Annotated in this window: 53 protein-coding genes and 1 tRNA gene (2 of these 54 only partly in view); 31 read left to right on the top strand and 23 right to left on the bottom strand. The window is 64.0% G+C overall.

Annotated features, from left to right (window positions below; translation table 11 throughout):
* From ABE493_RS06375 to ABE493_RS06350, 6 genes are all read right to left on the bottom strand, one after another.
* Positions 1–1329 carry the 5' portion of a sensor histidine kinase gene (locus ABE493_RS06375; RefSeq protein ID WP_346498100.1) on the bottom strand. It extends 12 nt beyond the left edge of the window, so the window shows 1329 of its 1341 coding nt (coding positions 1–1329); the start codon lies at positions 1327–1329; its stop codon lies off the left edge, out of view.
* Positions 1322–1999 carry a response regulator transcription factor gene (locus ABE493_RS06370; RefSeq protein ID WP_057629745.1) on the bottom strand — a complete coding sequence of 226 codons (678 nt, stop codon included), beginning with the start codon at positions 1997–1999 and terminating at the stop codon, positions 1322–1324. Before ABE493_RS06370 ends, ABE493_RS06375 begins: the two co-directional genes overlap by 8 nt.
* A gap of 148 nt (positions 2000–2147) precedes the next feature.
* Positions 2148–2612, bottom strand: coding sequence for a hypothetical protein (locus tag ABE493_RS06365; protein ID WP_346498099.1), 465 nt, complete (start codon positions 2610–2612; stop codon positions 2148–2150).
* A 220-nt stretch (positions 2613–2832) separates the two neighbouring features.
* Positions 2833–3708: a 30S ribosomal protein S6--L-glutamate ligase gene (rimK, locus tag ABE493_RS06360; RefSeq protein WP_346498098.1), complete on the bottom strand. Its 876-nt coding sequence runs from the start codon at positions 3706–3708 to the stop codon at positions 2833–2835.
* Positions 3709–3853: 145 nt separating this feature from the next.
* Positions 3854–3927 (bottom strand) — tRNA-Gly (locus tag ABE493_RS06355).
* A 243-nt stretch (positions 3928–4170) separates the two neighbouring features.
* Complete coding sequence (locus tag ABE493_RS06350; protein WP_346498117.1) at positions 4171–5958, bottom strand: autotransporter outer membrane beta-barrel domain-containing protein; 1788 nt, start codon at positions 5956–5958, stop codon at positions 4171–4173.
* Between the two features lie 178 nt (positions 5959–6136).
* Between ABE493_RS06350 and thiS the strand changes: the two genes are divergently transcribed.
* The 4 genes from thiS to ABE493_RS06330 all read left to right on the top strand — a co-directional run bounded on the left by thiS (position 6137) and on the right by ABE493_RS06330 (position 10118).
* Entirely contained in the window at positions 6137–6337 is a 201-nt protein-coding gene (thiS, locus tag ABE493_RS06345; protein WP_346498097.1) for a sulfur carrier protein ThiS, read from the top strand.
* A gap of 262 nt (positions 6338–6599) precedes the next feature.
* Entirely contained in the window at positions 6600–7394 is a 795-nt protein-coding gene (locus tag ABE493_RS06340) for a thiazole synthase (RefSeq protein WP_346498116.1), read from the top strand.
* Positions 7394–8146 carry a tRNA (guanosine(46)-N7)-methyltransferase TrmB gene (gene trmB / locus ABE493_RS06335; RefSeq protein ID WP_346498096.1) on the top strand — a complete coding sequence of 251 codons (753 nt, stop codon included), beginning with the start codon at positions 7394–7396 and terminating at the stop codon, positions 8144–8146. The genes ABE493_RS06340 and trmB overlap by 1 nt, the downstream gene beginning before the upstream one ends.
* Before the next feature lie 124 nt (positions 8147–8270).
* The gene (locus tag ABE493_RS06330) at positions 8271–10118 is read left to right on the top strand and encodes an SLC13 family permease (protein WP_346498095.1); all 1848 of its coding nucleotides are present in this window, start codon (positions 8271–8273) and stop codon (positions 10116–10118) included.
* A 174-nt stretch (positions 10119–10292) separates the two neighbouring features.
* Here the strand turns inward: ABE493_RS06330 and ABE493_RS06325 are convergent, their stop codons facing one another.
* The gene (locus ABE493_RS06325) at positions 10293–10640 is read right to left on the bottom strand and encodes a Rieske (2Fe-2S) protein (protein ID WP_346498094.1); all 348 of its coding nucleotides are present in this window, start codon (positions 10638–10640) and stop codon (positions 10293–10295) included.
* 173 nt (positions 10641–10813) lie between these two features.
* Here ABE493_RS06325 and ABE493_RS06320 point away from each other — a divergent pair, with 173 nt between their 5' ends.
* The 3 genes from ABE493_RS06320 (at position 10814) to mscL (ending at position 12626) form a co-directional block, all read left to right on the top strand.
* Positions 10814–11095 (top strand): hypothetical protein, encoded by a 282-nt coding sequence (locus ABE493_RS06320; protein WP_346498093.1) that lies wholly within the window; start codon positions 10814–10816, stop codon positions 11093–11095.
* A gap of 354 nt (positions 11096–11449) precedes the next feature.
* Positions 11450–12151 (top strand): fumarylacetoacetate hydrolase family protein, encoded by a 702-nt coding sequence (locus ABE493_RS06315; RefSeq protein ID WP_346498092.1) that lies wholly within the window; start codon positions 11450–11452, stop codon positions 12149–12151.
* Positions 12152–12209: 58 nt separating this feature from the next.
* Positions 12210–12626: a large-conductance mechanosensitive channel protein MscL gene (mscL, locus tag ABE493_RS06310; protein WP_346498091.1), complete on the top strand. Its 417-nt coding sequence runs from the start codon at positions 12210–12212 to the stop codon at positions 12624–12626.
* A gap of 64 nt (positions 12627–12690) precedes the next feature.
* On the opposite strand, the gene ABE493_RS06305 is transcribed toward mscL, so the two are convergent.
* Positions 12691–13671, bottom strand: a complete 981-nt coding sequence (locus ABE493_RS06305; RefSeq protein WP_346498090.1) for a hypothetical protein — start codon at positions 13669–13671, stop codon at positions 12691–12693.
* 250 nt (positions 13672–13921) lie between these two features.
* On the opposite strand from ABE493_RS06305, the gene ABE493_RS06300 reads away from it, so the two are divergent.
* Positions 13922–15343: a M28 family peptidase gene (locus tag ABE493_RS06300; protein ID WP_346498089.1), complete on the top strand. Its 1422-nt coding sequence runs from the start codon at positions 13922–13924 to the stop codon at positions 15341–15343.
* Positions 15344–15474: 131 nt separating this feature from the next.
* Here the strand turns inward: ABE493_RS06300 and ABE493_RS06295 are convergent, their stop codons facing one another.
* The gene (locus ABE493_RS06295) at positions 15475–16578 is read right to left on the bottom strand and encodes an ABC transporter ATP-binding protein (RefSeq protein ID WP_346498088.1); all 1104 of its coding nucleotides are present in this window, start codon (positions 16576–16578) and stop codon (positions 15475–15477) included.
* 318 nt (positions 16579–16896) lie between these two features.
* Between ABE493_RS06295 and zwf the strand changes: the two genes are divergently transcribed.
* The 5 genes from zwf to eda all read left to right on the top strand — a co-directional run bounded on the left by zwf (position 16897) and on the right by eda (position 22802).
* Positions 16897–18336: a glucose-6-phosphate dehydrogenase gene (gene zwf / locus ABE493_RS06290; RefSeq protein WP_346498087.1), complete on the top strand. Its 1440-nt coding sequence runs from the start codon at positions 16897–16899 to the stop codon at positions 18334–18336.
* Positions 18333–19340 (top strand): glucokinase, encoded by a 1008-nt coding sequence (gene glk / locus ABE493_RS06285; RefSeq protein WP_346498086.1) that lies wholly within the window; start codon positions 18333–18335, stop codon positions 19338–19340. The genes zwf and glk overlap by 4 nt, the downstream gene beginning before the upstream one ends.
* Entirely contained in the window at positions 19337–20056 is a 720-nt protein-coding gene (gene pgl, locus ABE493_RS06280) for a 6-phosphogluconolactonase (RefSeq protein ID WP_346498085.1), read from the top strand. The genes glk and pgl overlap by 4 nt, the downstream gene beginning before the upstream one ends.
* 137 nt (positions 20057–20193) lie before the next feature.
* A complete protein-coding gene (gene edd / locus ABE493_RS06275) occupies positions 20194–22104 on the top strand; it encodes a phosphogluconate dehydratase (protein ID WP_346498084.1) in 1911 nt (636 codons plus the stop codon).
* A 38-nt stretch (positions 22105–22142) separates the two neighbouring features.
* A complete protein-coding gene (gene eda, locus ABE493_RS06270; RefSeq protein ID WP_346498083.1) occupies positions 22143–22802 on the top strand; it encodes a bifunctional 4-hydroxy-2-oxoglutarate aldolase/2-dehydro-3-deoxy-phosphogluconate aldolase in 660 nt (219 codons plus the stop codon).
* Between the two features lie 466 nt (positions 22803–23268).
* On the opposite strand, the gene ABE493_RS06265 is transcribed toward eda, so the two are convergent.
* The 9 genes from ABE493_RS06265 to ABE493_RS06225 form a co-directional block, all read right to left on the bottom strand.
* Positions 23269–26418 (bottom strand): discoidin domain-containing protein, encoded by a 3150-nt coding sequence (locus ABE493_RS06265; protein WP_346498115.1) that lies wholly within the window; start codon positions 26416–26418, stop codon positions 23269–23271.
* A 128-nt stretch (positions 26419–26546) separates the two neighbouring features.
* Positions 26547–27398 (bottom strand): carbohydrate ABC transporter permease, encoded by an 852-nt coding sequence (locus ABE493_RS06260; RefSeq protein WP_346498082.1) that lies wholly within the window; start codon positions 27396–27398, stop codon positions 26547–26549.
* Positions 27395–28276 carry a carbohydrate ABC transporter permease gene (locus ABE493_RS06255; protein ID WP_057626068.1) on the bottom strand — a complete coding sequence of 294 codons (882 nt, stop codon included), beginning with the start codon at positions 28274–28276 and terminating at the stop codon, positions 27395–27397. The genes ABE493_RS06260 and ABE493_RS06255 overlap by 4 nt, the downstream gene beginning before the upstream one ends.
* On the bottom strand, positions 28273–29547 hold the full coding sequence (locus ABE493_RS06250; protein ID WP_346498081.1) for a sugar ABC transporter substrate-binding protein: 1275 nt from the start codon (positions 29545–29547) through the stop codon (positions 28273–28275). Before ABE493_RS06250 ends, ABE493_RS06255 begins: the two co-directional genes overlap by 4 nt.
* Before the next feature lie 10 nt (positions 29548–29557).
* Positions 29558–31132, bottom strand: coding sequence for a glucoamylase family protein (locus ABE493_RS06245; protein WP_430980724.1), 1575 nt, complete (start codon positions 31130–31132; stop codon positions 29558–29560).
* Between the two features lie 160 nt (positions 31133–31292).
* Positions 31293–34253, bottom strand: a complete 2961-nt coding sequence (locus ABE493_RS06240; protein ID WP_346498080.1) for a TonB-dependent receptor — start codon at positions 34251–34253, stop codon at positions 31293–31295.
* Positions 34254–34307: 54 nt separating this feature from the next.
* Complete coding sequence (locus ABE493_RS06235) at positions 34308–35348, bottom strand: LacI family DNA-binding transcriptional regulator (protein ID WP_346498079.1); 1041 nt, start codon at positions 35346–35348, stop codon at positions 34308–34310.
* 144 nt (positions 35349–35492) lie between these two features.
* Entirely contained in the window at positions 35493–35771 is a 279-nt protein-coding gene (locus tag ABE493_RS06230; protein WP_346498078.1) for a BolA family protein, read from the bottom strand.
* Positions 35768–36067: a YciI family protein gene (locus ABE493_RS06225; RefSeq protein ID WP_346498077.1), complete on the bottom strand. Its 300-nt coding sequence runs from the start codon at positions 36065–36067 to the stop codon at positions 35768–35770. The genes ABE493_RS06230 and ABE493_RS06225 overlap by 4 nt, the downstream gene beginning before the upstream one ends.
* A 353-nt stretch (positions 36068–36420) precedes the next feature.
* Between ABE493_RS06225 and ABE493_RS06220 the strand changes: the two genes are divergently transcribed.
* The 3 genes from ABE493_RS06220 to ABE493_RS06210 are packed head-to-tail and all read left to right on the top strand — an operon-like array spanning position 36421 to position 39833.
* A complete protein-coding gene (locus tag ABE493_RS06220) occupies positions 36421–37317 on the top strand; it encodes a segregation and condensation protein A (protein ID WP_346498076.1) in 897 nt (298 codons plus the stop codon).
* Positions 37318–37333: 16 nt separating this feature from the next.
* Positions 37334–38185 (top strand): SMC-Scp complex subunit ScpB, encoded by an 852-nt coding sequence (scpB, locus tag ABE493_RS06215; RefSeq protein ID WP_346498075.1) that lies wholly within the window; start codon positions 37334–37336, stop codon positions 38183–38185.
* The gene (locus tag ABE493_RS06210) at positions 38178–39833 is read left to right on the top strand and encodes a pseudouridine synthase (RefSeq protein ID WP_346498074.1); all 1656 of its coding nucleotides are present in this window, start codon (positions 38178–38180) and stop codon (positions 39831–39833) included. The genes scpB and ABE493_RS06210 overlap by 8 nt, the downstream gene beginning before the upstream one ends.
* Positions 39834–39956: 123 nt before the next feature.
* Here the strand turns inward: ABE493_RS06210 and ABE493_RS06205 are convergent, their stop codons facing one another.
* Entirely contained in the window at positions 39957–41837 is a 1881-nt protein-coding gene (locus ABE493_RS06205) for an Ig-like domain-containing protein (protein WP_346498073.1), read from the bottom strand.
* Positions 41838–42250: 413 nt separating this feature from the next.
* Here ABE493_RS06205 and ABE493_RS06200 point away from each other — a divergent pair, with 413 nt between their 5' ends.
* Positions 42251–42595: a type II toxin-antitoxin system prevent-host-death family antitoxin gene (locus ABE493_RS06200; RefSeq protein ID WP_346498072.1), complete on the top strand. Its 345-nt coding sequence runs from the start codon at positions 42251–42253 to the stop codon at positions 42593–42595.
* A 3-nt stretch (positions 42596–42598) separates the two neighbouring features.
* Positions 42599–43234 (top strand): hypothetical protein, encoded by a 636-nt coding sequence (locus ABE493_RS06195; RefSeq protein WP_346498071.1) that lies wholly within the window; start codon positions 42599–42601, stop codon positions 43232–43234.
* Positions 43235–43341: 107 nt separating this feature from the next.
* Here ABE493_RS06195 and ABE493_RS06190 read toward each other — a convergent pair whose 3' ends face one another.
* The 4 genes from ABE493_RS06190 to ABE493_RS06175 form a co-directional block, all read right to left on the bottom strand.
* Entirely contained in the window at positions 43342–43773 is a 432-nt protein-coding gene (locus ABE493_RS06190) for a hypothetical protein (RefSeq protein WP_346498070.1), read from the bottom strand.
* Between the two features lie 91 nt (positions 43774–43864).
* Positions 43865–44680, bottom strand: a complete 816-nt coding sequence (locus ABE493_RS06185; protein ID WP_346498113.1) for an amidohydrolase — start codon at positions 44678–44680, stop codon at positions 43865–43867.
* A gap of 5 nt (positions 44681–44685) precedes the next feature.
* Positions 44686–44997 carry a hypothetical protein gene (locus ABE493_RS06180; RefSeq protein WP_346498069.1) on the bottom strand — a complete coding sequence of 104 codons (312 nt, stop codon included), beginning with the start codon at positions 44995–44997 and terminating at the stop codon, positions 44686–44688.
* A 14-nt stretch (positions 44998–45011) separates the two neighbouring features.
* Entirely contained in the window at positions 45012–46160 is a 1149-nt protein-coding gene (locus tag ABE493_RS06175; protein WP_346498068.1) for a pyridoxal phosphate-dependent aminotransferase, read from the bottom strand.
* 170 nt (positions 46161–46330) lie between these two features.
* On the opposite strand from ABE493_RS06175, the gene ccmA reads away from it, so the two are divergent.
* The 13 genes from ccmA to ABE493_RS06110 all read left to right on the top strand — a co-directional run.
* Complete coding sequence (gene ccmA / locus ABE493_RS06170; RefSeq protein WP_346498067.1) at positions 46331–46990, top strand: heme ABC exporter ATP-binding protein CcmA; 660 nt, start codon at positions 46331–46333, stop codon at positions 46988–46990.
* Positions 46987–47682: a heme exporter protein CcmB gene (gene ccmB, locus ABE493_RS06165; RefSeq protein WP_346498066.1), complete on the top strand. Its 696-nt coding sequence runs from the start codon at positions 46987–46989 to the stop codon at positions 47680–47682. Before ccmA ends, ccmB begins: the two co-directional genes overlap by 4 nt.
* Positions 47683–47734: 52 nt before the next feature.
* Complete coding sequence (locus ABE493_RS06160; RefSeq protein WP_346498065.1) at positions 47735–48415, top strand: TetR/AcrR family transcriptional regulator; 681 nt, start codon at positions 47735–47737, stop codon at positions 48413–48415.
* Between the two features lie 130 nt (positions 48416–48545).
* Positions 48546–49589 (top strand): DmsE family decaheme c-type cytochrome, encoded by a 1044-nt coding sequence (locus tag ABE493_RS06155; protein ID WP_346498064.1) that lies wholly within the window; start codon positions 48546–48548, stop codon positions 49587–49589.
* Positions 49590–49643: 54 nt separating this feature from the next.
* Positions 49644–52133 (top strand): MtrB/PioB family outer membrane beta-barrel protein, encoded by a 2490-nt coding sequence (locus tag ABE493_RS06150; RefSeq protein WP_346498063.1) that lies wholly within the window; start codon positions 49644–49646, stop codon positions 52131–52133.
* Complete coding sequence (locus ABE493_RS06145; protein ID WP_346498062.1) at positions 52130–52894, top strand: c-type cytochrome; 765 nt, start codon at positions 52130–52132, stop codon at positions 52892–52894. The genes ABE493_RS06150 and ABE493_RS06145 overlap by 4 nt, the downstream gene beginning before the upstream one ends.
* Before the next feature lie 70 nt (positions 52895–52964).
* Positions 52965–53417 carry an azurin gene (gene azu, locus ABE493_RS06140; protein ID WP_346498061.1) on the top strand — a complete coding sequence of 151 codons (453 nt, stop codon included), beginning with the start codon at positions 52965–52967 and terminating at the stop codon, positions 53415–53417.
* A 139-nt stretch (positions 53418–53556) separates the two neighbouring features.
* Entirely contained in the window at positions 53557–54309 is a 753-nt protein-coding gene (gene ccmC, locus ABE493_RS06135) for a heme ABC transporter permease CcmC (RefSeq protein ID WP_057626105.1), read from the top strand.
* Positions 54306–54479: a heme exporter protein CcmD gene (gene ccmD / locus ABE493_RS06130; RefSeq protein ID WP_346498060.1), complete on the top strand. Its 174-nt coding sequence runs from the start codon at positions 54306–54308 to the stop codon at positions 54477–54479. Before ccmC ends, ccmD begins: the two co-directional genes overlap by 4 nt.
* Entirely contained in the window at positions 54476–54943 is a 468-nt protein-coding gene (gene ccmE, locus ABE493_RS06125; RefSeq protein WP_346498059.1) for a cytochrome c maturation protein CcmE, read from the top strand. The genes ccmD and ccmE overlap by 4 nt, the downstream gene beginning before the upstream one ends.
* Positions 54944–56878 (top strand): heme lyase CcmF/NrfE family subunit, encoded by a 1935-nt coding sequence (locus tag ABE493_RS06120; protein ID WP_346498058.1) that lies wholly within the window; start codon positions 54944–54946, stop codon positions 56876–56878.
* Positions 56875–57495, top strand: coding sequence for a DsbE family thiol:disulfide interchange protein (locus ABE493_RS06115; RefSeq protein ID WP_346498057.1), 621 nt, complete (start codon positions 56875–56877; stop codon positions 57493–57495). The genes ABE493_RS06120 and ABE493_RS06115 overlap by 4 nt, the downstream gene beginning before the upstream one ends.
* On the top strand, positions 57492–57671 hold the 5' portion of the coding sequence (locus tag ABE493_RS06110) for a cytochrome c-type biogenesis protein (protein ID WP_346498056.1). It continues 273 nt past the right edge of the window; only the first 180 of its 453 coding nucleotides appear in the window; its start codon is at positions 57492–57494; its stop codon lies off the right edge, out of view. The genes ABE493_RS06115 and ABE493_RS06110 overlap by 4 nt, the downstream gene beginning before the upstream one ends.

Raw genomic sequence — 57671 nt, 5'->3', positions numbered from 1 at the left:
AGGCGCAAATGTCAGCGTCGCAATCACTCCGCGCTCCTTGCCCGGCCGGATATCCACCTGCCAGCCATATAGCGCGCACAGTCGGCTGACGATCGACAAACCGATCCCCCCGCCCTGCGAATGGCCAGCGTGGGTGCCGCGATAGCCGCGCTGGAACAAGCTTGCAGCATCTTTCTCGCTCAGCCCCGGGCCGTTGTCGATGACTTCCACCGCATTTGCCCCCACCCGCACCAGCACCCGACCTTCCTGCGAATACTTCACCGCATTGCCGATCAGGTTGCCCAGCGCCACCGACAACGCCGACTCTGGCGCATCGACTACCAGCTCGCGCGATCCTTCCAGCACCAGCTCCAAGGGCTTGCCACCGAGCTGGGCGCGGTGCGATTCCAGCAACTGCTCGGCAACCCGGGCGACATTGCTGCTGCCCTGCGCGCGCTCGTTGCGCGACAGCAGGAGCAATGAGCCAATCAAGTCACTGCACTGCTGTTCGGCGCGCTGGATGCGCTGCAGACGCTGCAACACTTTTTCATCCAGATTTGGCCGGGCCAGCAACAGCTCGGTAGCACCGCGGATCACAGCCAGCGGCGTACGCAGCTCATGGCTGACGTCGGCATTGAACTCGCGGTCGCGCTGGACCACTTCGGTCAGGCGCTCGGAATAGTCATCCAGCGCCTCAGCCAACTGGCCGACCTCGTCGTCCGGAAAACGCGGTGCCAAGGGCTCGGGGTGCTTGGCACCGCCACGGTAGGCGCGCAGCCGGGATGCCAAGTCGGACACCGGCCGCATCACCCGCGAGGCGGACCACCAGCCCAACACCCAGGACAGCAGACTGAAGATGATTACCGACAGGAACAGCGCGCGGTTGAGTTGCTGCTCACCACGAAGCGCCTGGCCCATGTCGTAAGCAATGAAGAACCACGCATCCGGTGTTTTACGCACACCTACCTTGTAGGAGAAAGGTTTGCCTTCGGCATCCTCGCCATTGATCGTATGAATGCCGTCCTGCAACCCTTCCCATTCGGGATAGTCACGGCGCAGCCCGTCGAGCTTGTCCGGCCGGAACAAAAAGGCCCGCATCTGCTGCACCGGAGCAACCACATCGGTGCCGCCACTGCGCATGTAGCTCTGCCAGGAAGCGTCGAGGTTGCGATTCATCACATCCTCTACCAGCTGGTTTTCCACACGCATCCGCGCCCAGTTCGTGGCGAAGGCGAACAGCGTGGTCAGGCAGAAGCCCAACAATACGAACGAAACGATGATGCGGCTGCGCAGACGCCGACGGTAGCGCCCACGCCTGCGCACGACCTCAGGCAGGACTGTTTCAGGCATCGGGTGCAGAGATACGGTAACCAATGCCATGACGGGTCTGGATCATCGGCACTTCGAAGGGCTTGTCCACCACCGCACGCAGGCCATGGATATGCACGCGTAGCGAATCCGAATCGGGCAGCTCCTCACCCCAGACGCGGGTTTCCAGCTCCTGACGGGTAACCACAGCAGGCGACGCTTCCATCAACGCCTGCAGGATCTTCAGTGCGGTCGGGTTGAGCTGCAGCAGCTTGCCCTGCCGGCGCACTTCCAGTGTATCCAGGTTGTATTCCAGGTCCCCCACTTCCAGCACGCGGGTATGTGCACCCTTGCCACGCCGCGACAATGCGTTGAGCCGCACTTCCACTTCCTGCAGCGCGAACGGCTTGATCAGGTAGTCATCGGCACCGGAATCAAAACCGGCCAGCTTGTTGTCCAGCGAGTCGCGGGCAGTGAGCATGAGCACCGGCGTCTGCTTGCGTGCATCGTTGCGCAGCTTGCGGCAGACCTCGATGCCATCCATGCCTGGCAGGTTGAGATCGAGCACGATCGCGTCGAACTCGTGCACCACGGCCAGATGCAGGCCGGTCACGCCATCAGCGGCGAAATCGACCGTATGCCCGCGATCCTCAAGGTAGTCACCAAGATTGGCGGCAATGTCACTGTTGTCTTCGATTACAAGAATGCGCACGTGGGCGATTACCTTATGTCTTGAAAAGTACAGGCGGACTCAAAAGTCCGCTTGCGAGGAATTACAGCACACCCATCGTTAACTTCTTACATCCGGATGACGGCCGGTAGCCACACATTTATGCAGCTACCCACCTGCCAATCAACACTCAGTTGCCGACTTTTACGTCCTTGCCACTCTGCATAGACCGCATATAGCTCTGAGAGTTCTGCTTCATGCGCTCACGCTCGGCGACTGTAAAACACTGGCTCGTTGCCATCTGCGAGCCAAGAGTCTTCTCACGGCGACAGATCAGCCGGCTGTCTTCCCGTGCCTGGGTAAGCAAATTATTGACAAGTTCCTGGTCGTTGAAGGCCGCGACTTTTTTCTCGGGTGAAAGCGACTCGACGCTACCTTCACCGACGAGTGAGGACATGCGCTCAAGCGCCTCGAGCACCCGGCCGCGGTTCTCGGCAGATATCTCGCTATAGACCTCCCCACCCCGCAGATCGGCTTGAACCTTCTGCTGCTGGACCTGGAAAGACTCGCCGGAGCGCAAGGGAAGCTCTGCAGGCTTCGCAAAAACCACTACAGGGGTAGCCAAAACCAATAAAAGCAATAACTTACGTGCCATACCGACTCTCTCAGTGGATTTGACTAACTCTAGCGCTGCCGTCGTCATACAACAACAGCAGGGCAATCGGGCAAAAACAAGGCCCTGGCGAGAACCGCCAGGGCCTTAAAAATTCCCGATCACCGGACCCACTGAGGAGGGCTGGGCACAGTGGAAACAGGCTAGGGCCAGCCGGATTAAAGGCTTGTTAAAACCATGCAAACAAATTGCATTCCCGGCCTCAACGCTTGAGGCTGGTCACGTATTCGATCATGCGCCCGGCAATATCGTCCCCCGACACCCCTTCGATGCCCTCCAGCCCAGGGGTCGAATTGACCTCCAGCACCAGCGGCCCGCGCTTGGAGCGGATCAGGTCGACGCCGGCAATCCCCAGGCCCAGCGCCTTGGCCGAGCGCACCGCCACCTGCTGTTCGGCCTTGCTGCACTGCACCCGTTCGGCACTGCCGCCGGCATGAAGATTGGAACGGAAGTCACCGTCCTGAGCCTGCCGGCGCATGGTTGCCACTACCTGGTCGCCCACAACAAGGCAGCGCAGGTCCGCGCCCTGGGCCTCGGCAATGAACTCCTGCACCAGAAAGTTGGCGTACAGCCCCCGCAGGGCTTCGACGGTGCCCTTGGACGCGCTGAGCTTTTCTGTGAGGATCACCCCCCTGCCCTGGGTACCTTCGCTGAGCTTCACCACATGCGGCGGCGGCCCCAGCATCGACAGCAGGTCGTCGGTATCGTCCGGGTTGTCGCCAAACACCGTCACCGGCATGTCGATACCCTTGGCGGCGAGCAGTTGGTGGGCACGCAACTTGTCGCGCGCGCGCAGGATCGCATCGGAAGGATTGGGGGTGCGTGCGCCCATCATCTCGAACTGCCGCAGAACGGCCGTGCCATAGCGGGTGATGGACGCACCGATACGCGGAATCACCACGTCTATCCCGGTCAGCGCCTTGCCCTTGTAGTGCATGCCAAAGCCGCTGGACGTGATGCGCATATAGCAGCGCAGCGGATCGAGTATGCGCACCGTATGGCCACGCGAACGGGCGGCTTCGACCAGGCGGCGGGTCGAGTACAGCTTGGTATTACGGGAAAGAATGGCCAGTTTCATCGCGGCGGGAGTGGTCTGTAGGCGCGCAGCATATCGCGGCGTTACCGGTTCCGGATGATCTGAAACGAGGAGTTTGCAGCAGGACTTCAGCGCACGGTTGGCAAGCCTGTTGCTGCCCCCGACCCCTTCGATAATCGGCCAAGCATGGAGCGGGCGAAGGGAATCGAACCCTCGTCAGTAGCTTGGGAAGCTACAGCTCTACCATTGAGCTACGCCCGCGTTGGCGAGCGTGAAGTCTATGCGCCACGCTGGGACAAAGCAACGCCCGCAACTGTCCGTTTCCGCCGCTCCCAGGCCGCCTTGCGCGCCTGATCGGGTACCACTGGCGTTGCCCGGAAAGGCGGCACCAGCACCCGTCCTGCAGGCACATCAGCTGTTACCCCACATGCAAAAAGAGGCGATGCCGCAGATGCGGCACCGCCTCCCACACACAACGTCGTAGTCAATTGCTACTACGGCAACTCAGAAGCTGCCGCCGAAACTGGCGAACACGGTCGCATCACGTGCGGACTTCTGCATCGTGGTGGTGCTCAGGCCGATATTGCTGTCCAGGCCCCACAACTTGAGGCGGGCGCCAAGCACGGCGGTGGCGTAGTTGCGGTCGAACTCCAGCCCCGGCACCTTGTACATGCCCACGTCGGCCAGGGTCTGCAACCAGGCACCGGCCTGCTTGCCGTCCTCGAACTCGTGGTCATAGGTGACCTGCACGTACGGCTGCACGCTGGCGCCGTCGAAGCGGGCCTGCCAACCGATCCGGCCCACGGTCGAATCCAGGTCCTGGTCGCCATAGCCCAGCGCGGTGGCGCTGGCGTTGCTCTCCACATAGCCGTCCAGCTTCACCTTCTGCCAGATCACCGCCGCTACCGGACCGTGGCGGAAGCCACCGGCCTGGCCGAACTCGTAACCGGCATTGATGGCTGCGGTCAGGTTGCTGCCGTCCGGCGAGCCCTTGTGCTCACGGGTAGCCGGGCCCAGCTGCACTTTGCGGGTCACGTCATAGCCCAGCCAGCTGTAGCTCAACTGGCCGTTGACCCAGGCGCGCTCGCCGTACCAGCCAGCGAACAGGCCCAGGGTGGTGTCGTCCTGGGTGAAGTCACCCTTGCTGTTGCCGAAGTCGGCGTCCATGCGGCCGTAGCCGGCAAAGCCACCGAGCACCAGGCCGTCGCGCGTCCAATCCACACCGAACAAGCCAGCCGGGGCCATGCCGTCGTACAGGTCGGCATGTGCATAGCGCTGCATGTCGCCACGCAGGTTGCCCCACCAGCTCAAACCATCAGCGGGGCGCGGACCCACATGTGCACCCACCTGATCGGCGCGGGCGCGGCCGGTGGTCTGTGCCGAATGGCTCAGCACCTGCTGCAGGCGCGGTGCTTCCAGCACCGAGATGGCGTACTGGCCGAGGATCTGATGGGCAGCGGTGGTCGGGTGCACGCCATCGGCAAACACATAGGTGTTGTTTGCATTGGGTGCTGCCAGGCTCAGCGGCGAGCAGGTGACCGACGAGGCCGAGGTGCAGGCCATGTTGCTGACGTTGGTGAAGCCATAGGTGCCGGGGTTGCCGACGATTTCCTGCAGGATGGTGAAGGTATCCACCGGGATAACCTGCAGACCGGCCTGCTTCAGGCCACCAAACAAGGCATCGTTGTAAGCCTTGGCCAGCGCGGTGCCCTGCGCCATGCCCATGGCACCGCCGGCGCGCGAGGCCGGGGTCAAACCGATATCGGGCAGGTTCGGCACCATCACATACTCGGCACCCGCAGCCTTCAATGTGCCGACAATACCGATCTGGTCGGTCACGGCTGCACCGATGATGGCCTGCGCCTGCGCCGGTGCGGCCTGCACCGCAAACAGATCATTGGCACCGCCCCACACCGTGTACAGCGCATTGGCGTCGGCCTTGCCGCCATTGGCAGCCAGATAGGTCGCCATCTGCGTCTTCATCGATGGCGTCGCGCCCAGCGCACCCACCGAGTCCACACCCACGCGGGCACCACCGACGGCGTAGTTGTCACCGGTCTGGCCGTTGCCGTTGGGGCTGGCATTGGTGCCGTACTGGTCGGCCACATAGTCCGCCCACACCCAACCCGGGTTGGTGGTGAAGCGGCCAACAAGGGCGGCATTCGGGTCCAACTTCATCAGCACCGGGCGGAAGTAGCCGGTATCGGTCAGGCTGTCACCGAAGAACACCGTCTTGGAATACGGCGACTGCGCCATGGCCGGCGCTGCAGCCAAGGCGATGGCAACAGCCACGGCAGCGCGCAGCGGGCGAAGGGATAGGGACATGTTCAACTCCTGGGTGGGGAAAACCGGCGGACATACGCCGCCGCACGTTGTTATGTTTTCATTACTGCGTAAGACGCACACGCTGCGCTGCCGCAAACTGTGCCCGTGGCTGGGCTTTTGGGGCGGCGCTGGCGAGAATGGCGACATGAACATTCATCTGAATGGCGAACTCCGCCAAGTCGAACCTTCCCTGTCATTGATCGAGCTGCTGGCCGCCGAAGGGCTGGGCGAGCGCCGCGTGGCGGTGGAGATCAACGGCCAGATCGTGCCGCGCAGCCAGCATGCGGCCCACCCACTGCAGGACGGTGACGTGGTGGAAATCGTGCATGCGCTGGGTGGTGGTTGAGGGTCGCGCAGCGGTAGTGCCGAGCCATGCTCGGCAGAGGCGTTCCCAGCGATGTTTGAAATGCTTGTGGGAGCGGCGTAAGCCGCGAAGCTAGCAGCGTTGAAAGCCCCCTCCCCCTCGCTGCACGAAAGGCAGGGAGCGGTGGCTTGCTTGCTCGCTTCACCTGTAGAGCCCAGCCATGCTGCGCTGGGACATTGCCGGTCAGGCCTCTGCCGAGCATGGCTCGGCACTACGGGTCGGCGGGATGGGTGATAATTCGGGCATGAATGCACATGTCCCCACCGACTCGCTGGTCATCGCCGGCAAGACCTATTCCTCCCGGCTGCTGACCGGCACCGGCAAGTTCAAGGATCTGGAAGAAACCCGCCTGGCCACCGAGGCCGCCGGCGCGCAGATCGTCACTGTGGCCATCCGCCGCACCAATATCGGCCAGAACCCCGGCGAGCCCAACCTGCTCGACGTGCTGCCGCCGGACCGCTACGCCATCCTGCCCAATACCGCCGGCTGCTACACCACCGAGGACGCCGTGCGCACCTGCCGCCTGGCCCGTGAGCTGCTCGACGGCCACAACCTGACCAAGCTTGAAGTGCTCGGCGACCAGAAAACCCTGTACCCCGATGTGATGGCCACGCTCAAGGCCGCCGAACAGCTGGTCAAGGACGGCTTCGACGTCATGGTCTATACCTCCGATGACCCGATCCTGGCCAAGCGCCTGGAAGAAATCGGCTGCGCTGCGGTGATGCCGCTGGCCGCGCCGATTGGTTCGGGCCTGGGCATCCAGAACAAGTACAACCTGATCGAGATCATCGAGAACGCCAAAGTGCCGATCATTGTCGATGCCGGCGTCGGCACCGCGTCCGACGCGGCCATCGCGATGGAGCTGGGCTGCGACGGCGTGCTGATGAACACCGCCATTGCCGGTGCCCGTAACCCGGTGTTGATGGCCAGCGCCATGCGCAAGGCCGTCGAAGCCGGCCGCGAGGCCTTCCTCGCTGGCCGCATCCCGCGCAAGCGCTATGCCAGCGCCTCCTCCCCGCTAGATGGGCTGATCGGCTGATGACCAATCCTTTTGACAGCGCGGGCTCCAAAGCACCGCCCAAGCCCTTCACCGTGACCGAAGGCCGCCGCGAGATCCGCAGCTTCGTGCTGCGCCAGGGCCGCTTCACCCCGGCCCAGCAGCGTGCGTTTGACGACCGCTGGCCGCGCTTCGGCATCGACTTCAACGGCGAGCCGCGCGATCTGGACGCCACCTTTGGCCGCAACGCGCCCAAGGTGCTGGAAATTGGCTTCGGCAATGGCGCCGCGCTGCGCTACGCCGCACAGTTCGACACCAGCAAGGACTACATCGGCATCGAGGTGCACGCACCGGGCGTTGGCCGCCTGCTCAATGCGCTGGCCGATGACAATGCCGACAACGTCAAGCTCTACCACCACGATGCGGTCGAGGTGCTGGAGAAGGAAATCGCCGACGGCGCGCTTGATGAGATCCGCATCTATTTCCCCGATCCCTGGCACAAGAAGCGCCACAACAAGCGCCGCCTGGTGCAGCCGGGCTTCGCCGAGCTGCTGGTGCGCAAGCTGCGGCCGGGTGGTCGCCTGCACTGCGCCACCGATTGGGAGGACTATGCCGAGCAGATGTGGGACGTGCTTGATGCCACCGCTGGACTGGTCAACCGTGCCGGCCCACGTGGCGCGGTGCCGCGTCCGGACTGGCGCCCGCAGACCCACTTCGAGACCCGCGGGCAGAAGCTCGGCCACGGCGTCTGGGACCTGCTGTACGACAAGCCAGCCACCACCGACGCTGGCTGAGGACTGAGGGCGTGATGACAGTTGCAAGCCACAACCCGCTTGATCCACACGCTGGCCATGCAGCGTTGATGGCAGACTGCGTTGTCATCCCGTCCCTGCTCTCCTTCTCCAAGCACCTGCCCTGATGGATACCGCGCTGACGCTCACCACCGATATGAAGCTCGTGCTCGGGCTGGTGGGTTTCACGATGGCGATGTTCCTGTTCGAGCGCATCCGCGCCGACGTGGTGGCGCTGGTGGTGATGGTAGTGCTGGGCGTCACCGGCTTGATTGCACCGGAGGAAATCTTCGGTGGTTTCTCCGGTAACGCGGTGATGAGCATCATCGCCACCACCATTCTTGGCGCCGGCCTGGACCGCACCGGCGCCTTGAACCGGCTCGCGGGCTGGTTGCTGCGGCGCTCGCACGGGCTGGAACAACGGCTGTTGCTGTTGACCACCGCCACCGCCGGCTTGAACTCATCGTTCATGCAGAACCCGTCGGTGATGGCCTTGTATCTGCCGGTCGCCTCACGCCTGGCCTCCCGCACCGCACTCACCCTGAAGCGCCAGTTGTTGCCGATCTCGGCAGCGATCGTGATGGGCGGTGCGCTGACCATGGTCGGCAATTCGCCGCTGATCCTGCTCAACGACTTGTTGATGTCAGCCAACAACAACCTGCCCTCGGGCACTGCCACCATCGAGCCACTGCGCATGTTCGCGCCGCTGCCGATCGGTGTTGCCCTGCTGATCGCCTCGCTGGCTTATTTCCGTTTTTACGGCAGCCGCAAGCTCAAGGAAGAAGAGAGCGAGAACGAAGACGGCCAGGCACCGGCCCGCACCGAAAGCTATTTCGCCAAGTCCTATGGCATTGAAGGCGACGTCTTCGAACTGCTGGTGACCGCCGAAAGCCCGCTCGTCGGCATGACCGTCGGTGAAGCCGAGAACCTGTTCGACGCCCCGCTGCTGCTGGCACTGAAAACAGGCGATGACACCCGTTTGTCACCACCGGCTGACATGCGCATCTGGGTTGGCAGCGTGATCGGCGCCATGGGCCCGCGCCAGCAGGTGTCCGACTTCGCCCAGAACCAGTTCCTGCGCATGTCCTCACGGCTGAAGCCGCTGGGCGACCTGTTCAACCCTGCCCGCGCCGGTATTTCCGAGGCTGTGGTGCCGCCAACTTCGAAGGTGATAGGCAAGACCGCCGGCGAGCTGCGCCTACGCAAGGAACGTGGCATCAGCCTGCTGGCGATCAACCGCGACAAGCAGGTGATCCGCGAGGACGTGCGCAACACGCCGCTGCGCGCCGGCGACATGCTGGTCTTCCACAGCATCTGGCAGGACCTTGCCGCAGCGGCGGAAACCCGTGATTTCGTGGTGGTCACCGACTACCCGAAGGGCGAGCAGCGCCCGCACAAGTTCAAGATCGCGATGGCCATCTTCGCCATCACCATCATCATCGCGCTGACCTCGCACCTGCCGGTTGCGCTGACCCTGCTCACCGGCGTGGCCGGCATGCTGTTGACCGGCGTGCTGCGCATGGACGAGGCCTACGCAGCGATCAACTGGAAGACCATCTTCATGATGGCCGGCCTGATTCCACTGGGCTGGGCGATGGACAGCAGCGGCGCGGCGGCGTGGATTGCCGGCCATACCATCGACAAGCTGCCCAGCGGCATTCCAGTGTGGGTACTCGAAATCGCGCTGGCATTGTTGACTACCGCGTTCTCGCTGGTGATCAGCCATGTCGGCGCCACCATCGTGATGGTGCCCATTGCAGTCAATCTTGCGCTGGCCGCGGGCGGCAACCCCACCGCGTTCGCCCTGATCGTGGCCTTGTCGGCGTCCAACAATCTGATGACCGCCTCCAACCCGGTCATCTCGATGGCGATGGGCCCAGCCAAATACACCCCGCGCGAAATGTGGCGCGTCGGTGGGCCGCTATCGCTGCTTTACACCGCGATCGTGGTGATCATGATCAACATCATGTTCTGAGCAAGGGCCGGGGCATTTTGTGGGAACGGCGTAAGCCGCGAAACTGGCGATTCTTCCGGCGGTAATGACACAGCGCCATCCCCTGCGAATGCCGGCGTATCCTGGCATCAGGCATCTGTAGCTTCGCGGCTAACGCCGCTCCCACAAGGCTACAAGGGGGCGGTTGGATTCGGCTCAGCCCAGCAGCACCAATCCATCCTGCACCCGCACCGGCACAGCGCGCAGCGCATCGCCCTTGCACGGCCCCGCCACGCAGGTGCCGCCCTCAAGCTCGAACGAGGCCCCGTGCACCGCGCATACCAGATGCCCTTCGCGGCTCTTCAGGAACTGGCCCGGCGCCCAATCCAGCGCACGCCCGGCATGTGGACAGACGTTCAACCACGCCCGCACCTGATCCCCATCGCGATACAGCACCAGCGTTTCGGCGTCGCCCTCCATCACCGCCACCACCGAATGAAAACCTTGGTCAGGCACTGCGGCCAAGGGGCAAAGTTCGATTCCGGAAGCGATGGCGCTGGACATTGGAACACCAATACGAGAAAGCGAGCCATTGTCGCATGGGCGGCCAAGGCCGAGACAAAGCTGACTCATGGCCTTGTCGATGTCCCTATTCAGATACAAATTAACGACAACTTCACGCAATTGCCCCCCTCGCCCCTGATACTCCACGGCAGACTCAACGTCATACGACCTTCATGAATATCCGTTACGTCCAATTCGCCAAACTGCGCAACCTGTTTGAACCGCGCAAACCACGCAACCCCTTGGTGCGCATCGCCTTGGGCCTGCTCGGTATTGCGATACTCGCAGTGCTGGTGGTCGGCGGCGTGTTCATTGGCGCAGCGATGATCCTGGGCGGCATCGCCTGGAAGCTGCTGGCATCGCGCAAGGCCCGCGCGGTGCGCAAGGCCGACCCGACCGTGGTCGATGCCGAGTACCGCGTCGTGCGCAAAGCCGCGCTGCCGCACGCCCGCTGAGCCATCCGTAAGGACAGAAGCACCCTCATGTAGTGCCGAGCCATGCTCGGCAGAGGCTTTCCCCGTATAGCCCGTAGTGCCGAGCCATGCTCGGCAGAGGCTTTCCCCGTATAGCCCTGAGCCCAGCTCGGCAGCAGCCTCACCGGTGCGCGCCCAGCTTGTGGGAGCGGCGTAAGCCGCGAAGCCGGCCCAGCTGAACTACCGGGTTGCCTGCAATCTGACCGGCTATCTGCTTCGCGGCTTACGCCGCTCCTACAAAAGCTCGACCGGCCACACCCAAACGCGGCCAGCCAGCGCTCCACACAAGCACGCTCCGTCCGCTAGACTTTTGCGTCGTTTCACCTGGACGCAAACATGACCGATCTGATCCCCGCACTGCCCCAGCCCCGCATCCCGGTCGCCGGTGGCGGCACGTTCCCGGTGCACCGCATTTACTGCGTAGGCCGCAATTTTGCCGACCATGCCCGCGAAATGGGCGCTGCCGTGCCCGCAGCGACCGAACGCGGCCAGCCGATGTTCTTCATGAAGCCGGCCGACGCCATTGTGGTCGGCGATGCACCGGTGCCGTATCCCAGCGCCACCGCCGACCTGCACCACGAAGTGGAGCTGGTAGTCGCCCTGGGCAAGGACGCGCCTGCCGGCGTGCTCGCCACCGACCAAGCGATGGCACTGGTGCTGGCTTATGGCGTCGGCCTGGACCTCACCCGACGTGACCTGCAGGCGGCCGCCAAGGCCAAGGGCGGCCCCTGGGATATCGCCAAGGGCTTTGACCACTCCGCGCCGGTCAGCACGCTGGTACTGGCCTCGGAAGTCCCCGACCTTGCATCACTGGAGCTGTCGCTGGAGATCAATGGCCAGCTGCGGCAGAAGTCCACCCTGGACCAGATGATCTGGAACGTCGCCGATATTCTGCACGAGCTCTCCAAGCTGTATGCCCTGCGCGCTGGCGACCTGATTTTCATGGGCACCCCTGCCGGCGTGGCCGCGCTGCAGCCGGGCGACCGCTTCAGCGCCCGCTTGGGAAAAATCGCAGAACGCGCCGGCTTGATCGCCTGATGACATCCACTGGAGTAGGCTGCGCCAGCTCCCTTTCATGCACAGCTAGGACAAACACATGGGAATGATCAGCGAATTCAAGGAATTTGCGATGCGCGGCAACGTCATCGACCTGGCGGTCGGTGTCGTCATCGGCGGCGCGTTCGGCAAAATCGTCACCTCCCTGGTAGACAAGGTGATCATGCCGCCGATCGGCATGCTGATCGGCAACGTGGATTTCTCCAGCCTTGCCTGGACCTTGGCACCGGCCAAGATCGGCGCCGATGGCAAGGAAATCCCGGCCGTGGTGCTGGGCTACGGCGATTTCATCAATACCTTGATCCAGTTCATCATCGTCGCCTTCGCGATCTTCATGTTGGTCAAGGTAGTCAACCGCCTGTCACGCAAGAAGGAAGAGGCACCCGCTGCACCGGCCGAGCCGAGCGAAGAAGTGCTGTTGCTGCGGCAGATCCGCGACAGCCTCAACAAGCAGTAAGCGCTCACGCCTTGGCTGCTCATCAACGGCCGGGCCTTTGCCCGGCCGTTGACGTTTGGGCCGTCTAGAACGATACCGTCATCGAGGCCTGCGGGCTGACATAGCTGGCACTGTTGCGCCCGCCAGGCAGCGAGGCCTGCACGCCGACCAGGAACCCGATATGGTCGCTGAGGTTGTATTCCAACGCCGGTGCGACGCTGAAGCTGCGGCTCGCCCCGTCATGGCGTTCGACGTGCCCGCGCTGCCCGTCGGGATCCAGCGCGGTGCCATCGAGCACAGCACCTGATTGGCGGCTTGCGCTCAGGTCCATGGCGAGCGCCCAGTTCGCATTGATGCTGTATTCCAGTCCCAAGGCCGCGCTGAGCGCAGCGCCCGGGCTCAGATGCCCGCGAAAACTGCGGTCGGTACCATGGACGCTGCGGCCATGGACCGAAACATCCCGCGGTGACGGGCTCCAACGCGCCTGCCAACGCCAGCGCAGTGGCCGGCCATTCGGCAGCCAGTGATAGTTCTGCCCCAGCAACGACACGTGACTGCGCCAGGCGCCCTCGCCCTGGCCGTTGAGCAGGTTTTCTCCCAGCCCGTCAAAGCGCCCGGTAGGCAGGGACTGGCCAAGCATCACCGCAATGGCCGGCTTGCGGGTCAGTGCATCACCTTCGTGCAGCAGATACCGCAGGCGCACCGCACTGTCTGCCAGTCGGAAGCCATCACTATGCTGCCTGCCCTGCGTGGTCCTGGCACTGTCCAGCACCAGTTCACTGGCCAGGCGGTCGGTAAGGCCGGCGCTCAGCAGTACGCTCAACAACGAAGTATCAACCGAATTGTCCAACGCATGCCGATCACCATTGCCGTCATAGCGGCCGGTGGTATGCGTCTGGATCCAATAGGGCTGGGCATAGAAACTTCCCTGCGGCAGGGTCGACGGCGAAGGCGTCAACAGCGGTCCGGTGAAGCGCACATCCTCCAGCGAATGTGCCTGTGCCCCTGCAGCGGGTGCCAACATCACCATCAACAGCGTCCCTGCAGCCCTGTTTCCCAATGTCATCAAAACGTCCTGGTTCATCCACCCCATCGGTGGAAAACTCAGGCTCGCCCGCGAGCGACATGAGGAACACAGGAAAACTCCTGTTTACGTCGTAGCGATTTTCACCGCACTTATGCTCTAGCCGACGCGGAAAAGCAGCGCCATGAGGAAATCACCTGCATCAATTCAGCATTTCCCCCATACCAACTGGCACATTCCCCGAACGCGACTCACTGTTACTCTGATACCTCAATCCACCGTGGAACCGAACATGCGCCGCCGTGCTCTTGCTCTTGCCATCGTGCTGCTCTGCACTTCCGCTACAGCTGCCGCCGCTCCTACCCATATTTCCGACCAAGCGCTGGCCAAGGCTGCCGAACTGCGCGCGCAGGCGCTGGCCGACAATACCGGCTGGCAGGTAGTCGAATCGCTGACCACCGAGGTGGGCCCGCGCATGGCCGGCAGCGAGGCCGATGCACGCGCGGTGGAATGGGCCAAGGCCAAGTTCAAGGCACTGGGCTTCGACAAGGTATGGACCGAGCCGGTGACGTTCCCGAAGTGGGAGCGCCGCAGTGAGCACGCTTCAGTCGTCGGCAGCCACCCGCAGCCGCTGACCATTACCGCGCTGGGCGGCAGCCCGGCCGGCACCGTCGAGGCCGAAGTCGTGCGCTTCGAGGGCCTGGACGCACTGAAGGCGGCACCGGAAGGTTCACTGGCCGGCAAGATCGCCTATGTCGACTTCACCATGACCCGCAAGCGCGATGGCGCCGACTACGGCATTGGCGGAACGGTACGCAGCCGCGGCCCGTCCGAGGCGATCCGCAAGGGCGCGATTGGCTACATCATGCGTTCGGCCGGTACCGACTCGCACCGCATGCCGCATACCGGCATCACCCGTTTTGACGAAGGCCTGACGCCGGTGCCGGCAGCGGCCCTGTCCGGGCCGGATGCCGACCAGCTCAACCGTCTGGTCGCGCGAGGCCCAACCCGCATCCGCATCTCGCTCGATTGCGGTTGGGATGGCAGCTATACCTCGCAGAACGTGATCGGCGAAATCACCGGCCGCAGCCTGCCCAAGGAAGTGGTGGTGATCGGTGGTCATCTCGATTCCTGGGATCTGGGCACCGGCGCCATCGATGACGGCGCTGGCGTGGGCATCACCATGGCAGCCGGCCACCTGATCGGCCAGCTCAAGCAGGCGCCCAAGCGCACCATCCGGGTCATCGCCTTCGCCAATGAAGAGCAGGGCCTGCATGGCGGCAAGGCCTATGCCGCTGCGCGCGTGGCTGCCGGCGAAATCGTGCAGCAGCACATTGCTGCTGAAAGTGATTTTGGTGCCGGTCGCATCTATGCCTTCAACACCGGTTCGGGCAATCCAGCTGAATCACGCGAAGCGACCCGCCAGATTGGCGAGGCGCTGGCACCGCTGGGCATCGAGTACCGCGCCAACGAAGGCGGCCCCGGCCCCGACGTAGGCCCGCTGGCTGCCAAGGGCGGTGCCTGGGCATGGCTGGCGCAGGACGGAACCGACTATTTCGATCTGCACCACACGCCGGACGACACCCTGGACAAGATCGACCCGAAGGCGCTGGCGCAGAACGTAGCCGCCTACACGGTATTCGCCTACCTGGCTGCGGAGTCGGACGGCAGCTTCGGCAGCGAAGCCAAGGATGTGGTGCCGCCGCGGGAGTGATTCCCCCGCAGGTGGCAACAAAGGCGCCGCAAGGCGCCTTTGTTGATTTTGATTCCTGTAGTGCCGAGCCATGCTCGGCAGGGGCCTCACCGGTAAGGCCTCTGCCGAGCATGGCTAGGCACTACAACAGCTCAGCCCTCAATACGCCCACCACTGCTCGCATCAAAGAAATGCAACGCAGCCGGCGTAACTTCCACCGATATCTCCTGCCCGACCTGCGGCAGCTGCTGTGGTGCAACCCGCATGATCAGCGCCTGCTGGCCGTAGCGCAGGTTGACGAAGATCTCGTTGCCTACCGGCTCCAGGCCTTCGATACGCGCATTGAACGCCGAAGCCCCGGTGCCGGGCTGCAGATGCTCAGGGCGCACGCCAACCACCAGCGGCTTGCCAAACCATTCCGCAGCCAGCGATACAGCACCCAGCACCACGTCGGCAGCTCCATCCTGACCCGGCTCATCCAGCTGCAACACAGCCATACCGTCCGCACCACGGCGTAATTGGCCGCGCAGCATGTTCATCGCTGGGCTGCCAAGGAAGCCTGCGACAAACAGATTGACCGGCTTCTCGTACAGCGCCATCGGCGTGTCTATCTGCTGGATCACACCTTCGTTGAGCACCACGATGCGCTGCCCCAACGTCATCGCCTCGACCTGATCGTGGGTGACGTAGATCATCGTCGTACCCAGCTTGCGATGCAGCTGGGCGATCTCGGTGCGCACCGAGTGACGCAGTTTTGCATCCAGGTTGGACAGCGGCTCATCCAGCAGGAATACCTCCGGCTCACGCACCAGCGCCCTGCCCAGTGCCACGCGCTGGCGCTGGCCACCGGACATGGCGCGCGGCAACTTGTCCAGCATCGCCGTCAACCCCAAGGCCTCGGCTGCGGCCTGCACGCGGCGCTGCACTTCCGCCTTGTCATGGCCACGCAGCTTCAAACCAAAGCCCAGGTTCTCGGCCACGGTCATGTGCGGATAAAGCGCGTAGTTCTGGAACACCATGGCAATGTCCCGGTCCTTCGGCGCGACGTCGTTGACCACGCGCTCGCCGATCCACAGCTTGCCGGCGCTGATCTCCTCCAGCCCCGCCACCATTCGCAGCAGTGTGGACTTGCCGCAACCCGAAGGGCCCACCAGCACCATCAACTCGCCATCGGCGATATCGAAACTGGCCCCGGCAACGGCGACCTGCCCGTTGTCATACACCTTGCGCACACTGTCGAATTGAACCTTGGCCATCACCACCTCGTTGCGAGTCGAAACCTGGAGCAGCGGAACACTTGCGTTACAACAAGAGAACAGTTTCCTGCAATCGTATACATCCGAAACATTGTGCACGGTAAGCATATTCATATGGCACCATCGCTACTGCCCTTACATGGCACCTGCGCTGCGCTGCACGGACCTGTTTCCGCCCTCGCGACATGCTGCATTGCACAAGCCCAGGTTGCCCCACGCCCGCCCCCTCGCGCCGAAGGACGCGGGCGTCCCAATCGCGGCGCAGGCCTTGAAGACGAACAATTGACAACGATGTCATCAGCACCCGAAACTCGCGCAATGCACGACACCCTTTTCCTGTTCGGTGCCACAGGCGACCTGGCCCAGCGTTATTTGTTCCCGTCCCTGCTGCGCCTGCTCGGCGACGGTCTACTTCCCGAAGATTTCCGCGTCCGTGCGCTGGCCCTGTCGCCGCATGACACCGAAAAATTCCGCGACATCCTGCGCCCGCGCCTGGAAGCAGCAATGCCCCATGCCAGCCAGGAGGACATCGGCAACCTGCTCAGCCGCATCGACTACCGCTCGGTGGACCTGCGCAATGCCGAGTCGGTGGCCGAGTCGGTCAAGGATCTGGTGCACCGCACCTGCGTCAGCTACCTGGCGATTCCGCCGGGCCTGTACATCTCCACCTGCGAAGGCCTGGCCCTGGGCGGCGCATTGGCCGCGCCACACCGGCTGATGCTGGAAAAGCCGATCGGCTCGGACAGCGACAGCGCCGAGGAAATCCTGCAGTCGATCGGCAAGCTGATCGACGAAGACCGGGTGTTCCGTCTGGACCACTACCTGGGCAAGGCCGCCGTACAGAACCTGATGGCGCTGCGCTTCGGCAACACCCTGCTTGAAGCGGTGTGGAACCGTAACTACATCGCTTCGGTACACATCCTGGTCGCTGAAAGCGATGGCGTGGATGGCCGTGACTCCTATTACTCGCGCTCCGGCGCACTGCGCGACATGGTGCAGAGCCATATCCTGCAGCTGCTGTGCCTGGTGGCGATGGAACCACCGGCATCGCTGGAAGCGGACCGCATCCGCGACGAGAAGGTCAAGGTGCTGCGCGCCCTGCGCCCGCTCGACGCCAAGCACGCGGCCAAGGACAGCGTGCGCGGCCGCTATACCGCTGGCAGCATCAATGGCCAGCCGGCGCAGGCCTACCAGCCGCCGGAAGGCAGCGAAGCGGAAACCTTTGTCGGCGTCACCGCGCATATCGACAACTGGCGCTGGGCTGGCGTGCCGTTCCATCTGGTCACCGGCAAGCGCCTGCCGGAGCGCACCACCCGCATCGAGGTCAACCTCAAGCCGGTGACGCATTGGTTGTTCGAACGCCCGGACCGCAAGAGCGCCACGCCCAATCGCCTGACCTTCCAGTTGCAGCCGCAGGAGAACATCCAGCTCGGCCTGATGAGCTCCCTGGCCGGCCCGGAATGGGGCGCGCTGGAACTGCAGCCGCTGGAACTGGAACTGTCCGTACCCACCGGCCTGCATCGCCGCATCGCCTACGAACGCCTGTTCCTGGATGCCTTCAACGGCAACCACGCGCTGTTCGTGCGCGATGACGAAGTGCGCGCCGCCTGGGCCTGGATCGACAGCATCAGCGATGCCTGGAAGGCCGCCGACCTGCCGATGGAACCCTACCCGGCCGGTGGCTGGGGCCCGCAGCTGGCGCAGGACTTCCTGCCCGAATCCATCGCTGCCGATGCCGGTCCGGAGCAGGGGCTGTGAGCCCCAGCGCGGAGCTGGTACTGGTAGCGGATATTGGTGGCACCAACGCACGCTTCGCGCTGGCCGACTGCTCCACCAGCAGCCCGTTGGATCAAACCAGCATCGATGAATACCCGGTGGCGCAGTTCGCATCACTGGCCGATGCGGCCGCGCACTACCTGCAGCAGCGCGGCGCCAGTGCCGGCAGCGGCGTATTCGCGGTAGCCGGCCGGGTCGACGGCGACGAGGCGCGCATCACCAATCATCCGTGGGTGATCTCGCGCTCGCGCACCGCCGAACAACTCGGCTTCGAGCAGCTCTACCTGATCAACGATTTCGTTGCCCAGGCCATGTCGATCGCCTTGCTTGGCGTTGACGATGTGGTGCAGGTTGGCGGCGCCGGCTGGCAGCCTGCAGCCGCAGGCGAGCCGCGTAACTATTGCGTGCTCGGGCCGGGCACCGGTCTGGGCGTCGGCGGGCTGGTGGTACGCGATGGCCGCAACTACCCGCTGGCCACCGAAGGCGGCCACGCCGGTTTTGCCCCCAATTCGCCCGAGCAGATCCGCATCCTGGAAATCCTCTCGGCGCAGTTCGGCCGCGTTTCCAATGAGCGCCTGGTCTGCGGACCCGGTCTGGTCAATATCCATCGCGCCATCTGCGAGATCGCCGGTACCGATCCGGGCCTGCTGCAACCGGCCGAGGTCAGCGCCCGCGCCGCCGAAGGTGATGTGCTGGCAAGCCGTGCGGTCGAGGTTTTTCTTGAGATCTTCGGCGCCGTGGCCGGCGACGCGGTACTGGTGCAGGGCGCCTGGGACGGCGTATTCCTCACCGGCGGGCTGGTCCCGCGCCTGCTGCAGCAGCTGCAGCATTCCGGCTTCCGCCAGCGCTTTGAAAGCAAGGGCCGGTTTGCCGCGACCATGTCGCAGATCCCTTCAATGGCCATCACCCATCCCTGCCCCGGCCTGCTCGGTGCCGCCGCCTATGCGGTCGACATGCAGCGCGCCAACTCTGGAGTCACCGCATGAACGCCGCTGTTTCCGACCGCATCACCCTTGTCCGGCATGCCGACGAAGAGGCCTGGACCGAAGGTGTCGCCAAGGAAATGGCAGCGCTGTTGAGTGCGGAAATCGCACAGCGCGGACGCGCCCGCATGCTGCTGTCCGGCGGCACCACGCCGGCACCGATCTACGAACTGCTGTCTGACCAGGGCCTGGAGTGGGCGCGGGTGGAAGTCGGCCTGGCCGACGAGCGCTGGCTGTCGCCGCAGGACAAGGACAGCAACGCCTGGCTGGTACGCGACAGTTTCCTGCGCCATGCCGAAGGTGCGCATTTCGATCCGCTGGTGCGGGTTGGCCTGCCGATCGCCGAGTGCGTGCATACCGCCAACCTGCTTGCCACCCATTCGCAGCCGGCCTGTCTGGTGGTGCTGGGCATGGGCAATGACGGCCATACCGCTTCGTTGTTCCCGGGCTCGGCCGATCTGCCGCAGGCACTGCAGAGCAAACACCCATACGCCGCGCTGGACGCCACCGGCTGCCCGGTCGCCAAGAACTGGCCGCTGCGCATCACCCTGACCCCCCATGGTCTGGCCCTGGCTGGCCAGCGCCTGCTGCTGCTGCGCGGCAACCAGAAGCTGGAGGTGCTCAACGCCGCAATTGCTTCCGGCGACGTGCTTACCTACCCGATCCTTGCTGCGATCAATGCGCCCGGCAATCCGCTGCGCGTGCATTGGTGCCCTTGAACCGGCCATTGGAAAAGGCAACAGACCACCCCGCGCAGCTGCCCGTCACCTGCAGGCCAATCCACCTTTGATGCACCCAACCGACGCCTGCAAGAAACCCGTTCTGCCGCCCCCACCTCCTTTCCAGCCATAAAGCCATGCATCCGAAAATCCACGCCATCACCGAACGCATCCGCCAGCGCAGCGCCCCGTCGCGCGCGGCCTACCTGGCGGGTATCGATGCCGCATTGCGCGAAGGCCCGTTCCGCACGCGCCTGAGCTGCGGCAACCTGGCCCACGCCTTTGCTGCTTGTGGCCCGACCGACAAGGACCGCCTGCGCGGCGACGTGACGCCCAACCTGGGCATCATCACCTCGTACAACGACATGCTCTCGGCCCACCAGCCGTTCGAGCACTACCCGGAACTGATCCGCAATGCCGCGCGCGAGCTGGGCGCCACCGCCCAGGTTGCAGGTGCGGTACCGGCCATGTGCGATGGCGTCACCCAGGGCCGTGGCGGCATGGAGCTGTCGCTGTTCTCGCGCGACATCATTGCCCAGGCCACCGCGATCGGCCTCAGCCATGACATGTTCGATGCCACCATCTATCTGGGCGTCTGCGACAAGATCGTGCCGGGCCTTCTGATCGGCGCGTTGGCCTTTGGCCACCTGCCAGCGGTATTCGTGCCGGCCGGGCCGATGACCCCGGGCATCCCGAACAAGAAGAAGGCCGAGGTCCGCGAGCGTTACGCCGCTGGCGAAGCCACCCGCGAGGAACTGCTGGAAGCCGAGTCCGCCTCGTATCACGGCGCCGGCACCTGCACCTTCTACGGCACCGCCAATTCCAACCAGGTATTGCTGGAAGCGATGGGCGTGCAGCTGCCCGGCGCCTCCTTCGTCAACCCGGAGCTGCCGCTGCGCGATGCATTGACCCGCGCCGCCACCGCACGCGCACTGGAAATCAGCGCCCTGGGAAGCGATTTCCGCCCGCTCGGCCATCTGATCGACGAACGCGCCATCGTCAATGCCGTGGTTGCCTTGATGGCCACCGGCGGCTCCACCAACCACACCATCCACTGGATCGCGGTGGCACGTGCTGCTGGCGTCGTGCTGACCTGGGACGACATGGATGAGCTGTCGCAGATCGTGCCGCTGCTGGCGCGCGTCTATCCCAATGGCGAAGCCGACGTGAACCGGTTTGCCGCAGCCGGCGGCCCCGGTTTCGTGTTCCGCGAACTGATGGACGCCGGCCTGATGCACGCCGATGCCACCACTATTGTCGAGGGCGGCATGCGCGCCTTTGCGCAGGAGCCGCGCCTTACCGACGGCAAGGTCAGCTATGTGCCAGCCGCTGCGGTCAGCGGCGATGAAGAAGTGGTACGCCCAGCCGCCAACCCGTTCGAGGCCCAGGGTGGCCTGCGCCTGCTGCGCGGCAATATCGGCCGCTCGCTGATCAAGCTGTCGGCAGTGAAGCCGCAATACCGCACCATCGAAGCGCCAGCGGTGGTGGTCGATGCGCCGCAGATCCTCAACAAACTGCATGCCGCCGGTGCATTGCCGCAGGACTTCATTGCGGTGGTGCGTTACCAGGGCCCGCGTTCCAATGGCATGCCGGAACTGCACTCGTTGGCGCCACTGCTGGGCCTGCTGCAGAACCAGGGCCGACGCGTTGCCTTGGTCACCGATGGCCGCCTGTCCGGCGCCTCCGGCAAGATCCCGGCCGCCATCCACGTCACCCCGGAAGCGGCACGCGGCGGCCCCATCGCACGCATCCGCGAAGGCGACATCATCCGCCTGGACGGCGAAGCCGGAACGCTGGAAGTACTGGTTGACGCTGCCGAATGGGCGAGCCGTGGCATTGCCGCCAACACCGCACCGGCCGGCTCGGACATGGGCCGCAACCTGTTCGCGATGAACCGCCGCATCGTTGGGCCCGCCGACCAGGGCGCCATATCGATCTCCTGCGGTCCTGCACGCCCGGACGGCAGCCTGTGGGAATACGACGCCGAGTACGAACTTGGCCACGACCATGCCGCAGCCGCCGCACCGCACGAAGCCAAGGACGCCTGAGGCGCCTGCACCGGCAATAGATCATTGATGAGGACACTATGAGCATTACCCAATACCAGGACCGCGCTGAGCAGCTGTTGACTGCCGCCGGCATCCTGCCGGTAGTTACCGTGCACACCCTGGACCAGGCGCGCGCCGTGAGCGCAGCGCTGCTGGAAGGTGGCTTGCCAGCGATTGAACTGACCCTGCGCACGCCGGTGGCGATGGAAGCCTTGGCCATGCTCAAGCGCGAGCTGCCGGATGTGGTGGTGGGTGCGGGCACCGTGCTGACCGTCGAGCAGATGCAGCGCTCGATCGATGCCGGCGCCGACTTCATCGTCACCCCGGGCACACCCGCGCATATGGCCGTTGCGCTGGCCGCCGCGCCGTTGCCGGTGGTTCCCGGTGCGGCTTCGCCGACCGAATTGTTGGAACTGGTGGCGCGCGGCTTCCGTATCTGCAAGCTGTTCCCGGCCACTGCCGTTGGCGGGCTGGCGATGATCAAGGGCGTTGCCGGTCCCATCCCGGAACTCAAGCTCTGCCCCACCGGCGGCATCACCGAAGCCACCGCAGGCGACTACCTGGCGCAGAAGAACGTGGTCTGCATTGGTGGCTCGTGGATGGTGCAGGACAGCTGGATCCGCAACGGTCAGTGGGACGAAGTAAAGAAGTCCGCTGCCGCCGCAGCAGCCATCGTCAAGCAGGCCCGCGCCGGCTGACGTACCGCGCCTTTTTATGGGAGCGGCGTAAGCCGCGAAGCCGACGCCAATAGAACCACCTACATCCACTTCCCAAGGTTTCGACCAGGAGGTGGGTGCTGGTTTATGCAAGGCCTGCATGCACCACCAGCTTCGCGGCTCACGCCGCTCCCACAAATTTAGCGACCGTTGTAGGAGCGGCGTAAGCCGCGAAGCCAACAGCGACAAAACCACCTGCCTCTGTCGAGCACGGCCTTGCCTTGCCGCGGCTGCAGCACCATCAGCTTCGCGGCTTACGCCGCTCCTACACGCATTCCCGGGCAATGCCCCTGCCGAGCATGGCTCGGCACTACAGCTTTGCTTCCAGCCATTGGCAACAAGCCAACGGTAGGCTGGTGGTTTGGTTTTTTCAGATCCGACGGAAGTTCTTCCTCTCCCTCTCGTCGACTGGCCTGCGCCTCGGTATTCGAGGCGCAGTTTTTATGACTCAGCGCTTGCCGCGCTCACTGCGGCGCAGGTCCGCAGGAATCTCGATCTCGACCTTGGCCGGCAGGCTGCCGATATGCAGCTCATTGCCCAGCCATTGCGCCGGCTCGCCATTGATCGTCGCGTCTCCCGGCGTGCCTTCATAAGGCCATTGCAGCAACAGCCCCGCCGCCGGCAAACGCAGCCCTTCGGACACCTGCAGGGTGAGCTGCTTGTCACTGCGCTGCAGCGAATAGCTCAAGCTGCCGTGCGAAGTATTCAGATCCTCGATGGCGATGCCCTTGCCGGTCAGCCAGGCACTGGGCACACCTGCGGCCAGTACGATCGGCCCATCTACATCGCGCTCGTAGGCGAACATGTCCAACGCCGAGCGGACGAAATCCGACGCCACCCACGCATGCGGCAGGTCACCGACAAAGAACGGCTGACGCGGCGTTGAAGAAACCACTTCAGCCCACTGGTTCCACGCCGGCGGCGCGCGGTCCTTGAAGAAGAACTCGGTCGCCTCCCAGGCCCGTGCGCGCCAACCCAGGCGCACGAAGGCACTGACGTTGCGCCATTCGTACGGCGTGTAGTCCTTCCACTGGCGCTTGCCGTCACGGCGCTCGACGAAGTTCTGCCAATAACGTTCGAACGTATTGTCCAAGGCCGGTTGCGGCAACCTGCCCTGCTCGCCGCCCGGCGCCAAAGCGATGGTGGTCGAGGTGGCATCGAAGTCGCCCAACTCCACTGAGCCGGGCAGATAGTCGATCTTATGCGCAGCCATTGCCGCGTGCAGTGATTCGTCCAGATCCTGACGGAACTGATCGCGCGATGCAGCCATGGTTGCCGCTTCCGCTTCCAGCCCCAACGCAGCCGCCATGTCGGCCGCGTCCTTGTAACCCCGCAGCGCCCAGAAATTGTCCCAGTACGAATGCACTGGTTTGGCCGAATAGCCTTCATGGCTGATCGAGGCCGGCATCATGCCGTAGAAGCCGGCATTGCGCGCCCGGTTCTCCTCGGTGCGCTCGCTCAGCCGCAGGTGTTCCATATAGCTCCAGGCCTTCTGCACATGTGGCCACATCTGCTGCAGGAACGCGGTATCGCCGGTATGCCGCCAGTATTCGGCGATGGTGTAGATCAACTCGCCGTGGCTGTCGTTCTCCGGTACCGGGTCGCTGCCACGCGCATCCACGCAGCACGGCACCATGCCGCTTTCAAACTGATACGGCGCATACCAGTCCACGTACTGGCGCACCGCATCGGCGCGCCCCATCCGCAGCAGCCCTTCAGAAATCATCGCGCCATCGCGGATCCAGCTGCGCGCATAGGAACGCGTGCCCGGCTGCAGGCTCGGCCCCACCCGCGAAATCAACATATGCGCCAACGCCGTGCGCAGCGTATTGGCCAAGGGCTGGCCCGCTTCCGGCAGGCGCAGCTTGAGCTGGTCCAGCTTCTGTCGCCACATCGCGGCGACCTGTTGCTGTGCCTTGTCGGCATCGAATTTGGCCGGCATCTGCCAGTTGCCGGTCTGCGGCAGCACCAGCACCACCTCGCGGCGCTGGCCCGGTTCCAGTTTCCAGTTGTAGACCAGCGCACCGGAGGCAAGACCGGTGGCGTCGCGAACTTCCTTCGTGCCCGGCAAGGTCTTGTCGGCCAGGTGGGTGACATCCAGCTTGCTGTCGAAACTGCTGGCGAACACGGCATCGGCCGGCGCCGTTGCATACACGCGCGGCTGGCCGTTGACGCTGACCTGCGCCGGCTGCATCGCCAGGTTGTCGATGCGGCTGACGCCACCGACGGTGTTGAGGAACTGGCTGGGCGGGTTGACCTGGAACGGCCGTACCGCCAGCGCCAGGCGGTACTCATGCGCAACCTTGTCGGTATTGCGCAGCTCGTAGCGTGCAACCAGCTGCGCCTGCTCCGGCCGGCCCTGCACAAAGCCGCCGACATTCAAGGCGAAGCGTTCGTGCTGCCAGCCCACCGTCGGCATCGGCAGATAGCCGTCGAGCAGCACCTGCGTGGTCTTCACCTCGGCCCAGCCAATCACCTTGCCGTCGAGCACGACGAACGGCTCGATGCTGAAACCGGCCTTGGCCGCTTCCAGCGCGCCGTCCTCGCTGATCAAGGCCTGTTCGCGGCCGCCATCCAGGCCCAGGATCGTCCAGTAGGGTTGCTCGCCGCTGAAGCCACGCGGCAGGGCGCCACGCGGCAGATCGGCGGCGACTGAGCGGACGAAATCATTCGGCGTGGTCGCGAACGACAACGGCTTGAGGCTGATATCGCGGATGCCGTAGCGCCAGTTGGGGCCGTCAACCAGATCAAAGCGCAGGTAGCGTGCTTCGGTCTCGGGCAACGCCAGCCAATCCTTGCCGCCCGAACCGCTGCTCACTTCACGCAGGGTTTTCCAGTCGCGGCCATCGGTGGACGAACGCACCACGTAGCGCGACGCTTCCAGCCCCGGCGCCCACTGCACCACCGCACCGCCGAACTCACGCACCTTGCCCAGGTCCAGGCTCACGGTCTGCTGCTTGACGCCGCCACTGATCCACAAGGTATCCGCCCTGCCGTCGGCAATCCGCTGCTGCAGGGCGGTCGCGGTATCGGCAATCACCGTGGTGGTCAGCGCCGAGTTGTCTTCCTTGGGCAGTGGCTGCAGGTTCAACTGATCGAAGCACACCGTGCCGCGGCCACCTACCTTGCTGTAGATGGTGAACTCCACCGCCGCGCTGCGGCGCAGGGTCTTGTCCTGGCCCGGTCCCCAGGCCTTTTCGATATGCCGCTTGCGGTACGTGATGCGGGTCCAGTTCTTCGGGAAGTTGAAACCTGGGCGGTTGACCCACCAGACATTGTCGCCGCTGGCATCAACCAGCTTGAACTGCAGATCATTGGCCGGCGAATCGCCGCGCAGGTCGAAGGACAACTGGTAGTTTTCCGGCCAGGTCACATCCAATGGCCGGCGGATACCGACATAGCCGGAGACTTCGTGGAAGTCGTAGTCCAGGCACAGCGCACGGCCATTGTTGCCGGCAACCGGACGCAGCGAACCGCTGACCTGCGGCGAGGTGATCAGCTGCCAGGCGGCGATATCGTCAAACTTGGCCAGCACGGCTGCGTTGGCCGGCTGCACCCAGGCCAGCAGCAAGAACAACAGGCCGATCACAGTACGCATTTTCATCACCAGAATCCTGATTCATCGCCGGCAGCAACTGCCGGATTTTCGCAAAGATCACCGCCATTCGCGGCGGTATGTTACGTATGGAAAGACAGCATCGCCGCCACCTTTCGTTTGCTGCGGCCTCAGCCCTTGACGCTGCCCAGCAGCAGACCCTGGATGTAGTAGCGCTGCAGCACCAGGAACAGCAACAGCACCGGCAATACCGTGACAACCGCACCGGCCATCATCATTTCCACGTCCATGATGTGCTCGCGCGACAGGCTGGCCAGTGCCACCGGCAAGGTGTAGTGCTCCTGGTCGGTCAATACGATCAACGGCCACATGAAATCGTTCCATGCGCCCATGAAGGTGAAGATCGCCAAGGTCACCAGCACCGGCTTGAGCATCGGCAGCACGATCTGGAAGAAGATGCGCGCCTCGCTGGCGCCATCGATGCGCGCCGCTTCCAGCAGCTCATCGGGAATCGAGCGCGCGTACTGGCGCACCAGGAAGATGCCGAATACGCTGGCCAAGGCGGGAATCACCACGCCACCGAAGGTGTTGACCAGGCCCATCTGTTTCATCAGCAGGAACAGTGGCAGCATCGCCACCTGCGCCGGAATCACCAGTGCCGCCAGCAGCATCTGGAACAGGCGCTCACGGCCGGCAAAACGCAGCTTGGCAAAAGCGTAGCCGGCCAGGGTATTGAACAGCAGCGAGCCCAAGGTGATCGCAACCGATACCAGCAAGCTGTTGACGAAGTTGTTGCCCATGCCGGTTCGCGCGAACAAGGCTTGGTAGTTGGCCAGCGTGGTATGCGCAGGCAACAGTGGCGGCGGAAACTGCGATGCCTGCCCGCTGGGCATGAACGACACCGACAACATCCACGCCAACGGTGCCAGGCTGACCAGCGCCAGCAGCAACAGCCCGCCGTTCACCCACCACGCATGCCAACGCGATTGGCCGATTTCCCGACTGCCAGCAACGCCACTCATACCAGCTCCCTGCGCTTGCCGAAGCGCAACATCAACGTGGTCACCGCCAGGATGATCAGGAATAGCAGGAAGGCCACGGCCGAGGCGCGACCCAGGTTCCACCACTTGAAGCCTTCCTCGAACATGAAATACAGCACGCTCACCGTGCTCTGCAGCGGATCGCCACGGGTCATCACATAGGGCTCGGCAAACAGCTGGAAATAGCCCGACACGGTAATCACGCCGACCACCAGCAGCACCGGCCCCAGCATCGGCAAGGTGATATGCAGGAACTGCTGCCAACGCGAGGCGCCATCAATCCGCGCTGCCTCGTACAGGTCCTTGGGAATGGCCTGCAGCCCGGCCAGGAAGATCACCATGTTGTAGCCGAAGTTCTTCCACACCGCGAAACCAATGATGGTTGGCATCGCCCAGTTCGGGTCACCCAGCCAATCGATGGGATTGATGCCGATCTGGCCCAACCCCCAGTTCACCATGCCGTAGCGGGTATGGAAAAGGTAACGCCAGATCACCGCCACAGCCACCAGCGTGGTTACCACCGGTGCAAACAGCGCGGTGCGGAACAGCGCCTTGAAACGCGCCGCCGGCGCATTGAGCAACAGCGCTGCACCCAGCGAAACCGCGATCGACAAGGGCACACCGGCCACCACGAAGTACGCGGTATTGCCCAGCGACTTCCAGAACATCGGCGTCTGCAGCAGGTCGATGTAATTGCCCAGGCCGTTGAAGCGCAGATTGTGCGGGTCGGCCAGCGCGTAGAGATCGAAGTCGGTCAGGCTCAAGGCCAGCGCCGACAACACCGGCAGGCCGAAGAACACGCCGATCACGATCAGCGCCGGTGCGGCAAAGATCCAGCCAGCCAGCGATCCGCGCTTCATGGCGCTGCCTTCGTTGCGGCGGCCGCCTGCTGTTCGACGATCCAGCGGCGCTTGGCGAGGATGTCATCCACCTGTTGATCCAGCTGTTCTACTGCCCTGTCCTGCGGCAAACCACCGCGCACCACCTGTTCGGTCACCACCCGCATCTGCTGGGCAATACGCTCCCACTCCAGCACTTTGGGCGTGGGTTTGACGCGTTCGAGCTGGTCGGCGAAGGCGGCAGTCAAAGGATCATTCTGCAATTCCGGCGAGCGCCACGCACTGCGACGCGGCGGCAGGTCGCCAATGATCTTGTAGAAGCGCTGTTGGATCTCAGGCCGCGACAGGAACTCGATCAGCTTCCAGGCCGCTTCCTTCTTCTGCGAGGAACGGAACACCACCAGGCTGGTGCCGCCGGCAATGCCTGCGCCGGGACCATCGGGACCGGGCAGCGGCGTTGTGCCCCACTCGCCTTCCAGCCCGGGTGGCTGGCGCTGGCGGAACTCGCGGATATTCCACGGCCCGGACAGATAGAAGGCGGTGAAGCCACGGAAGAACTCGTCCCAGACATTGGAGATCTGGGTTTCGGACATCTTCGGCGCCCAGCCCTGCTCGAACATGTTGTCGTAGAAGGCCAGCGTGCGCCGGAAACCGGGGCTGCGGAAATTGCCACGGGTATCGCCGTCGCGCAGCAAGGTATCTTCCTGCTGCAGGGCAAACGAGAGTTGTGGTTCGAACTCGTTCAAGGGCATCAGCACCGGGTAGCCGCGTGTGCCCATGATCTTCTTCAGCGCCGCGTTCATCTGCTCCCATTCGGCCCAGGTGCGCGGCGGCTGCGCGTAGCCGGCCTTGCGCAGCAGATCCTTGCGATAGAACAGCAGGCGCGTATCCACGTACCAGGGAATGCCAACCAGCTCACCGTCGACGACATTGGTATCCCAGATGCCGGCAAAGTAATCGCGTTGATCGATACCGGTGGATGCATCCACCAGTGGCTGCAGCGGGGTCAGCGCCTGCAGGGTGGCGAATTCCGCGATCCAGGTATTGCCGAGCTGGCAGACATCCGGCAAGCCATCGGCAGCATAGGCGGTCAGCAGTTTTTCATGCGCGGCGGTCCATGGAATGTTCTGCACGTCGACATGGATGCCGGGGTTTTCGGCCTCGAACTCGCGCACCAGTTCGCCGACCACTTCGGCCTCGCGGCCCATCGCCCAGAACCGCAGGGTGGTGCCCTGCTCCGGCTTGCTGCAGCCTGCGAGCAGCAACAACAGCACTGCCAGCGCGCGGATCATTGGCCGCGCTTCACTGTTTCTTTGCCGCTGGCGGGGCCGACGGCTGGCTGGCCGCCTTTTGCTCGGCCGCCGCCGCAGCGCGCGACTCGGCAATGCCCGATGCCCGCGCCGATGCCGCCTGCTCGTCTTTCTGCAGTGGCTGGAAGCTGTCTTCCGGGGCAAGCCAGCCACCGGTGAACCCAGCCCGCTCCAGGCCCTTGCGGATGTAGGGGTTCTTTTTCATCACCTCCCACACGAATTCATCGCGGTAGTTGGCGATGCCGGCCAGGATCGGGCCTTGGTCGATGGCGATGTAATCGCTGGCAACCCAGCCGCGATCGGGGATCAAACGCCCGGTCTTGAGCGGAATGTCGTAGCCGAAGCTGGGATTGAACGAGTCCAGGAAGCCGTAGCTCGAATACAGGTAATCGCCGTAGCGCTTGTGCATCTCCACCGTGGCCGGGATCACCACTTCCGGTGCGAACGGCAATGAAGAGATCGCCGCCGAGGGCACGATGGTGCCGTCGTCGAAGTTCTCGCGCAGGCCCGCGCCACGTGCCGAATAGTGACGGAACTGACGCTGCTCGCCCTTGTATTCCTGGGTGGTGTTCTGCGGCCCGTCGCCGGCAGTCAGGCCCCAGACGTTGGCGCTGTAGTCCTTCCACTGCATCGGGTTTTCAATCGCGTATTCGCGTTGGGCAAGCGTGGCGCGGCGGCTGTTGAGGAAGTAATCGATGCCGCGCTCGCGCATGTACGGGTCCTGGATATCGCGGAAGTCGATCCAGACATGGCTGTATTGATGGCCGAACAACGGCCCAAACGACAGATACTCCTGGCCTTGGTAAACGCCCCAGTCGTTGTCGTAGGTGCGCGACCACACCGTCCACGCGTCGGGCTCGACCGGATGCGTCGGCGAACCCAGCGCCAGCACGTACAGCATCATCGCCTCGTTGTAGCCCATCCAGTCGTGCTGGATGAAGCCGCTTTCCGGGAACCAGCCCATCGAGACCAGCGGCTTGTTGCGTTGCAGCCACTGCCAATCCACGCGCTTGTAGAGAGTGTCGGCAATCTGCCGGATTTCCTTCTCGCGCGGATTGTCCTGGTCGTAGTACGACTGTGCGAACAGCACGCCCATCAGCAACAGTGCGGTATCCACGCTGGACAGTTCCACCCAGCTGTCATAGCGGCGGCCCTGCTGCATGTCCAGGAAGTGGTAGTAGAAACCCTTGTAACCGGCCTTGCCGGTACGCTGCGGCCCGCTGGGCAGGTCACGGAAGAACTTCAGCGTGACCAGGGTGCGTTCCACCGCCTGGTTGCGGCTGACCCAGCCGTTCTCGATGCCGATCGGATAGGAGGTCAGCGCGAAGCCGACCGAGGCGATGCTGGCAAACGGCCGTGACGGGTAGCGGTCGGGGGTGAGCCCGTTCTGTTCGTTGGTGGTGTCCCAGAAGAACTGGAACGTGCGCCGCTCGATGTCGTCGAACAGCGGCGGCAGATCCGGTTTCATCGGCCGTGGCGGCAGGTCCGCCTCGATCAGGATCACCTGCGGCAATACCTTGGGCATCGGAGGCTCCGGCGCCTTGCCACAGCCCCCCAACAACGCCAGCCCGATACCGGCGAGAACACAGGCCAACAACTGCGGGGTACGTGACTTGCTCAAGGCGACATCCATCTCGAAAACATAGCACCACATTCACGTGGCGAAGGCGTACTGCATATAGGAAAAGTCCCGGCCGCCAACTATAAGGCGACCGGGACGCTGGCACTTACCAATCCAGACCAAATGACAGCTTGAAGGTACGGGTGGCGTACTGATCCCAGCTGCTGACCACACCGGTGTCCCAGTTGATGCCGTAACCGCCCCAGTTGGTCCAGTTGAAGGCATTGAGCAGGTCGGCGCGCACCTTGAGCTTGAGGTCGGTGCCGGTGTCCCAGGTCTTGGTCAGCGACATGTCGAACTGCTTGAAGCCCAGGCTGCCACTCGGCTCCCAGCTGTGCGGACGCTCGTAGCCACCGTAGGCAGCGGTACCGTCGATATCCCAGCGCTTGATCTTGCTGGCCAGTGTCAGCTTGCCGGACGCGCTCATGCCCCACGGCAGATCGGTGAAGCCACTGACCACCAGACGGTGCTTCGGCGCCCAGGCACCATCGAACCAGCCGCCCTGCTGGAAGTACCAGCCGAACACCGGATCCTTTTCATGGATGTTCTGCTTGGCGTCGGTCAGCGTGTAGGCAACGTTGAGGTTCCACGGGCTTTCAGCCGTGTAAGGCTTGTCCAGGCTCAACAGCAAGGCGGTGTTCTTGGATTCGAAGCCATTGGTAGCGACGATCAGCGCGCCCAGATCCGGCAGACCCGGCGCGTTCCACGGGCTGCCGTTGGGGGCAAAAACGCCGCCATCGGCATAGCGGTTGCCGCGTGAGATCAGCAGGCCGTCCTTGTAACGGGTGTGCTGCACGGTGGCCGAACTGTTCCAGTCATGCCCGCCCATGTTGAAGCTGCTGCGGATGCCCACGCTGAACTGGTCCGAATACGGCGTTTTCAGCTTGTTGTCGAACATCCACACTTCGCGGCCGGCCTCGGTCGCATCCACCAGCGACATCAGGTAATCGCGATCCAGCAGCTGCGGATTCCAGTCCAGGCAGTCGCCGCCCACCGCACAGGCATGCCCGGGCGAGTTGATCTTGAAACGACGGGTCGGGAAGGACGCCTTGCTGCGTTCCAGCTGCAGGTAGTCGAACAGATTGCGGTCATAGGAACGGCCGACACCGCCGAACAGCACCAGCCGCTCATCGCCGCTCAGGTCATAGGAGAAGCCCAGACGCGGCTGGATCGCATCCTTGAACGGTTTGCGGTTGTTGCCGGTGCTGATATAGCGGTTGATGTCGATGCCGCCCAGCGCCAGCGTCTGCGCATAGGTCTGGCCAGCGCCGGCATTCGGGTCCTGGCTGGCCAGCGAGGCCAGCACGTCCGGTGCGGTGGCGTAATCCAGGTAGGACGGGGTCTTTTCGTAATCCCAGCGCAGGCCCAGGTTCAAGGTCAGGCGCTCGGTAACTTCCCAGTCGTCCTGGATGTAGATGCCGAACTGCTTGTTCTTGGAGGTGACCGCGCCGCCACCGGTACCGACCGCCGGGCTGCCGAAGCGCACGAAGTACGGCACGTCGCCGCCCTGGTTGATGTCGTAGTAGAACTGCGGGTTGTAGGGCTGCTGTTCGATCGTGTCCAGGTCCACCTGCTTGTACTTGACGCCGAACTTGAGCGTGTGCCCTTCCCAGCCGAAGAAGGTGGTGTCGTTCTGGAACGACCAGCCCTTCTGGCCCTTGTCCTGCAGGCCGCCGTCGCCGGCACCGATGCGGTAGATCTGCTTGCCGTCATCGCCGCTGCCGTCGGTCAGCACACTGCCGTTGCCGAAATTGACCGGCGCCTTGGTCCAGAACGCCTTCTCGTAGGTGAGGTGCGAATCGCTGAGCCAATTGGTGTTGGAGTACTGCCAACGCAGGTCGTAGCGGTCCTCGGTGACGCCGGTATCGGTGCCGTAGCTGCGCGCGCTCTGCCCGCCGACGTTGCCGATCTCGCTCTCTTCACGGCGCTTGTAGGTGAACTCAAGCAGGTTGGCATCGTTCACCGACCAATCCAGCTTGCCGAAGTACAGGTCTTCCTTGAACGGCGTCGCGGTGGCACCGAGCTGGTCGCGCCAGGACTGCGGCAGGTCGCTGGGCAAGCGGCCCTCACCGGGCTTGAGGTCCTGCGGCGCGTTGTATTCCTTGCCCTCGTAGGTGACGAAGAAGTGCGCGCGGTCCTGCACGATCGGGCCACCGAAGCTGCCGCCGTATTGTTTCTCGCCGGAACGGGTCTTGCCGACGCCGTTCTTCTCGCTCTCGCGCAGTTCGCGCCAATCCTGGTTGGTGTAATCCCAGAAGAACGAGCCCTTGAACTCATTGGTGCCGGACTTGGTCACCGCGGTCACCGCAGCCGAACTGATCTGGTCGTACTCGGCCTTGTAATTGGAGGTGATGACCTTGTACTCACCGATGGCCAACTGCGGGAACGGGTTGCCGCGGCTGGCATCCTGGCCGGTGATGCCACCCTGGGTGACATAGTTTTTCTGGCCCACACCATCGATGTAGACGTTGACGTTGTTGGCGCTCTGCACGCCACCGCGCAGCTTGGTGGAACCGTTGGACGGATTCTGCTCGAACACCATGCCAGGCACGGTGTCGGCGAAGGCCAGGAAGTTGCGCGTGCCCTGCGGCAAGGCCTGGATCTGCTGCGGGGTGATGTAGGTGGCAATTTCCGAGGTCTTGGTCTCGATCGGCGCCTGCGCCGTTACCTGCACCGCATCGAGCGTGGTTGCCGACCCGCCGCCGGTTTCAGCCACGCCGCCCACACCCAGGTTGACGGTGGCGGTCTGGCCGACGGCCACGGTGATGTTCTGGCTGCTGCTCTTGCCGCCGGCAACGACATCCACCTTGTAGGTACCCGGCGGCAGGCCAGCCAGCGAATAACTGCCGGTGCCGGTGCTCTGCACGCTGCGCGCAAGGCCAGTGGCGATGTTGGTGGCGGTGACCTGGGCCTGCGCGGCGGGGGCCGAGTCAGCCATCACCTGGCCACGGATGGTGGCACTGGTGCTCTGTGCGAACGCCGGCGCTGTGCCCAGCAACAGGCACGCAGCAAGCGCACCGCTGAGCAGCTTGCGTGGGGGCATGGCGTCATTCAATTTCTTGTTCATGTTTTACCTCTCCCAAGGCAGCGACAGGGAAGCCGCAAGGGTTGTGTGTGTGAGCTACCCCGGTCTATCGCCGGGTGCAGAAACGTCGCCCGCGACGGTGGAATCGCGTACGACCAAGGTTGGAACCAGCGTTACGGCGGGCGCCGCCTGTGTCTGATCGTTGTCGATCATCTGCACCAGCTGCAGCATCGCCCGCTCGCCCAACTCGGCGATGCTGACCTGCATCGTTGTCAACGCGGGGTGAACAAAACGCGCCAAAGGGATGTCGTCATAGCCGGCGAGTGCGATTTGCGCAGGTACTTTCACGCCTGCCTGCGAGAACGCATACAGACAACCCAGGGCCATCATGTCGTTGGCGGCAAACACCGCATCCGGCAGGCTTGAGCGCGCCAACAATGCCAATCCAGCCTGGTGGCCGGAGGCTTCGTCAAAGTTGCCCGGCAGCTCGATCGCTTCCACCTTGCCGTCGAACGCCGCCATCGCCGCACGGAAACCCTGCAGGCGTTGCTGTGCATCGTGGTTGTGCACCGGCCCCGCGATGAAGGCGATGCGGCGATGGCCGGCATCAAGCAGATGCCGGGTCATGGACAGCGCGCCGGCATGGTCATCGATGCTGAAAACCGGGTAATGAGCGTCCGCCAAGGGCGTGTTGATCAATACCGTGGGCAGCGCAGGCGGCAGGTTGTCGATCAGAAAATCAGGGTCGCCAGCGTAGGGCGACAGGACAAGCAGGCCATCCACGCGGCCACGCATCGCCTGCAGCACGGCACCCTGCTGTTTCTGTTCACCGTGGTAGCTGGACACCAGCAGGTGCCGGCGATGGGCACTGGCCACGCCGTCGATGCCGCGCATCAACTCGGAAAAGAACTCGCCGTAAAGGTCAGGAAGTACCAGGCCGACGGTCTGGGTACTGCGGCTGCTGAGGCTGCGCGCAGCCGCATGCGGGCTGTAGCGCAAGCGCTTGGCGACCTCAAGGACCAGCGCGCGCACCGGCGCGGCGACATTGTCGTGGCCATTGAGCGCGCGTGACACCGTGGCGACGGAGACATTCGCCTCGCGGGCGACATCCTTGATCGTAACTGCCGACTTCGCCACCGCCCTACCCTCCGCAATACAGGGTGAGGCGGACTGTAAACGTTTCCAATTGCGATTGTAAACAGTTCGTTAGGTCTGGATGTCCCGTGCGGACAAGTACTGTCCTGTCCAGCTTGCCGGGCGTCCTGCGGTCACCTTGCCCGTTCAGCCCGGAGCCCTCTGCTCCTGGGGGGTCAGCGCCTTGATCGAGAGCGCATGGATGTCCGTTTCCATCATGTCGCCGAGCGCGGCATAGACCGCCCGGTGGCGGGCCAGCGGCGCCTTGCCCGCAAATGCCTCGCTAACCACCATGACCTTGAAATGCCCTCGCCCATCACTGGCCCCAACATGGCCGGCGTGACGGTGGCTGTCGTCCCGCACCTCCACCAGCTGCGGGGTGAACGCCGCCTGCAGGGCGCTGCGGATCCGCTCGACCCGGCTCATGGCAACACCTTGCGGAATGGCCGCACATCCACGCGCACATAGACGCCCGCCGCCACGTAAGGGTCAGCCTCGGCCCAGGCCCGCGCGGCGCCCAGATTCTCGAAACTGGCAATCACCACGCTGCCGCTGAAGCCGGCCGGACCGGGATCTTCCGCGTCAACCGCAGGACAGGGACCGGCCAAAAGCAGCCGCCCCTGGTCAAGCAATGTCTGCAACCGCTGCAGGTGCGCCGCCCGCGCCTGCAGCCGCGCCGCAAGCACATCCGTACCGTCATAGCCCTCGATTACGTACCACACTGGCCTTTCTCCGCTTGTCTGCTGAATGGAACGATGCCAAGTCTAGCGTCACAATGCTGGACACCGCCCTGCCCGGGCGATTACTCTTTAGTCCATTGCACGCAGTCGGCCAGTTGCCGCTCGGTGCGGTGACGGGCCCAGACCCGCCACCCAACCACCGAAGCACATCACTTCCCGGACCGCGTAGACGACCTCCTCGTAATGACGTTGCCGCTGATACTGCGGCGCGCCTTGTTGTTTATGTGTGGAAGCGCGCCAAACAAGCGCGAGTAGCTCGTAATACAGGGGCTGGAACCCTCCCGGGCGAGAACCTGGGGTGTGTACAGCCCGCAATACCCCCGAATGTCGACCTGATGACTTCCGAACTCGCGCACGACGCGAACCCGCCAGCGCAGCAATCCTTACCTCAGCAGCAGGAAATGCCGCTGGCGATGGTGCATGGCCAGCCGGTTCTGCAGATCCCCCAGGATCTGTACATTCCGCCGGACGCACTGGAAGTCATCCTTGACGCATTCGAGGGCCCGCTGGATCTGCTGCTCTACCTGATCCGCCGGCAGAACCTGGACATCCTTGATATCCCGGTCGCCGAGATCACCAAGCAGTACGTGGAATACATCAACGTGATGCAGGAGCTGCGCTTTGAACTGGCAGCCGAGTATCTGGTGATGGCAGCCATTCTTGCTGAAGTGAAGTCGCGCATGCTGTTGCCGCGCCCACCCAGCATCGAAGGCGAAGAAGCAGACCCGCGCGCCGAGCTGGTACGCCGTCTGCAGGAATACGAACGTTTCAAGCAGGCCGCCGAGGACATCGACAGCCTGCCCCGGCAGGACCGCGACACCAGCATGGCGCACGCCTTCGTGCCCGAGCGGGTGCTGGTCAAGACCCCACCGCCGGTGGAACTGAAGGAAATGCTGCTGGCGCTGCACGACGTACTCAAGCGCGCCGAGCTGTTCAGCGGCCACGCGATCAAACGCGAGGCTCTGAGTGTGCGGCAGCGCATGGGCGATGTGCTCAGCCTGCTGGAAGGCGACAAGTTCTACCGTTTTGAAAGTCTGTTCACCGCCGAAGAAGGCAAGCTCGGCGTTCTGGTCACCTTCCTTGCGGTATTGGAACTGGCCAAGGAGCAACTGCTCGACCTCGTGCAGGAAGCCCCACTTGCTCCGATTTATGTGAAGTCCCTGGCCACCGGCAACACCAACGCACCGCTGCAGTTTTCCAGCGAGTTCGATGACGCCGACATTCCCGCCTGAGCAACCGACCCAACGCATGGATCAACCGCTGATCAACCGCATTGTCGAAGGAACCCTGTTGGCCTCCAGCCAGCCGGTAACCCTGACGCAGCTGCAGGGCCTGTTTCCCGAGGATGCACCGGCGCCGCCGGGCAGCATTGAACGGGCACTGGAACTGCTGCGCGAAGGCTGCGCTGGACGCGGCGTGGAACTGGTCGAAGTAGCCTCCGGCTACCGCTACCAGATCACCAGCGAAGTGCACGGCTGGGTGTCCCGGCTGTGGACCGAACGCAAGACCCGCTACACCCGCGCCACCCTGGAAACCCTGGCGCTGATTGCCTACCGGCAGCCGATCACCCGCGGCGAGATTGAACAGGTCCGCGGCGTGGCGGTAAGCAGCAACATCATCCAGGCGCTGGAAGAGCGCGAGTGGATCCGGGTCATCGGCCACCGCGATGTGCCCGGCAAGCCGGCCCTGTTCGGCACCACCAAGGGCTTCCTGGATTATTTCGGGCTCAAGCGCCTGGACCAGTTGCCGCCGCTGTCCGAACTGCGCGATATCGGCGAGCTGGAACCGCAATTACCGCTGGATGGCGACGGCCAGCCAGCTGCTCCGCTAGCCGCCGGCGCCGCCTCGCCCATGGGCCTGGACGCCGCCAACGATAGCGATACGACACCCGCAGCCACGCCAGAATCCACGGATTCAGACGCGGTCGCATCCGACACCGCCTTCACCGGCGAACCCGACGCCGCGCCGGGAGAGCGCGCGGCGGAAGTGGAACAAACTGAAAACAACGCCGTCGCGACGACGACCGTGGCTGTTGACGTAGCCGATTCCGAACCAGAGGCCGACGCGGAAAACGCCGGCCGGAGCCAAACAGATGAGTGACACCCCCCGTAAACCTTCGTTGAACAAGCTCTCGCTCAAGCGCGAAGCTGACACCGAACAGCAGCCCAAGCTCGAAGAGCGCCTGCACAAGGTCCTGGCACAAGCCGGCCTGGGCTCGCGCCGCGCACTGGAGCAGCGCATCGCCGACGGCCTGGTCAAGGTCAATGGCGAAGTCGCCAAGACCGGCATGTCGATCAAGAGCGGCGACAAGATCGACCTTGACGGTCGCAGCTTTGTCGCCAGCGCCCTGACCGACCCGTCGCGCGTTTTGATCTACAACAAGCCCGAGGGCGAAGTCACCACGCGTGACGATCCCGAAGGCCGCCCGACCGTATTCGAAGCGCTGCCGCCGTTGAAGGGTGCACGCTGGATCGCCATCGGCCGCCTCGACATCAATACCACCGGCTTGCTGCTGGCTACCACCGACGGTGAACTCGCCAACGCGATGATGCACCCGTCGTTTGAAGTCGAGCGCGAGTACGTGGTGCGCGTGCGTGCACCGGAAGGCGAAGAGAAGGTCTCCGACGAAATCATCGAGCGCCTCGGCCGTGGCGTACTACTGGAAGACGGCGGCGCCAAGTTCGACGAAGTCGAGCGCATCGGCGGCACCGACTCGCACGACTGGTTCCGCGTAGTGGTGAAGGAAGGCCGCAACCGCGAAGTGCGCCGCCTGTGGGAATCGCAGGGCTGCCAGGTCAGCCGCCTGAAGCGCACGCGTTACGGCAAGATCGAGCTGCCGCGCGAACTGATGCGTGGCAAGTCGGTGGAACTGACCACCCAGCAGGTTGACGCGCTGCGCGCCCAGCTCAAGCTGGAAGAAGGCACCCCGTCGGCACTGACCCTGCAGCCGGTGATCGGCCAGCGCAAGGCGGTCAAGACCACCCTGCGCGTGTCCCGCGAAGGCAGCCGTGGCAATGCCTACGTCAACGGCCACAACACCGCTGACGAAGGCCGCGAACTGCGTCGCTTTGACAACGTGCGCGAAGACCGCGGCGGCCGTGGCCGTGGCGGCAAGAGCGGCGGCGGCTTCAAGGGCGGCCTGACGGTCAGCGGCGAAGCCGCAGCCAAGCAGTCGCAGAAGCCGTTCAAGCAGCGCAAGCCCGCTGGCGACCGCAGCCTGCCGGATGGCAACCCGGCTGCGTTCCGCACCTGGTATGTGCCGGACGGTGTCAGCACCGGCCCGAGCGGCCACCGCAATGCAGGTCCGGGCGCAGCACGCGGCCCCGGCGGCAATCGTGGTCCGGGCCGTGGCCCGGCCGCCGCTGACGGCCAGGCCCGTCCCTACGGCAAGCCGCGTCCGGGCGGCGCACCCGGTGCCAGCCGTGGCGGTCCCGGTCAGGGCCGTCCGCAGGGTGCTGGCGGCCAGGGCGCAAGCCAGGGTCAAGGCCAGGGCCAGCGCAAGCACCCCTACGGTCACCCGGGCAATGCCCCGAGCTTCCCGTCCGACCACGCCAACCCGGGCTTCAGCCCGTACGGCGCGCGTCCGGCCGGCAATCGCCCGAGTGGCGGCAACCGTGGCCCGGGCGGCCCCGGCGGTCGTCCCTCAGGTGGCCCGCGCCCGGGTGGCAACCGCCCCGGCGGCGCAGGCCGTCCGGGTGGCGGTGGTCGTCCCGGCGGCGGAGGCAACCGCGGCCCGCGCGGCGCCTGATTCGCCAACGACCAGACTTCGCGTCTGGTCGCTTTAGCGAAATGAACAAAGAAAAAGCCCGGCGCCATGCGCCGGGCTTTTTCTTTGTCGCGGCAAATGCCTCACCGCGACTGTCAATCAGGATCAGTAAGCCTCAAGAACGATTTCGTACTGGCTCAACAGATCCGGACCGGAGTACGGCACATGGTTCTGGGGCGCAGCAGCGGAGGCCTGCGGAGCAGACGGAAACAACTCGCCACCCGTTTCCACCAGCACCTGCGACAACTCGAAACCAGCATCAACAGATGCTTTCTCGATGCCACGCGTACCCGATTCCACCGTTAGCTTGAACACTGCGCTGAGCGCACTTTCGCCGGTGAACTCGCGGGTTACCGTCGCCTGGAACTGGTGTACACCCTGACTCAGTGCGACATCAGGCGTGAACTCCCAATCACCGAATTCATCGGCAAGTACCTGACCAAGCAGCTTGCCGCCCTCGTAGATCCGGACGATGCCATCCGCATTGGCTGTCCCAGACAATGTCGGCGTTCTGTCGTCGGTGGTTTCTCCCGACAACAAGGTACCTACGTCAGCACCGACATTGTCGTCAGCACTGTAGATGCGGATGCGATCTGCGCTTGCATCAACCTCGAACTCAAATGGCGGAGATAGGAACTCACTCTGGTTGCCTGCGCGATCCATTACCCAGCAAGTGAAGATATGCGTACCATTCTTCAATGCTGCAGCCGGCGTGAAACTCCAGTTCCCCTGGTCATCGACTGCCGTACGGCCGATCTCCTTGCCCTTGTCGTAAACGACGACGGTGGCATTAGCTTCGGCGGTACCAACAACGGTCGGCCGGTTATCATCGGTAGTACCCTCGCTTCCGATCAAGCCGGTGATGCGACCTGCGTCATCAACGATGCCACCAACCACGGGCGCAGCAGGAAGGACCCTGTCAACGATGATCACGTAAGGCTCAGAAAGCTGACTGACATCGCCATCAGGATACTCATGAATGATGGTCAATTCATGCATGCCATCCGCCAATGGCAGTTTTGGAACGAAGCTCCAATCCCCGTTGCTGTCGACCTGGGCATTACCAATCAACTGGTGCTGATTGTAGACATGGACCACTACGTCCGGGTGCGCTCTGCCCGTAAGCGTTGGTCGGCCATCATCGGTGAAACCTCCATTTGCAACGGCACCCTGGATCGACCCTTGATCGTCCAGCACCGCACCGATGACTGGCGCCCCGGAAGTCGACGTGTCAACAATGATCACATGGGGCAGGGACAGATCACTGACGTCGCCATTGCCATATTCGTGTGCAATGGCCAGTTGATGCGTTCCATCAGCCAACGGCAAGCGGGGAACGAATGACCAGTTGCCATTTCCATCCGCCTCGGTGTTGCCGATCAATTCACCGCGATTGTAGATATGCACCACAACACCAGGCAGCGTTTTGCCCGTAATGGTCGGCTTGCCATCATCGGTGACTCCGCCATTTGCAATGGCACCCTGGATCGGGCCCTTGTCATCCAGAACCGCGCCAATGGCAGGCAGCTCCGGCGTAATCGTGTCGACAATGATCACGTACGGCGGCGAAGTCTCACTGATGTCGCCGCCCGGATATTCCACGATGATGGACAACTGGTGCCGGCCGTCGGCCAGTGGAAGACGCGGAGTAAAGGACCAGTCACCGCTGGCCGCTGCTACGGCGCTGCCAATCAGCTGAGTGTTGTTGTAGAAGTGCACGATGGAGCCAGCTTCGGCAGTACCGGAAAGCGTCGGCCGACCGTCATCGGTCCTGCCGCCATTTTCGACGAGACCTTGGTTGAATCCCTTGTCATCCGTCACCGCTGCGATTACCGGCGTGACGCTTGAATAGGCCATGGCGGAGACATCAATACTTGCAGCATCGATTCCGGCCGCAGCGTGAGCTGTCTGAGATGCGCTTTCTGCGAGCCAGTCTTTTTTAATGACGTTGGCTCGACCACCATCTGCGGAGATATTCGTATCCATACTCGTTGACCTCTTTGATCAATTTCAACTTCAAGGCCCAATATTTCGACCTCATGGCAGCCGAGGTCCGCCACATACGTGCCGCCCCCTGCTGTCAAACGAGTATGTTTTTCTCCATCTCACCGGTGATACAAGAAAAGCCCCAAAAGCCGAGAGTTTTCTGAAGGCAGATAATATTTTTAACGATTGCAACAATTAAGGGTCCGCGCAGATGCTCGACCACTCACCTGTGCAGCTGCCCCAGCCAACGTCATTCATCTGGGCAACAAATGCCGTTAGACGCTCAGCACTGCATCACCTTGGTCAAGGCGCGCCCCCATCAGCAGAGCATCACGACCAAGCGTTCGGCCCCATTAATTTCCCAAATTGGGAAATTTGGTATATTTTCCCAACATCCACTCACGGGCAGCGCCATGGACCTCTCTCTGAACCTGCTGGACCTTGAAAAGACGCCCGCCAGCGACGTCAAGGCCAAGGGCTGGCCTGAGCTGATGCGCAAGGTCGCCCGGCTCGGCGCCGTGGTGGTCACCAACCACAACCACCCGCAGGCGGTGGTGGTGTCTGCCGAGGAGTACCAGCGTCTGGTCGCTCAGGCCTCAGGCGCTTCGGCCGCAGCCCAGCGCGCGCAGTCACTCAAGCAACTGCAGGCTGAGTTCGACGCCCACCTCGCGGTGCTCGATGACGGCAAGACCCTGGCCAAGGCATTGGATCGCCCTGCCCGGCGGGGGTTGAAAATCATCCCGGGCAAGTCGCTCTGACCGATGGCACGGATCCTGGTATTGGCCGGCGTCAATGGCGCCGGCAAGAGTTCATTGCTGGGCATGATGCTGCAGCACGACGGCGCGACCTGGTTCAACCCCGACGCCTTCACCCGGCAACTGGTGGAACAGGGCTGGCCGCTGGCCGAGGCCAATGCCACCGCCTGGCAGGAAGGCACCCGCCGCCTGCGCGAGGCGATGCAATCCAACCGTGACTACGCGTTCGAAACCACGCTGGGCGCCAACACCATTCCCAAACTGTTGCATGAGGCCTGTGTGCAGCACGAAGTCACCGTGTGGTTCTGCGGCCTGGACAGCATCGGGCTGCACCTGCAGCGCGTTGCCGAGCGCGTGGCCGCTGGCGGCCACGATATTCCGGAAGACAAGATCCGCCAGCGCTACGACAGCTCGCGCCTGAATCTGATCGAGCTGCTGCCACATCTGACCACGCTGCACGTTTACGACAACAGCCGCCCGCCGGATGCCGACGGCGCGGTCGAGCCTCTGCTGGTACTGGAAGTGGACCGTAGCCGGATCCTGTGCCCGGTCAGCCAGGAAGAGTTCGGCCAGGTACCCGAATGGGCCAAGCCGCTGGTGTGGGCGGCGCTCAAGGCGTTCCCGGTGGCGGCTGACGAGTGAAACCCGAGGGGGTGAAAGCTCCCTTCATTCACCACTGCGGGCGCCCCTCTCCCGCACGCGGGAGAAGGAAGCGGCGCACTTCTGCGCCGGATTCCGCCGCTGGAAGATCAGCGGCGCTCGATCACGAACTTGCCGAAGCCGATACCCAGGCTCCAACCGCGCCCGGTGCCTGCCAAAGCCAGGGAAATATCGCCCTTGGTCATCGCCTGCGCATCATTGGCCCGCGAAGCGCTGGCATGGGCCTCGGCCGCTGCATAGGTACCCAGCAGGTCATCAAGCGAATACGCACCGGTAAAGCGGCCACGGCCGTCGGTGATGGTGGTGCGGCCAACGGTCAAACCACCGCCCTTGGCGCTGATCTTGACGGGAATGTTGGCGCCATTGTCACAGGTGATCGTGCCGGTACCGCTGGACGTCTTGTAGAACGCCGACCAACCCGACAGGTTGTAGTGCAACTCACAGTCGATATTGCCTGCCGCCTGTGCGGCCGGCGCAATGCCCAGCGCCAGCGCCACAACCACTGCCATCATCTTTTTCATCGCACACCTCTGCTTGGTTGGAGCCGGCACCGAGACTGACAGCCCCCTTGCACATTGCAAAGAGCTGCCCGTCGCAGCGCGCGGCCAGCGTTCAGCGAACCACCACCGGGCCGCCCAGGGTAAACGCATCGGCATCGAGCATTGCCGGGAACCGTTCGCGATGCGCAGCCAACGCCTGTGCCGAGACCGTAGTGGTGACCACCTGTTCGCGCTCGCGGATTTCCAGCTGCGGCTGACCCAGGAAATCGATCACCGCGCTGTCGCCGGAATAATGCAGACCGTTGCCGTCCACACCAATGCGGTTCACCACCGCCACATAGCACAGGTTCTCAATCGCCCGCGCACGCGCCAGCGTCTGCCAAGCGTAGGCGCGCGCCGACGGCCAGTTGGCCACGAAGATCTGCAGGTCGAAATCCATCTGCCCTGCCCGTTCCACATCGAAGCGATTACGGCAGAACACTGGAAAACGCAGGTCGTAGCAGATCTGCGGATTGATCCGCCAGCCCTTCCATTCCACGCATAGCCGCTCGTTGCCTGCGGCATAGCGCTTGTGCTCGCCGCCATAACGGAACAGATGGCGTTTGTCGTAATAGTGCAGCTCACCTTCCGGCGTGGCCCACAACAAGCGGTTGTAGACCTTGCCATCCACCCGCAGCTGCACGCTGCCGGTGACTACCGCACCCAGCGCGCGCGCCTGATCGATGACCCACGCAACGGTGGGGCCGTCCATGTCTTCGGCCTGATCGATCGCATCATTGGAAAAGCCGCTGGTAAACGTCTCCGGCAGAATCACCAGATCGGTATTGCCTGCGAGCGGCGCCAGCAAGGCACCGTAATAGGCGCGGTTGCCCGCCGGGTCGTGCCAGCGGGTGTCGCCCTGCACCAGGGAAATACGCAGGTCCTGCATTGTCGTCATCGTCCTGTAAGCCATGAAGAGAAAAGCGCGCTGGCGGCCGTGACCGCACCCAGCACCGGCAGCCACCACTGCAGCCGTGCAATCCAGCGATTGGCCGGCTGCCGCAGTTCGGCCTCATCGAGCAACGCCAGATAGTCACGGGTATAGCGGCCAAAACTGCCGCGAAACGCCAACCGGCCCTCGTCCACCGGCACCCCGCGCGCCTGCAGACCAGGCTGGACCACGGCAAGGAACAAGTAGCCTTTCAGCACTGCCGCAAGCACAAACGCGGCAAACGCCAAACCGAAAACCAGCAGACCCGTGTCCATCGGCGCGCCTGCTGTCAAAGCGCCCGCAGCCGCTCGATCGCCGCATCCAGGGTGGCATCGTTCTTGGCAAAGCACAGCCGCACCAGGCGCTGCCCGGCGGGCGGTGTTTCATAGAACGGCGACAGCGGAATGGCGGTAACGCCCTTCTCGATGGTCAGCCAGCGCACGAACTCATGGTCCGGCAGGTCGCTGATGGCCGAGTAGTCCACCAACTGGAAGTACCCGCCCGGCACCGGCAGCGGCTTCAAGCGCGTGGTCAGCAGCTGTTCGCGGAAGCGATCACGCTTGGATTGGTAGAACGCGCCCAGCTCCAGATGGTGCTCGGGCTCGTCGCGGATCATTGCGGCAAACCCGTACTGCGCCGGGCTGTAGGTGGTGAAGGTGTTGTACTGGTGCACCTTGCGGAATTCGGCGGTCATTGCCGGCGGTGCGATCGCGTAGCCGATCTTCCAGCCGGTGCAGTGATAGGTCTTGCCAAAGCTCGAAATCACGAAGGCGCGCTCACGCAGCTCCGGGTAACGCAAGGCCGACTCGTGCCGCGCACCGTCGTAGATGATGTGCTCGTACACCTCATCGGAAATCAGATAGATGTCGGTGCCACGCAACACATCGGCCAGGGCCTGCATGTCATCGGCAGTCAACATGGCCCCGGACGGGTTGTGCGGCGTGTTGACCATCAACATGCGCGTCTTCGGGGTGATCGCCGCGCGCACGCGGTCCCAGTCCACCGCGAAGGTCTGAGGGTCCAACGGCACATGCACGGCGCGCGCGCCGGCCAGATCAATGGCTGGCTCATAGCAGTCATAGGCCGGGTCCAGCACGATGACTTCCTCACCGGCGCGCACCACCGCATGGATGGCATTGAAGATCGCCTCGGTGCCGCCGGAGGTGACGGTGATCTCGGTGTCCGGATCAACCTGCGCGCCATAGCAATCCAGCGCCTTCTGCGCGATGGCCTGGCGCAACGGCGCCACGCCGGTCATCGGCGCGTATTGATTCAAACCATCGCGCATCGCCTTGGCGGTTTCATCGATCAAGCGTTGCGGGGCGGAAAAATCCGGGAAGCCCTGGCCAAGATTGACCGCGCCGTGCTCGGCGGCCAGCTGCGACATCACGGTGAAAATGGTGGTGCCCACCTTGGGCAACTTGGTCTGCGGATGCATGGGTACGTACACACCGGGGGAGAAAACCCCGAGTGTACGCAAAGCCGGCGCTACCGGCCTGCCTCCGCGTATCCGTACAGCGCGGGACAGCGCCGGCCCGGCGCTATACTGCGCGCCCCGATGCGCTGCCCAGCCTGCGCCACCTGCCATGGACGGAAGCGCCCGATCCGATGATTGAAACTGCAAACATCCCGCCGCTGCTCAACGCCCGCGGCCTGCGCTTCAGCCGCAATGACGATCCGGTATTCGGGCCGCTGGACCTGCACGTGGATGCCGGCGAAGCGTTGCTGGTGCAAGGAAGCAATGGCGCCGGCAAGACCACCTTGCTGCGCGTGCTGGCCGGTCTGCTGCGCCCGGACGAAGGCCAGATCGAAATCGACGCGCGCCCGGCCAGCAGTACCGACCGTTCGCGCTATATCGCTTACCTGAGCCATCTCACCGCACTCAAGCAGGACCTGGGCACACTGGAGAACCTGCACTTCCTGTGTGGACTGCAAGGTCGGCGGGCACGGCAGATGCCGGGCAACGCCCTCGCCATCGTCGGCCTGGCCGGTTATGAAGACACCTTGGTGCGGCAATTGTCCGCCGGCCAGAAGAAGCGTCTGTCGCTTGCCCGCATCTGGCTGTCGCCGGCACCGATCTGGCTGCTTGACGAACCCTATGCCAACCTCGACCTGGAAGGTATCAACCTGGTCAACCGAATGATCTCGGCGCACCTGCGCAGTGGCGGCGGCGCCTTGGTGACCACCCATGGCGCCTACGCCGCACCGCCGGTCCGCACCCGCACCCTGACCCTGCGCAGTGCGGCCGACCAGGAGGATGCCGCATGAGCCTGCCCGGTCCTCAACCCACGCTGCTCTCGGCCGCACGCGCACTGCTGGCACGTGACCTGAAACTGCTGTGGCGCCGCCGTGGCGATGCCGCACAGCCGATCCTGTTCGCCGTGCTGGTCGTGGCCTTGTTCGCGCTGGCGCTGGGCGGCGCCCCCAAGCTGCTGCAGAGCGTGGCCTCGGCGGTGCTGTGGCTGGCCATCCTGCTGGCCGGCCTGTTGTCGCTGGACACCTTGTTCCGCAGTGATGCCGAGGACGGCTCGCTGGAGCAATGGCTGTTGTCACCGGTGCCCTTGGCCTGGCTGGTGGCGGTGCGGGTGTTCTCGCATTGGTTGACCACTGCCTTCCCGCTGGTGCTGGTCAGCCCCCTGCTGGCCGAGCTGATGCACCTGCCCCGTGAACAGCTGCCGGTGCTGGTCACCGCACTGGCGCTGGGCACGCCCCTGCTGAGCCTGCTCGGCGCGGTGGTTGCGGCCTTGACCGTGGGCATGCGCCGGGCCGGCATCCTGCTGGCGCTGCTGGTCCTGCCGCTGTATGTGCCAGTGCTGGTATTCGGCGCCGGCGCGGTGGCGGCAGCGGCGCAGGGCTTCGATGCCAGCGGCCCGCTGCTGATACTTGCGGCTGGATTATTGGTCAGCGCGGTGCTGGCGCCACTGACCGCAGCGGCGGCAATCCGCATCGCCAACTCCTGAAGATCAAAACAGCGCTATTCTTGACGTTGACTTCACAAAACAAACCAAGCCCATGGCTGAGCGGTCCCCCACTGAAGTCCCGAGCGTAGCCAAGCCCACCTTGCCGCCCCGTCCGGTGGTGGAACTGCAGCGGCGTGGTGAGTTGCGGGTGGAGAAATTCCTGGCCGCCGCTACCGAAGTCTTCAACGAAAAGGGCTACCAGGCCGCGCGTCTGTCCGACATCGTCAAACGCGCAGGCGGCTCGATGGCCACGCTGTACCGCGCCTTCGGCGACAAGGAAGGCCTGATCCATGCCCTGATGGAACAGAGCATCAATGATTTCGGGCGCAGCCTGGATACCTTGCTGCAATCACCCCTGCCGCCCACCGAGGCCCTGGAAGAAGCCGGCAGCCAGATGGCCGAGGAAATCCTCTCGCCTACGCGCCTGGCCTGCCACCGGGTGGTCATCTCCGAAGGCATGAACCAGCCCGCCCTGCGCGACTGGTTCCAGGCACACGGCGTGGCGCCGATGGAAATCCTGCTCAGCCACTACTTCGCGCGTGAAACCGCAGCCGGCCGCATGTACATCGAAGACCCCGACCAGGCCGCGCATTTTTTCTACATGGTGGTCATCGGCGGCTTGATTCTGCGCTCGGTCAATGGCCGCATGGACAGCAGTGATCTGCCCCGCGCGCAGCAACAGGCGCGCGCCGCGGTACGCCTGTTCATGGCCGGCGCCCTGCCGCGGAACTGAACCGCAGCTTGCTGCAGCGCAGCTTGAACTGTACCCGGGCTCCTCACAGAATCGCGACGTAATCGTCATTACGTTCTGATTGCCCAGTTGTCTCCCACCCATCGGCAGGGACAACCCAAAGGAGGGGATCGTGCGGTTCTATCTCGCATTACTGGCGTTGCTTGCAACCGCGATCCTGATATCCGCCGCATGGCTGGCCCCGGTGAAAGCCGATGCCAGTGGGCAGGCGGTCAAACTCCCCGAAACCCATTTCGCTTCCACCCAATCCGGGCACGGCTTCAACGCCCCGCCCGGCTTTGCCGATGCCGTTCCCGCGCGCAACAAGGCCCACCCGCAGGCCAAGGCGGTCGGCCAGCAGGTCTGCACGGCCTGCCACAGCAAGGAAAACGACAACTTCGCACATACCGCGCACGCCGCCGGCATGCAGGTTGCGTTGGCGGCCAATCCCAATACCGCCACCTGCGAGGCCTGCCACGGGCCCGGCTCCGTGCATGCCGCCAACCCGACCCAGAAGGGCTCGATCATTGCCTATACCCACGATGGTGGCACGCCGGTGGCAAACCAGACCGAGAGCTGCCTGGGTTGCCATTCCGGCGGCCCACGCGATGCCTGGCTGGGCTCGGTGCACCAACGCAATGATCTGTCGTGCAGCGACTGTCACAACCCGATGGTCAAGTTTTCCGCTGAAGGCCTGACCGCCAAACAGTCGGTCAGCGAAACCTGCGCCACCTGCCACAAGGACATCCGCCAGCAGTTCAATCGGCGCTCGCACATGCCGCTGCCGGAGGGCGCGATCAGCTGCGTGGATTGCCACAACCCGCATGGCACGCTCAACCCCATCCTGCTCAAGACCGATACGGTCAACGAGACCTGCTACCAGTGCCACGCCGAGAAACGCGGCCCGTTCCTGTTTGAACACGCACCGGTGCGCGAGAGCTGCCTGAACTGCCACCAGGTGCATGGCTCCAACCAGCACGCGCTGCTGGTGGCGCCAATCCCGATGCTGTGCCAGCAATGCCATTCGCATACCCGCCACCCCAACGACCTGCAGACCGAGACCTCGCTCGGCAACGGACTGACCGCTGATGAACGCCTGATGGGACGCGGCTGCATCACCTGCCACGCCCAGGTACACGGCTCCAACCATCCTTCCGGCCCACGTCTGCACAAGTAAAGGGAGAACGACATGTGCACACGGAATCGTTCAAGGAACTGCCGCTGCTCATTGTTGTCCCTGGCTTTGATTGCCGGCCTGGCACAAGCCCAGGACAGCGGCGCCGGCATTGACCTGCAGTTCGGCAACTGGCTGGACGCCAGCGGCCGCATCGCTTGGGACGGCTGTGATCCGGACGGTGAAAGCTGGTTGAGCGCGGAGAACAAGCGGACCCCCACCGGCTTCCTGTACGGTTGCGCGCCGCAACTGGCCACGGCCAGGCCTTTCGGCGATAACGGCTGGGCCTGGTCGGGCAATGTCGCGCTTGGCTACCTGCACCTCAGTGGCGATGAGCGCAACACCAACTGGCGCCGCTTCCGCGACCCTGACGATGGCATCGTTCTGCAGGCCAACTTCAGCCTGGCGCGCGCTGAGGATGGGCGCTACGTCGATGTTCGCATGAGCCACCTTGACCGCGACAACCAGTACCTGCGCGCGGTGTTCGGGCAGGCGGGCCGCTACAAGGTGCAGGCCTTCGCGCGCAGTACGCCGAATGTGCTCAGTGGCAATGCGCGCTCGATCTGGGATGGCGTCGGCAGCGCACACCTGACACTGAAACCCGGCCTCGCTGCAGCCGGCAGCAGCGCCGCGCAGGTGGCAGCGATCTCGGCCGCGCAACCGCTCAGCAGCTTGCGCGTGGTGCGCGACAAGGTCGGGGTGAGCATCAACTACCTGCTCAACCCGCGCTGGACCGGCTATGCCAGCCTCAGCCACGAAGAGCGCAGCGGCGCGCGTCCCTTCGGCGGGCCGTTCTTCTTCAACTACCCCTTCCCGGCCAATGGCGGCGTTTATGAGATCCCGCGCCCGATCGATGACAGTACGCTCAACTTCATGGGCGGCGTCCGTTTTGTCGGCAATGTCTGGCGCAGCGATTTCAACTACACCGGCTCGTTCTTCCGCAACGCGCACAGTTCCTATGACTACCAGGTGCCCTACGGCCTGTACTCGGTGGCCGGGGCCTACACGCCACCGCTGACCCAGGGCTCGTTCGCTTACGAGCCGGAGAATGACTACCACCGCCTCGGCTTCACCTTCGGCCGCAGGCTTCCGTCCTGGAATGGCGATTTCTCGGTGAACCTGGCACTGACCACCATGCGCCAGAACGACAAGCTGTTGGCACCAATGGATTGCCAGGGACAGTTCGGGCAGGCGCTGGCACCGCCCTTCATCTACGACTGCGCCAACTGGAACACCACCGACGCACTGTCGCGCAAGCGCGCCGGCCTGGCCATCAACAACCAGAAGGTGGATGCGCGCCTGGTGCTGATGCCCAGTGACGATGTCACCTGGCGCAATACCGCGCGCTATCTGCGCGAGGACTACAGCGGCAGCTATTGGGCCTACAACCCGCTCACCGACCAGTATGGCTATATCGCCGAGAACGGCGCGCAGGGCAGCGTGGTGCCGGGCGAAATGGGGGTCTGGGATCGCGGCCCGAACGCCTCCGTGCTCACCCGCATCCGCAACCTGCCGCTGGACAAGGAAACTCGCGAGGTCTCGACCGGCGCCGACTTCCGCAGCAGCAACAAGAACACCTTGTCGGCCAGCTACACCTATACCGCGATCGAACGCGCCCACCGTGAGGTAGCCACCACCCACGACAACCTGCTCAAGCTGGGCTGGAACAACCGCGCGCTCGACTGGCTGACATTCCGCGCCAACTATTCCTACCTGGACCGCAGTGGCAGCAGGTATTACTACGACCCCTACGAGTTCACCTTCTCCAGTTCCCTGCCCGGCTTTGTCGAGCCCGCAGGTGGGCTGAGCCCGCATACGGTGTCCAACCTGCGCAAATACGACATCGCCTCGCGTACGCAGCAGAAGATGGACCTGATGGCCACCTTCATCCTGCCGCATGACATGACGATCTACGCCTCGGTGCGCGGTGACCGCAACCGCTATGACGCGCAGATTGGCCGGCAACGTTTTGACACCTATGCCGGCAGCGTGCAGTGGGAATGGCAGCCCAACCCCAACACCACTGCCAGCGCCTGGTATGGGTTGGACCGCTCCACCCTGGTGTTTGCCAACGTCAACGACGCCACCGGCTCGGACCCGGCGCTGGGCGGCCCGACCTATCCGGACGCCAATCGCTGGTGGATGGACGATGCCCAACGCAACCACTACGCCGGCTTGAACTTCACCCGCCGGCTGGGCCGCGCCACCCTGGACCTGGCCTGGAACTGGACCTATTCGCGCGGCAAGACCAGCTACCGGATGAACTCGCCCGACGCCCTGACCACGCCGGCCAATGCGGCACTGGCCACCGGCAGCTATCCGGTGATGGTGTACCGGGTCAACTCGGTGACTGCCGGCCTGTCCGTGCCGCTGAACAAGCGCATGCGCCTGCGCCTGTTTGATACCTATGAGCGCGGCAATCTGTCGGACTGGCATTACTTCGGCTTCGAGGACACCCTGGTCTATGACCATCGGGTCTATACCGATGGCGGGCCATCCAGCTACAACGTCAATCTGCTCGGCATGTTGTTCGAGGTGGCCTTATGAAGGCGCTCTGGTTGATCGCCGCGCTTGCGGCCACCCCACAAGCCGATCCACCGGCGAGCACCGATGCGGCCGCGGCCACGCCCGCCGCCGACAACGCTGCAGCGGCCACGCCACCACCGCCGGCACGCTACGACCTGCGCAGCGCACATGCCGCAAGTGGCGATGCCCAGGCCGGCAAGGGCAAGTCCGAGATCTGCGCGGCCTGCCATGGCGGCGACGGCATCGCCATCACCCCGGCCTTCCCGAATCTTGCCGGGCAGAAGGAGGCCTATCTGTACTGGGCGCTGCATGCCTACAAGAGCGGGCGCATGCCCGAGTCACCGATGACCGCGATGGCCGCGCCGCTGGAAGAACAGGACATCCGCGACCTGTCGGCCTACTACGCCAGCCTGCCGGTGCCGCCACCGGCCGCCGATGCACCGCCTGTCGAACTGGACCCGGCGCTGCTCAGCCAAGGCCAGGCGATCTACAGGAACGGTGATACCCGCAAGGGCATTCCGCCCTGCCAGGGCTGTCACGGCGTCGACGGCCGCGGCAACCCGCAGGCCGGTTTTGTCGACCGCAGCGGGCGCATGCCATATGCCGCCTACCCGGCACTGCGCGGGCAACAGAACGATTACCTGCAAACCCGTCTGCAGCAGTTCCACGACGATGCCATCGATGCCTCCAGCAACAGCCGGGTCATGCACGGCATCGGCCAGCGGCTGGACGCGGACAGCATCAAGGCGGTGTCCACCTGGCTTTCATCGCTCAAGCAATAACCACCCCACCCGCCACCGCGCGGTGTGTTCCCGCTGTCCTGTTCAAGAAGTCACCGATAAGGAGTCACCCATGAAGTCCCGTATTTTCCTTGCCCTGCTGCTGATCGGCGGCGCATCCGCCGCGCACGCTTCCGATACCTGCTCGGTCAGCCTGGAAGGCAACGATGCGATGAAGTTCAACGCCGTCAATATCGACGTACCCAAGAGCTGTGCGAACTTCACCATCAACCTGAAGCACGCCGGCAAGATGGCCAAGAACATCATGGGCCACAACGTGGTGGTGGCAAAAACCGCGGACATGGCCGGCATCGACAGCGACGGCATGAAGGCCGGGCTGGCTGCGGACTACATCAAGGCCGGCGACACCCGCGTCATCGCCCACAGCAAGGTGGTCGGCGGTGGCGAAACCACCTCCCTCTCGATCCCGGTCGCCCGCCTCACCGCCGCTGCCGCGCCACTGTCGTTCTTCTGCAGCTTCCCGGGCCACGCGACGATGATGAAGGGCACGGTGACCCTCAAGTAGGCCATCCCGCACCGCCGATATCCGGATTTGCGGTATCTTGCGCTAGTCTGAAAACAGCAACGGTGGTGCAGCCCGCACCGCCCAGCCGGCCAGGCCGCAGATCGCGGCCCGGCCATCGTCTTCCTCAGCGAGCGAGCGGATGTTCAAAGGTTTAGCAGGTTGGTTTCACAAGCTGGGCTCCCCGCCTTACTTCGATACCTTCGCCGCCCGTTGGTCCACCTGGTGTTACATCGCCGCCCTGCCCCTGTTCGGCTTCGGCCTGTGGCAGGCACTGGCGGTGGTGCCGGCCGACTACCAGCAAGGCGATAGCTTCCGCATCCTCTACATCCACGTGCCGTCGGCATGGATGAGCCTGTTCGTATTCGGGCTGATGGCCTTGTACAGCGCCATCGCGCTGATCTGGCGGATCAAGCTATGCGAAATACTGGCGATGGCCTGCGCGCCCATCGGCGCCGCATTCACCCTGATCACCCTGCTCACCGGCAGCATCTGGGGCAAACCCATGTGGGGCACCTGGTGGGACTGGGACCCGCGCCTGACCACCGAACTGATCCTGCTGTTCATGTACCTGGGCGTGATGGGCCTGTACGGCGCCATCGATGACCGCCGCGCCGCCGCGCGCGCGGCCGGCCTGTTGGCCATCGTCGGCGTGGTGATGTTGCCCATCATCCGTTACTCGGTGGTGTGGTGGAACTCGCTGCACCAGGGCCAGACCATCCGCGTGTTCGGCGAATCCAGCATGGACAGCAGCATGATCCTGCCGCTGTGGATCATGGTGCTGGCCACCAAGTTCTGGTTCGCCGGCTCGCTGCTCTCGCGTGCACGCGCCGACAACCTGCGCCGCGAGGTTGGCAAGGCCTGGCTGCGCGAACGGCTGGAGAAATCGGCATGAGCTATTTCAAATACGTGGCGCTGGCCTATGCGGTGTTCTTCATCGTGCTGGCCTGGGACTTCATCGTGCCGCGCCTGCAGATCCGTCAGCAGCTGCGCGAGGCCCGTGCGCGCATCCAGCGCGCCAGCCGTACCAGCAGCGCAGCGGTTGACGAGGAATTGAGCCGATGAGCCCGACTCAACGCCGCCGCCTGCTGTGGGTATTGCTGGTGGTGCTGGTGGCCGGCGCCGCCGTCGCCCTGGTCAGCACCGCCCTGCAACGCAATATCGCCTATCTGTACACCCCGGCCGAGGTCAAAGCCGGCAAGGTCGCGCCCGATGCCCGCTTCCGGCTCGGCGGCATGGTCGCCAAAGGCTCGTTCAAGCGCGAACCCGGCGCCCTGCTGGCGCGCTTCGAGGTCAGCGATGGCGATGCGGTGCTGCCGGTAACTTATGACCGCATCCTGCCGGATCTGTTCCGCGAAGGTCAGGCGGTGGTCGCCACCGGGCGCATGGCCAACGGCGTGTTCGTTGCCGAGGATGTGCTGGCCAAGCATGACGAGACCTACATGCCCAAGGAGCTGGCCGACAAGATGGGCGTGGCGCACGACAAGCACCAGGTCCCGGCCACCACCCCAACGACGGGAACGCCCTGAGTGCTTGGTGAAATCGGACAGGTACTACTGATACTCGCCCTGCTGGCAGCGTTGCTGCAAAGCGTCCTGCCACTGGTCGGTGCCCAACGCGGCATTCCGGCGCTCACCGCGATAGCACGACCGGCAGCGATGCTGCAGCTGACCATGGTGCTGGCCGCCTTCGTGGTGCTGACCATCGCCTTCGTGCGCCAGGATTTCTCGCTGCGCTACGTCGCCGACAATTCCAACTCGCTGCTGCCGATGATCTACCGCTATTCGGCGGTATGGGGCGCGCACGAAGGCTCGCTGCTGATGTGGTCGCTGGTGCTGGCGCTGTGGACTGCCGCCGTTGCCGCGTTCTCGCGGCAGCTGCCGTCGGAAGTGGTGGCACGGGTATTGGCGGTGATGGGCATGATCAGCGTTGGCTTCCTCGCCTTCCTGCTGTTCACCTCCAATCCGTTTGCACGCCTGCTGCCGGCAGCGTCTGAAGGCCACGACCTCAACCCGCTGCTGCAGGACCCGGGGCTGATCATCCATCCGCCCCTGCTGTACCTGGGCTACGTCGGCTTCGCGGTGCCGTTTGCCTTCGCCATTGCCGCATTGATCGACGGCCGCATCGACGTGCGTTGGCTGCGCTGGACGCGGCCTTGGACCAATGCGGCATGGGGCTTCTTGACCATCGGCATTGCCCTGGGCAGCTGGTGGGCCTACTACGAGCTGGGCTGGGGTGGCTGGTGGTTCTGGGACCCGGTGGAAAACGCCAGTTTCATGCCGTGGTTGGTGGGCGCAGCCCTGCTGCACTCCCAGGCGGCTACCGAAAAACGCGGCGTATTTGTCGGCTGGACCCTGCTGCTGGCCATTGCCGCGTTCGCGCTGTCGCTGCTGGGCACCTTCCTGGTGCGCTCGGGTGTGCTGACCAGCGTGCATTCGTTTGCGGCCGATCCTTCGCGCGGTCTGTTCATCCTGATTTTCCTGGGCATCGTCGTCGGCGGATCGCTGCTGCTGTATGCCCTGCGCGCGCCCGGCATCGGCGGCAACAGCGACGATCCACGTCGCGCCTTCGCCCTCAACTCGCGTGAAAGCCTGCTGCTGGCCAACAACCTGCTGCTCAGCTGCGCCTGCGCCATGGTACTGCTGGGCACCTTGTACCCGCTGCTGGCCGACGCGCTCGACCTGGGCAAGGTATCGGTAGGGCCGCCCTATTTCGGCACGCTGTTCCTGGTGTTGATGGCGCCGATGATCGTCTTGCTGCCGTTCGGCCCGCTCAGCCGTTGGCAGCGCGAGCAGGGCCTGCGCACGCTGGCGCTGCTTGCGCCCTGGGCCGGGCTCGCGCTGCTGCTGGGTATCATCGGCTGGTGGATGGCGCCGCAGGGCAAGTTCAAGACCGCGCTTGGCATCACCGGCGCTGCCTGGGTGGCCGGTGGCACCGGCTATTACCTGTGGGCGCGGCTGCGCAAGGGCGGCCGCCTCAATGCCGAGACCTGGGGCATGTTGATTGCCCACTTCGGCGTTGCCGTGTTCCTGGTTGGCGCGTTGCTGGTGGAAGCGCTGCATGTCCAGCACGAGGTCGCGCTGGCGCCGGGCAAGACCGTCGACGCAGGTGGCTATACGCTGCTGTTCGAGGGTGTGGACGCAACCGACGGGCCCAATTACCACTCCGACCGTGGCCACCTGCAGGTGCTGCGCGGCGACACTTTGATCACCCGCCTGCACCCGGAAAAACGCATGTACGCCAGTGGTGGCCAGCCGATGACCGAAGCCGGCATCCACCCCGCCCTGGGTGGCGATATCTACGTCGCGCTGGGAGAATCACTGGGCGACGGCTCCTGGGCCGTGCGCGTACAGATCAAACCTTTTGTCCGCTGGATCTGGCTGGGCGCGGCGCTGATGGCGCTGGGCGGTTTCATCACCGCCGTCGACCGCCGTTTCCGTCGGCTGCCTGAGAAATCGAAATGAATAGTCCCTCACCCAAAACCTCCCATCGGCTGCCGCCCGTCGCCATCGCCCTTGGCGTGCTGTTCTTCGTCGGCTTGATGGGTCTGATGCTGTATGGCGTCAGCCGCTCCGGCAAACCGGACCGCGACAGCCTGCCCTCGGCCCTGCTCAACAAGCCAGCGCCGGCGTTCTCATTGCCGGTGCTGCATGATCCCAGCGTGCACGTCACCGACAAACAACTGCGCGGCGCGCCCTATTTGCTCAACGTCTGGGGCAGCTGGTGCCCGACCTGCCGCGATGAACATCCCATCCTGACCCGCTTTGCCGAAACCAAGCGGGTGCGCGTGATCGGCTACAACTGGAAGGATGAGCCCAGCGAAGCGCTGCGCTGGCTTGAGCAGCTGGGCAACCCGTACATGGTGGTGCTGGCCGACGAGGATGGCCGCACCGCGCTGGACTGGGGCATCGCCGCCGCACCGGAAACCTTCCTGGTCGATGGCAGCGGCATCGTGCGCTGGAAGTACAGCGGCGCCATCACCCAACAGGTCATGGACGAGCAGCTGATCCCGGCACTGGAAAAAGTGGAAGCCGCTGCCGGCGGTGCGCACGGCGCACCGGATTTCGGGGCCACCCGATGAAAGCCTGGGCTGGCGTATTGCTGTGGCTGTGCCTGGCGTTCACCGCCAGCGCCCAACCAGCCGGCGACCCCAGCCCGCTGCAGTACCGTGACCGCGCCGAGGAAGTGCGTTTCCACGCACTCACCGCGGAACTGCGTTGCGTGCAATGCCAGAACCAATCGCTGGCCGACTCCAAT

The sequence above is a fragment of the Stenotrophomonas terrae genome (genome assembly GCF_039674165.1).
GTDB classification, from domain to species: Bacteria; Pseudomonadota; Gammaproteobacteria; order Xanthomonadales; family Xanthomonadaceae; genus Stenotrophomonas; species Stenotrophomonas terrae_A.
Note: the sequence above shows the minus strand (reverse complement) of the source record. Positions and strands in the feature narration are given on the sequence as shown.

Bases quoted from the DNA above. Each gene is read 5' to 3' on its own strand.
- thiS (WP_346498097.1), top strand. From the start codon at position 6,137: ATGAACATTCATCTGAATGGCGAACTCCGCCAAGTCGAACCTTCCCTG.
- ABE493_RS06190 (WP_346498070.1), bottom strand. From the start codon at position 43,773: ATGAAAAAGATGATGGCAGTGGTTGTGGCGCTGGCGCTGGGCATTGCG.
- ABE493_RS06315 (WP_346498092.1), top strand. From the start codon at position 11,450: ATGACCGATCTGATCCCCGCACTGCCCCAGCCCCGCATCCCGGTCGCC.
- ccmA (WP_346498067.1), top strand. From the start codon at position 46,331: ATGATTGAAACTGCAAACATCCCGCCGCTGCTCAACGCCCGCGGCCTG.
- ABE493_RS06200 (WP_346498072.1), top strand. From the start codon at position 42,251: ATGGACCTCTCTCTGAACCTGCTGGACCTTGAAAAGACGCCCGCCAGC.
- ccmB (WP_346498066.1), top strand. From the start codon at position 46,987: ATGAGCCTGCCCGGTCCTCAACCCACGCTGCTCTCGGCCGCACGCGCA.
- azu (WP_346498061.1), top strand. From the start codon at position 52,965: ATGAAGTCCCGTATTTTCCTTGCCCTGCTGCTGATCGGCGGCGCATCC.
- eda (WP_346498083.1), top strand. From the start codon at position 22,143: ATGAGCATTACCCAATACCAGGACCGCGCTGAGCAGCTGTTGACTGCC.
- ABE493_RS06365 (WP_346498099.1), bottom strand. From the start codon at position 2,612: ATGGCACGTAAGTTATTGCTTTTATTGGTTTTGGCTACCCCTGTAGTG.
- edd (WP_346498084.1), top strand. From the start codon at position 20,194: ATGCATCCGAAAATCCACGCCATCACCGAACGCATCCGCCAGCGCAGC.
- mscL (WP_346498091.1), top strand. From the start codon at position 12,210: ATGGGAATGATCAGCGAATTCAAGGAATTTGCGATGCGCGGCAACGTC.
- ABE493_RS06300 (WP_346498089.1), top strand. From the start codon at position 13,922: ATGCGCCGCCGTGCTCTTGCTCTTGCCATCGTGCTGCTCTGCACTTCC.
- ABE493_RS06160 (WP_346498065.1), top strand. From the start codon at position 47,735: ATGGCTGAGCGGTCCCCCACTGAAGTCCCGAGCGTAGCCAAGCCCACC.
- ABE493_RS06330 (WP_346498095.1), top strand. From the start codon at position 8,271: ATGGATACCGCGCTGACGCTCACCACCGATATGAAGCTCGTGCTCGGG.
- ABE493_RS06175 (WP_346498068.1), bottom strand. From the start codon at position 46,160: ATGCATCCGCAGACCAAGTTGCCCAAGGTGGGCACCACCATTTTCACC.
- trmB (WP_346498096.1), top strand. From the start codon at position 7,394: ATGACCAATCCTTTTGACAGCGCGGGCTCCAAAGCACCGCCCAAGCCC.
- ABE493_RS06115 (WP_346498057.1), top strand. From the start codon at position 56,875: ATGAATAGTCCCTCACCCAAAACCTCCCATCGGCTGCCGCCCGTCGCC.
- ABE493_RS06195 (WP_346498071.1), top strand. From the start codon at position 42,599: ATGGCACGGATCCTGGTATTGGCCGGCGTCAATGGCGCCGGCAAGAGT.
- ABE493_RS06255 (WP_057626068.1), bottom strand. From the start codon at position 28,276: ATGAAGCGCGGATCGCTGGCTGGCTGGATCTTTGCCGCACCGGCGCTG.
- ccmD (WP_346498060.1), top strand. From the start codon at position 54,306: ATGAGCTATTTCAAATACGTGGCGCTGGCCTATGCGGTGTTCTTCATC.
- rimK (WP_346498098.1), bottom strand. From the start codon at position 3,708: ATGAAACTGGCCATTCTTTCCCGTAATACCAAGCTGTACTCGACCCGC.
- ccmC (WP_057626105.1), top strand. From the start codon at position 53,557: ATGTTCAAAGGTTTAGCAGGTTGGTTTCACAAGCTGGGCTCCCCGCCT.
- ABE493_RS06325 (WP_346498094.1), bottom strand. From the start codon at position 10,640: ATGTCCAGCGCCATCGCTTCCGGAATCGAACTTTGCCCCTTGGCCGCA.
- pgl (WP_346498085.1), top strand. From the start codon at position 19,337: ATGAACGCCGCTGTTTCCGACCGCATCACCCTTGTCCGGCATGCCGAC.
- ABE493_RS06145 (WP_346498062.1), top strand. From the start codon at position 52,130: ATGAAGGCGCTCTGGTTGATCGCCGCGCTTGCGGCCACCCCACAAGCC.
- ABE493_RS06265 (WP_346498115.1), bottom strand. From the start codon at position 26,418: ATGCGTACTGTGATCGGCCTGTTGTTCTTGCTGCTGGCCTGGGTGCAG.
- ABE493_RS06185 (WP_346498113.1), bottom strand. From the start codon at position 44,680: ATGCAGGACCTGCGTATTTCCCTGGTGCAGGGCGACACCCGCTGGCAC.
- ccmE (WP_346498059.1), top strand. From the start codon at position 54,476: ATGAGCCCGACTCAACGCCGCCGCCTGCTGTGGGTATTGCTGGTGGTG.
- ABE493_RS06180 (WP_346498069.1), bottom strand. From the start codon at position 44,997: ATGGACACGGGTCTGCTGGTTTTCGGTTTGGCGTTTGCCGCGTTTGTG.
- ABE493_RS06320 (WP_346498093.1), top strand. From the start codon at position 10,814: ATGAATATCCGTTACGTCCAATTCGCCAAACTGCGCAACCTGTTTGAA.
- zwf (WP_346498087.1), top strand. From the start codon at position 16,897: ATGCACGACACCCTTTTCCTGTTCGGTGCCACAGGCGACCTGGCCCAG.
- scpB (WP_346498075.1), top strand. From the start codon at position 37,334: ATGGATCAACCGCTGATCAACCGCATTGTCGAAGGAACCCTGTTGGCC.
- ABE493_RS06210 (WP_346498074.1), top strand. From the start codon at position 38,178: ATGAGTGACACCCCCCGTAAACCTTCGTTGAACAAGCTCTCGCTCAAG.
- ABE493_RS06305 (WP_346498090.1), bottom strand. From the start codon at position 13,671: ATGACATTGGGAAACAGGGCTGCAGGGACGCTGTTGATGGTGATGTTG.
- ABE493_RS06220 (WP_346498076.1), top strand. From the start codon at position 36,421: ATGACTTCCGAACTCGCGCACGACGCGAACCCGCCAGCGCAGCAATCC.
- ABE493_RS06205 (WP_346498073.1), bottom strand. From the start codon at position 41,837: ATGGATACGAATATCTCCGCAGATGGTGGTCGAGCCAACGTCATTAAA.
- ABE493_RS06250 (WP_346498081.1), bottom strand. From the start codon at position 29,547: ATGATCCGCGCGCTGGCAGTGCTGTTGTTGCTGCTCGCAGGCTGCAGC.
- ABE493_RS06340 (WP_346498116.1), top strand. From the start codon at position 6,600: ATGAATGCACATGTCCCCACCGACTCGCTGGTCATCGCCGGCAAGACC.
- ABE493_RS06295 (WP_346498088.1), bottom strand. From the start codon at position 16,578: ATGGCCAAGGTTCAATTCGACAGTGTGCGCAAGGTGTATGACAACGGG.
- ABE493_RS06260 (WP_346498082.1), bottom strand. From the start codon at position 27,398: ATGAGTGGCGTTGCTGGCAGTCGGGAAATCGGCCAATCGCGTTGGCAT.
- ABE493_RS06240 (WP_346498080.1), bottom strand. From the start codon at position 34,253: ATGAACAAGAAATTGAATGACGCCATGCCCCCACGCAAGCTGCTCAGC.
- ABE493_RS06230 (WP_346498078.1), bottom strand. From the start codon at position 35,771: ATGAGCCGGGTCGAGCGGATCCGCAGCGCCCTGCAGGCGGCGTTCACC.